47 protein-coding genes, 1 tRNA gene, 1 other RNA gene and 2 pseudogenes (1 of these 51 running past the window's edge) are annotated in these 57,671 nt (G+C 62.7%); 17 read left to right on the top strand and 34 right to left on the bottom strand.

Features of this window, described 5'->3' with window-relative positions; translation table 11 throughout:
• The 4 genes from ABN482_RS13250 to proP all read right to left on the bottom strand — a co-directional run.
• On the bottom strand, positions 1-284 hold the start of the coding sequence (locus tag ABN482_RS13250; protein ID WP_349504436.1) for a GntR family transcriptional regulator. It extends 436 nt beyond the left edge of the window; 284 of the gene's 720 nt are visible here — the first part of the coding sequence; the start codon lies at positions 282-284; its stop codon lies off the left edge, out of view.
• 235 nt (positions 285-519) lie between these two features.
• Positions 520-1,083: a 1,2-dihydroxy-3-keto-5-methylthiopentene dioxygenase gene (locus ABN482_RS13245; protein ID WP_349504435.1), complete on the bottom strand. Its 564-nt coding sequence runs from the start codon at positions 1,081-1,083 to the stop codon at positions 520-522.
• A 24-nt stretch (positions 1,084-1,107) separates the two neighbouring features.
• Entirely contained in the window at positions 1,108-1,908 is an 801-nt protein-coding gene (locus tag ABN482_RS13240; RefSeq protein WP_162300466.1) for a MetQ/NlpA family ABC transporter substrate-binding protein, read from the bottom strand.
• 105 nt (positions 1,909-2,013) lie between these two features.
• Positions 2,014-3,543, bottom strand: coding sequence for a glycine betaine/L-proline transporter ProP (gene proP / locus ABN482_RS13235; RefSeq protein WP_349504434.1), 1,530 nt, complete (start codon positions 3,541-3,543; stop codon positions 2,014-2,016).
• Between the two features lie 197 nt (positions 3,544-3,740).
• Between proP and ABN482_RS13230 the strand changes: the two genes are divergently transcribed.
• From ABN482_RS13230 to dbpA, 4 genes are all read left to right on the top strand, one after another.
• Positions 3,741-4,913 carry a DUF3734 domain-containing protein gene (locus ABN482_RS13230; protein WP_349504433.1) on the top strand — a complete coding sequence of 391 codons (1,173 nt, stop codon included), beginning with the start codon at positions 3,741-3,743 and terminating at the stop codon, positions 4,911-4,913.
• A 23-nt stretch (positions 4,914-4,936) separates the two neighbouring features.
• Positions 4,937-5,710, top strand: coding sequence for an acetoacetate decarboxylase (locus ABN482_RS13225; protein WP_349504432.1), 774 nt, complete (start codon positions 4,937-4,939; stop codon positions 5,708-5,710).
• A gap of 12 nt (positions 5,711-5,722) precedes the next feature.
• Positions 5,723-6,505 carry a 3-hydroxybutyrate dehydrogenase gene (locus tag ABN482_RS13220; RefSeq protein ID WP_349504431.1) on the top strand — a complete coding sequence of 261 codons (783 nt, stop codon included), beginning with the start codon at positions 5,723-5,725 and terminating at the stop codon, positions 6,503-6,505.
• 145 nt (positions 6,506-6,650) lie between these two features.
• Complete coding sequence (gene dbpA / locus ABN482_RS13215; RefSeq protein WP_349504430.1) at positions 6,651-8,039, top strand: ATP-dependent RNA helicase DbpA; 1,389 nt, start codon at positions 6,651-6,653, stop codon at positions 8,037-8,039.
• A 195-nt stretch (positions 8,040-8,234) separates the two neighbouring features.
• Here dbpA and ABN482_RS13210 read toward each other — a convergent pair.
• The 6 genes from ABN482_RS13210 to mnmC all read right to left on the bottom strand — a co-directional run bounded on the left by ABN482_RS13210 (position 8,235) and on the right by mnmC (position 15,475).
• Positions 8,235-8,310, bottom strand: a tRNA-Lys gene (locus ABN482_RS13210).
• A 63-nt stretch (positions 8,311-8,373) separates the two neighbouring features.
• Positions 8,374-9,180 (bottom strand): MetQ/NlpA family ABC transporter substrate-binding protein, encoded by an 807-nt coding sequence (locus ABN482_RS13205; RefSeq protein WP_109062007.1) that lies wholly within the window; start codon positions 9,178-9,180, stop codon positions 8,374-8,376.
• Positions 9,181-9,267: 87 nt separating this feature from the next.
• On the bottom strand, positions 9,268-9,921 hold the full coding sequence (locus ABN482_RS13200; RefSeq protein WP_349504429.1) for a methionine ABC transporter permease: 654 nt from the start codon (positions 9,919-9,921) through the stop codon (positions 9,268-9,270).
• A complete protein-coding gene (locus ABN482_RS13195; protein WP_349504428.1) occupies positions 9,902-10,960 on the bottom strand; it encodes a methionine ABC transporter ATP-binding protein in 1,059 nt (352 codons plus the stop codon). The genes ABN482_RS13200 and ABN482_RS13195 overlap by 20 nt, the downstream gene beginning before the upstream one ends.
• 186 nt (positions 10,961-11,146) lie before the next feature.
• On the bottom strand, positions 11,147-13,390 hold the full coding sequence (locus tag ABN482_RS13190; protein WP_349504427.1) for a glycoside hydrolase family 31 protein: 2,244 nt from the start codon (positions 13,388-13,390) through the stop codon (positions 11,147-11,149).
• Between the two features lie 144 nt (positions 13,391-13,534).
• A complete protein-coding gene (gene mnmC, locus ABN482_RS13185) occupies positions 13,535-15,475 on the bottom strand; it encodes a bifunctional tRNA (5-methylaminomethyl-2-thiouridine)(34)-methyltransferase MnmC2/FAD-dependent 5-carboxymethylaminomethyl-2-thiouridine(34) oxidoreductase MnmC1 (protein ID WP_349504426.1) in 1,941 nt (646 codons plus the stop codon).
• A gap of 163 nt (positions 15,476-15,638) precedes the next feature.
• Between mnmC and ABN482_RS13180 the strand changes: the two genes are divergently transcribed.
• Entirely contained in the window at positions 15,639-16,511 is an 873-nt protein-coding gene (locus tag ABN482_RS13180; protein WP_349504425.1) for an inositol monophosphatase family protein, read from the top strand.
• Between the two features lie 61 nt (positions 16,512-16,572).
• The gene (locus ABN482_RS13175) at positions 16,573-17,781 is read left to right on the top strand and encodes a M20 aminoacylase family protein (protein WP_349504424.1); all 1,209 of its coding nucleotides are present in this window, start codon (positions 16,573-16,575) and stop codon (positions 17,779-17,781) included.
• Positions 17,782-17,832: 51 nt separating this feature from the next.
• Here ABN482_RS13175 and ABN482_RS13170 read toward each other — a convergent pair whose 3' ends face one another.
• Together ABN482_RS13170 and ABN482_RS13165 are read right to left on the bottom strand one after the other, a co-directional pair.
• The gene (locus ABN482_RS13170) at positions 17,833-18,462 is read right to left on the bottom strand and encodes a response regulator transcription factor (protein ID WP_349504423.1); all 630 of its coding nucleotides are present in this window, start codon (positions 18,460-18,462) and stop codon (positions 17,833-17,835) included.
• A 2-nt stretch (positions 18,463-18,464) separates the two neighbouring features.
• Positions 18,465-20,468 carry a sensor histidine kinase gene (locus ABN482_RS13165; protein WP_349504422.1) on the bottom strand — a complete coding sequence of 668 codons (2,004 nt, stop codon included), beginning with the start codon at positions 20,466-20,468 and terminating at the stop codon, positions 18,465-18,467.
• Between the two features lie 116 nt (positions 20,469-20,584).
• Here ABN482_RS13165 and ABN482_RS13160 point away from each other — a divergent pair, with 116 nt between their 5' ends.
• The 6 genes from ABN482_RS13160 to mgtE all read left to right on the top strand — a co-directional run bounded on the left by ABN482_RS13160 (position 20,585) and on the right by mgtE (position 27,003).
• Positions 20,585-21,580 carry a TRAP transporter substrate-binding protein gene (locus ABN482_RS13160; RefSeq protein WP_349504421.1) on the top strand — a complete coding sequence of 332 codons (996 nt, stop codon included), beginning with the start codon at positions 20,585-20,587 and terminating at the stop codon, positions 21,578-21,580.
• A gap of 70 nt (positions 21,581-21,650) precedes the next feature.
• Positions 21,651-22,280: a TRAP transporter small permease gene (locus ABN482_RS13155; protein ID WP_143857385.1), complete on the top strand. Its 630-nt coding sequence runs from the start codon at positions 21,651-21,653 to the stop codon at positions 22,278-22,280.
• A complete protein-coding gene (locus tag ABN482_RS13150; protein WP_349504420.1) occupies positions 22,277-23,602 on the top strand; it encodes a TRAP transporter large permease in 1,326 nt (441 codons plus the stop codon). The genes ABN482_RS13155 and ABN482_RS13150 overlap by 4 nt, the downstream gene beginning before the upstream one ends.
• 302 nt (positions 23,603-23,904) lie before the next feature.
• Positions 23,905-24,900, top strand: coding sequence for a TRAP transporter substrate-binding protein (locus ABN482_RS13145; protein WP_349504419.1), 996 nt, complete (start codon positions 23,905-23,907; stop codon positions 24,898-24,900).
• Positions 24,901-25,126: 226 nt separating this feature from the next.
• Positions 25,127-25,543, top strand: coding sequence for an acyl-CoA thioesterase (locus ABN482_RS13140; protein WP_349504418.1), 417 nt, complete (start codon positions 25,127-25,129; stop codon positions 25,541-25,543).
• Positions 25,540-27,003, top strand: coding sequence for a magnesium transporter (gene mgtE / locus ABN482_RS13135; protein ID WP_349504417.1), 1,464 nt, complete (start codon positions 25,540-25,542; stop codon positions 27,001-27,003). The genes ABN482_RS13140 and mgtE overlap by 4 nt, the downstream gene beginning before the upstream one ends.
• Positions 27,004-27,018: 15 nt before the next feature.
• On the opposite strand, the gene ABN482_RS13130 is transcribed toward mgtE, so the two are convergent.
• The 4 genes from ABN482_RS13130 to ABN482_RS13115 all read right to left on the bottom strand — a co-directional run bounded on the left by ABN482_RS13130 (position 27,019) and on the right by ABN482_RS13115 (position 34,109).
• A complete protein-coding gene (locus ABN482_RS13130) occupies positions 27,019-28,092 on the bottom strand; it encodes an FUSC family protein (protein WP_349504416.1) in 1,074 nt (357 codons plus the stop codon).
• Positions 28,093-28,163: 71 nt separating this feature from the next.
• Complete coding sequence (locus tag ABN482_RS13125; RefSeq protein ID WP_349504415.1) at positions 28,164-29,927, bottom strand: methyl-accepting chemotaxis protein; 1,764 nt, start codon at positions 29,925-29,927, stop codon at positions 28,164-28,166.
• Between the two features lie 292 nt (positions 29,928-30,219).
• Complete coding sequence (secA, locus tag ABN482_RS13120) at positions 30,220-32,961, bottom strand: preprotein translocase subunit SecA (protein ID WP_349504414.1); 2,742 nt, start codon at positions 32,959-32,961, stop codon at positions 30,220-30,222.
• 125 nt (positions 32,962-33,086) lie between these two features.
• Positions 33,087-34,109: a M23 family metallopeptidase gene (locus tag ABN482_RS13115; protein ID WP_349504413.1), complete on the bottom strand. Its 1,023-nt coding sequence runs from the start codon at positions 34,107-34,109 to the stop codon at positions 33,087-33,089.
• A 51-nt stretch (positions 34,110-34,160) separates the two neighbouring features.
• On the opposite strand from ABN482_RS13115, the gene ABN482_RS13110 reads away from it, so the two are divergent.
• Complete coding sequence (locus tag ABN482_RS13110) at positions 34,161-34,652, top strand: DciA family protein (protein ID WP_349504412.1); 492 nt, start codon at positions 34,161-34,163, stop codon at positions 34,650-34,652.
• A 65-nt stretch (positions 34,653-34,717) separates the two neighbouring features.
• Here the strand turns inward: ABN482_RS13110 and lpxC are convergent, their stop codons facing one another.
• The 16 genes from lpxC to rnpB all read right to left on the bottom strand — a co-directional run bounded on the left by lpxC (position 34,718) and on the right by rnpB (position 53,498).
• Positions 34,718-35,641, bottom strand: coding sequence for a UDP-3-O-acyl-N-acetylglucosamine deacetylase (lpxC, locus tag ABN482_RS13105; protein ID WP_109061989.1), 924 nt, complete (start codon positions 35,639-35,641; stop codon positions 34,718-34,720).
• A 135-nt stretch (positions 35,642-35,776) separates the two neighbouring features.
• On the bottom strand, positions 35,777-36,946 hold the full coding sequence (gene ftsZ, locus ABN482_RS13100) for a cell division protein FtsZ (protein ID WP_349504411.1): 1,170 nt from the start codon (positions 36,944-36,946) through the stop codon (positions 35,777-35,779).
• Between the two features lie 163 nt (positions 36,947-37,109).
• Positions 37,110-38,336 carry a cell division protein FtsA gene (ftsA, locus tag ABN482_RS13095; protein WP_143857376.1) on the bottom strand — a complete coding sequence of 409 codons (1,227 nt, stop codon included), beginning with the start codon at positions 38,334-38,336 and terminating at the stop codon, positions 37,110-37,112.
• 4 nt (positions 38,337-38,340) lie between these two features.
• The gene (locus ABN482_RS13090; protein ID WP_349504410.1) at positions 38,341-39,147 is read right to left on the bottom strand and encodes a cell division protein FtsQ/DivIB; all 807 of its coding nucleotides are present in this window, start codon (positions 39,145-39,147) and stop codon (positions 38,341-38,343) included.
• Between the two features lie 11 nt (positions 39,148-39,158).
• Positions 39,159-40,112: a D-alanine--D-alanine ligase gene (locus tag ABN482_RS13085; protein WP_349504409.1), complete on the bottom strand. Its 954-nt coding sequence runs from the start codon at positions 40,110-40,112 to the stop codon at positions 39,159-39,161.
• Complete coding sequence (murC, locus tag ABN482_RS13080; protein ID WP_143857373.1) at positions 40,109-41,515, bottom strand: UDP-N-acetylmuramate--L-alanine ligase; 1,407 nt, start codon at positions 41,513-41,515, stop codon at positions 40,109-40,111. Before murC ends, ABN482_RS13085 begins: the two co-directional genes overlap by 4 nt.
• On the bottom strand, positions 41,512-42,588 hold the full coding sequence (murG, locus tag ABN482_RS13075) for an undecaprenyldiphospho-muramoylpentapeptide beta-N-acetylglucosaminyltransferase (protein ID WP_349504408.1): 1,077 nt from the start codon (positions 42,586-42,588) through the stop codon (positions 41,512-41,514). The genes murC and murG overlap by 4 nt, the downstream gene beginning before the upstream one ends.
• Positions 42,585-43,784: a putative lipid II flippase FtsW gene (ftsW, locus tag ABN482_RS13070; RefSeq protein WP_502877297.1), complete on the bottom strand. Its 1,200-nt coding sequence runs from the start codon at positions 43,782-43,784 to the stop codon at positions 42,585-42,587. Before ftsW ends, murG begins: the two co-directional genes overlap by 4 nt.
• Positions 43,781-45,325 carry a UDP-N-acetylmuramoyl-L-alanine--D-glutamate ligase gene (murD, locus tag ABN482_RS13065; protein ID WP_349504407.1) on the bottom strand — a complete coding sequence of 515 codons (1,545 nt, stop codon included), beginning with the start codon at positions 45,323-45,325 and terminating at the stop codon, positions 43,781-43,783. Before murD ends, ftsW begins: the two co-directional genes overlap by 4 nt.
• The gene (gene mraY, locus ABN482_RS13060; protein WP_109061981.1) at positions 45,322-46,494 is read right to left on the bottom strand and encodes a phospho-N-acetylmuramoyl-pentapeptide-transferase; all 1,173 of its coding nucleotides are present in this window, start codon (positions 46,492-46,494) and stop codon (positions 45,322-45,324) included. The genes murD and mraY overlap by 4 nt, the downstream gene beginning before the upstream one ends.
• Positions 46,484-49,339, bottom strand: coding sequence for a bifunctional UDP-N-acetylmuramoyl-L-alanyl-D-glutamate--2,6-diaminopimelate ligase MurE/UDP-N-acetylmuramoyl-tripeptide--D-alanyl-D-alanine ligase MurF (murF, locus tag ABN482_RS13055; RefSeq protein ID WP_349504406.1), 2,856 nt, complete (start codon positions 49,337-49,339; stop codon positions 46,484-46,486). The genes mraY and murF overlap by 11 nt, the downstream gene beginning before the upstream one ends.
• Positions 49,336-51,069, bottom strand: a complete 1,734-nt coding sequence (locus ABN482_RS13050; protein ID WP_349504405.1) for a peptidoglycan D,D-transpeptidase FtsI family protein — start codon at positions 51,067-51,069, stop codon at positions 49,336-49,338. The genes murF and ABN482_RS13050 overlap by 4 nt, the downstream gene beginning before the upstream one ends.
• Positions 51,066-51,365 (bottom strand): cell division protein FtsL, encoded by a 300-nt coding sequence (gene ftsL / locus ABN482_RS13045; protein ID WP_349504404.1) that lies wholly within the window; start codon positions 51,363-51,365, stop codon positions 51,066-51,068. Before ftsL ends, ABN482_RS13050 begins: the two co-directional genes overlap by 4 nt.
• Before the next feature lie 2 nt (positions 51,366-51,367).
• Positions 51,368-52,408 (bottom strand): 16S rRNA (cytosine(1402)-N(4))-methyltransferase RsmH, encoded by a 1,041-nt coding sequence (gene rsmH, locus ABN482_RS13040; protein WP_502877296.1) that lies wholly within the window; start codon positions 52,406-52,408, stop codon positions 51,368-51,370.
• Positions 52,409-52,420: 12 nt separating this feature from the next.
• The gene (mraZ, locus tag ABN482_RS13035; RefSeq protein WP_502877295.1) at positions 52,421-52,852 is read right to left on the bottom strand and encodes a division/cell wall cluster transcriptional repressor MraZ; all 432 of its coding nucleotides are present in this window, start codon (positions 52,850-52,852) and stop codon (positions 52,421-52,423) included.
• 251 nt (positions 52,853-53,103) lie between these two features.
• Positions 53,104-53,498, bottom strand: an RNA gene (gene rnpB, locus ABN482_RS13030) — RNase P RNA component class A.
• Between the two features lie 147 nt (positions 53,499-53,645).
• Between rnpB and ABN482_RS16495 the strand changes: the two are divergent.
• The 3 genes and pseudogenes from ABN482_RS16495 to ABN482_RS16485 form a co-directional block, all read left to right on the top strand.
• Positions 53,646-54,386, top strand: a pseudogene (locus ABN482_RS16495) (ATP-binding cassette domain-containing protein); the annotation flags it as partial.
• Positions 54,387-54,584: 198 nt separating this feature from the next.
• Positions 54,585-54,899, top strand: a pseudogene (locus ABN482_RS16490) (ATP-binding cassette domain-containing protein); the annotation flags it as partial.
• A gap of 162 nt (positions 54,900-55,061) precedes the next feature.
• A complete protein-coding gene (locus tag ABN482_RS16485) occupies positions 55,062-55,484 on the top strand; it encodes a hypothetical protein (RefSeq protein WP_502877298.1) in 423 nt (140 codons plus the stop codon).
• Here ABN482_RS16485 and pyrC read toward each other — a convergent pair.
• Positions 55,481-56,542 carry a dihydroorotase gene (gene pyrC / locus ABN482_RS13020; RefSeq protein ID WP_349504402.1) on the bottom strand — a complete coding sequence of 354 codons (1,062 nt, stop codon included), beginning with the start codon at positions 56,540-56,542 and terminating at the stop codon, positions 55,481-55,483. The genes ABN482_RS16485 and pyrC overlap by 4 nt on opposite strands.
• Before the next feature lie 200 nt (positions 56,543-56,742).
• Here pyrC and ABN482_RS13015 point away from each other — a divergent pair, with 200 nt between their 5' ends.
• Positions 56,743-57,018, top strand: a complete 276-nt coding sequence (locus ABN482_RS13015) for an SWIB/MDM2 domain-containing protein (protein ID WP_349504401.1) — start codon at positions 56,743-56,745, stop codon at positions 57,016-57,018.
• A gap of 150 nt (positions 57,019-57,168) precedes the next feature.
• On the opposite strand, the gene ABN482_RS13010 is transcribed toward ABN482_RS13015, so the two are convergent.
• Complete coding sequence (locus tag ABN482_RS13010) at positions 57,169-57,549, bottom strand: DUF4870 family protein (RefSeq protein WP_349504400.1); 381 nt, start codon at positions 57,547-57,549, stop codon at positions 57,169-57,171.
• Between the last annotated feature and the right edge of the window lie 122 nt (positions 57,550-57,671).

The raw sequence follows: 57,671 nt of genomic DNA, 5'->3' as shown, positions 1-57,671 counted from the left end.
AGCTGCACGCGCAGCGTGAACACCTCTTCCACATCCTTGACCGTGATGGGCGCAATCCGATACCCCTTGCGCGGCCGTGAGGCGACAAAGTGTTCATGGCTCAATCGGGTCAATGCGATACGGCAACTGCTCTTGCCGATGCCATAGGTGGCCATCAGCTCCGGCTCGGTCACGATGGCACCCGGCAACAACCGGCACGAAAGGATATCCCGACGTATGCGCTGATAGGCCCAGTCGCCCTGGTTGGTACCGGGCGCGACAGGCAGAAACGATTCAGGAGGCATATGACGTAACATCGACAAACCCTGTGGGCTGCTCACAGCACCATGCTGTGAAGTCCAGAGAAGCCGATAAGTTAGGCCATGCATGCGCCGGCACGAACGAATTGTTTGCGCTAAGAATATGTGCCAAAACGGCGTAACTGAGCAGCCCAGGCAACAAAAAGGCCCACCTGGAAGGCGGGCCATCGGAGATGTAAGAGGAAGAAATCCGCCGCTGCGGATCAGCGTTTATCTGCCATCAGGCAGATGGGCCATTCGCGTCACCCAGAGACGGAAACCGGGTGGCAATGCCATCTCCCGTATATTGCGCCGCCCAGCCCGCCGGATCGGTAAACAGGCGGATGCAGGTGAACGACGGCGACGGTCCCATATCGAACCAGTGCTGCAGGCCGGCCGGCACCGAAATCAGATCATCCTTTTCGCACAGCAACGCAAATACCTGCCCCTGCGCATGCAGCACGAACAGGCCGCTGCCTGCCACGAAAAAGCGCACTTCGTCTTCGGCATGCGTATGCTCGGCCAGGAATTTGGCGCGCAGTTCGGCCAGGTTGGACGGTGCGCCATGCAGGCTGATCACATCCGCCGTCTGATATCCCCCTTCCTGCTGCAGCGCACGGATCTCGTCCTCATAGGCAGTCAGCACCACCTCGGGCGCAGCGCCTGGTGCCAGCTCACGACGCGCCGGCCAGCGCTCGAAGCGCCCGCCCAGTGTCTCGACCAGTGCGGCGATCTGCCCGGCATCGGCGGTCTGCAGCACCGGCAGGTCCGGTGCGTCATCACGGTATACAGTCAATTGCGTCATGCTGATTCTCCTTGTCTCGACAGGCTACCAGGCCGCAGAGTAGGCATCCGGAAAAGCCTGCTCGACGAATGCCTTGACCTCTGGCGTATGGTAGGCCTCGACGAACTGCGCAATGCGCGGATCGTCACGCCGGTCTTCGCGAGCCGCGATCACGATCACCGCATAGGGGCCATCCTTTCGCTCCAGCACCAGGGCATCACGCGCGGGCGAGAGCCCGGCCGGAATGGCATACGAAGAGTTGACGGCGGCCGCATCGACATCGCCCAGCGCATGCGGTAACTGTGCCGCCTCGATCTCGACGAACCGGATGCCCTTGGGATTTTCCACCACGTCGAGCGGCGATGCTCCCACATCCACGCCTTCGCGCAGCCCGATCAGGCCTGCGTCGCGCAGGACCAGCAACGCCCGTGCACCATTGGTCGGATCATTGGGAATCGCCACCTGCGCCCCCTGGGGCAGGTCATCCAGCTTGCCGACCTTGCGGCTGTAGATGCCGATCTGCTGCACCACGGCATCGGCGACCGGCACCAGTCGATAGCCACGGCCCTTGTTCTGCGCTTCCAGGAAGGGGCGATGCTGGTAGACATTGAGGTCGATTTCGCCGGCATCCAGCGCGGCATTGGGCTGCACGTAATCGCTGAACTCGATCAGTTCCACCACCAGCCCGCGCCGGGCGGCTTCAGCCTTGACCACCTCACCGATCTGGGCATGCGGGCCCGCCGTCACGCCCACCTTGAGCGGCGCATCACCTGCGGCACCGGCACCTCCCGATAACACCAGCAGGGAGGAGAGAAAAATGGCGCGCAGCAGAGAAGTCCGCATCATGGTTCCTGATATATCGAAGTCAAAACCGGGATTTTAATATCCACACAAATAGCATGGAATAATCTCTGGTTATGTCGATATATCCGGACGGAAAACAACTTTCTCCTAATCCAGCCGGGGATGCTGGTCTACCAGGGTCTGCCGACGCTGCCGCAATGTCTCGATCTGTGCTTCCAGTTCGAGTATCCGCTCATCGACTTCTTCCACGTTCTGCTCGATATGCTCGTAGGCCTGCTGGAGCAATACTCGTGCCTCCTGCCGGCTCGAGGCATTGGGCGTATCGCCACGCAGTGGCCGGTTTGCCGTCTCCGGCAGGAAAAACGACGTCGTCAGACCGATCAGGGCGGCCACCATCAGATAATAGGCCGGGATCATCAGATCCTGCGTGGATTCGACCAGCCAGGCGGCCACCGTCGGCGTCAGGCCTGCGAGGATAATGGCGATATTGAACGAACTGGCCAGGGCGCTGTAGCGGATCCGAGTGGGAAACAATGCCGGCAACGTCGACGCCATGACACCGGTCAGGCAATTGAGCAGCACCGCCAGTACCAGCAGCCCCAGGAAAATCATGCCGGTATTATCGGTCCCGATCATCTTGAAAGCCGGCAAGGCCAGGAAAAACAGGCCCACGCTGCCGATCAGCAGAAATGGCTTGCGGCCGATCTTGTCGCTGACGAAACCCACCACCGGCTGGACAAACAGCATGCCGATCATCACCACGATAATGATCAGGACACCATGCGCTTCGGAATAACCCAGACTGCTCGACAGATACGTCGGCAAATAGGTCAGCAGCATGTAATAGGTGATATTTGTGACCAGTACCATGCCGATGCAGATCAGCAATGCCTTGCGGTAGCGCGTGAATATCTCGCGAAACGACACGCCGGGCCGCTCCTTGATCGCATCGCGGTCGCCCTGCTCCATGCGTTCGAGTTGTTGCGTGAAGGCCGGTGTTTCTTCCGCGGCATGACGCAGATACAGCCCCAGCAGGCCCAGCGGCCCGGCCACGAAGAATGGCACGCGCCAGCCCCAGTCCAGGAAACGCGCCTCGCCCAATAGGGTCTGCAGCACCACCACCAGGCCTGCGCCCATCACGAAACCCGCAATGGAGCCGAAATCCAGCCAACTGCCTAGAAAACCACGACGACGATCCGGCGCATATTCGGCCACGAAAATCGCAGCCCCCGTATATTCACCGCCGACCGAGAACCCCTGCGCCAACTTGCACAACAGCAACAAAATAGGTGCCCACAGGCCAATCGTGGCATAGGCAGGGATCAGCCCGATGCAGAAGGTGCTGATCGCCATGATGATGATGGTCAATGACAGGACTTTCTGGCGTCCGAACCTGTCTCCCATCAGTCCGAAGAACACGCCCCCCAGCGGCCGCACCAGGAACGGCACCGAAAACGTCCCCAGGGCCGCGATGGTCTGCACGGCTGGCGAGGCATCGGGAAAGAACACCTTGCCCAGAGCAAAGGCCACGAAACCATACACGCCAAAATCGAACCACTCCATGGCATTGCCCAGAGCGGCGGCCGTCACGGCTTTCTTGAGTTTCGAATCGTCGATGACGGTAATGTCATCCAGTCCCAGGGGACGTGCTGGCTGCGACGCGGGTGTTGTTGTCATCGATCCGTTTCCAGTGAACGCATTATGAAAATAAAACTGGCCAGCCTCTCAATGCAGATGACTGTATATGCCGAGAACAAATAAAGACGCAAGCTGATATCATTCTTATGTAACAAAAAGAAATAGACACATCAATTTTATTGAATCGTGATTATTGTCTGTACGAGTTTCCACCTGTTTCCAGATGGAGTTGATGCATGAAAAAGCAACACGCTCCCTTTGAACGCATCGCCCTGATACTGCAGGGCGGTGGTGCGCTTGGCTCTTATCAGGCCGGGGTCTACGAGGTTCTGGCAGAACAGGACCTGCACCCGGACTGGGTCGCCGGCATTTCCATCGGTGCCATCAATGCCGCACTGATCGCCGGCAATCCTCCCGAAAAACGGGTCGATGCCCTGCGGGATTTCTGGCAGACCATCACGGCCCCGCCACCAGCCCATCCAGCCTACCTGCCAGCGCTCTGGGGACTGCAACCTGCCGCCATCGAACCCCACCACGACGTCCTGCGCGGCTGGTCGAACCAGATCAGCGCCTTCGCCACGCTGATCAACGGCGCACAGGATTTTTTCAAGCCCCGCCCGCTGCATCCGTTGCTGGCCCCCTATGGAACGGAAAACGCCCAGAGTTTCTACGATACGTCGCCTCTCAAGGCCACGCTGGAACGGCTGGTCGACTTCGACCGGATCAACACCGGCAAGATGCGGTTCAGCGTCGGTGCCGTCAACGTGCTGACCGGCAATTTCACCTATTTCGACACCACCACCCATACCATCGGCCCCGAGCATGTCATGGCCAGCGGTGCGCTGCCGCCTGGCTTCCCGGCGGTGATGGTCGATGGCGAACCCTACTGGGATGGCGGGCTGGTCTCCAATACGCCGCTCCAGTGGGTGCTGGACAGCAAGCCACGCTGCGACACGCTGGCATTCCAGGTCGATCTCTGGAGCGCCCGGGGCGAATTTCCGGGCGACCTGATCTGCCAGGACATCCGCCTGAAAGACATCCGCTTTTCGAGCCGCACGCGGCAGGCCACCGACCAATTCCGGAGACAGCAGCGCCTGCGCCGCGCCCTGGCCCGCCTGATCGAAAAAATGCCGGATGCCGCCCTGCTGGGCAACGACGATGCCGAGATCGACGCGCTGATCTCTGAGGCGGATGAAAAGGACTACAACATCATCCAGCTGATCTATCGCGCCAAGGAATACGAAGGCACCAGCAAGGATTATGAGTTCTCGCGCACCACCATGCACGAGCACTGGCACGCCGGCTACGAAGATGCCACCCTGACGCTCCGGCACCCGGAAGTCCTGCAATGCCCGACCAGTCCGGACGGCGTGGCCACCTTTGACGTGCATCGCAAAAAGCAAGCCTGATCCAGAGCAAGGAGACTCGACCGATGAAAATCGCAGATGTGCGCGCCAGCGCCTTTGCCATGCCGCTGCACAACCCCGCCTACCCCCGGCCCCCCTACAAGTTCTACAACCGGGAATTCTTCGTCATCACCTATCGCACCGACCCCGAGCGCCTGCAGGCGCTGGTGCCGGAGCCACTGGAGGTGGTCGGCGACACCGTGGCCTACGAGTTCATCCGCATGCCCGATTCCACCGGCTTTGGCGACTACACCGAGACAGGCCAGGTGATCCCGGTACGCTTCACCACGCTCCAGGGCGAGATGCAGGAGGGCAGCTATGTGCATGCCATGTATCTGGACGACAACTCACCGATCACGGGTGGGCGCGAAATCTGGGGCTTTCCCAAAAAGCTGGCGACACCCAACCTGCGCCATGAACAGGAAACCCTGGTCGGCACACTGCACTATGGCTCGGTCCTGTGCGCCACGGCCACCATGGGCTACAAGCACCGCGAACTCGACCTGCCCAGCTTCGCCAGGAACCTGGACAAGCCGGCCTTCATGATCAAGATCATCCCCCACGTAGACGGTTCGCCACGTATCTGCGAACTGGTCCGCTACTACATGGAAGATGTCACGCTCAAGGGAGCCTGGGACGGTCCCGGCGCATTGCAGCTCTTCGAACATGCCATGTGTGACGTGGCGCGGCTGCCCGTGCGCGAAGTGGTGTCGGCCACCCACTACATCGCCGACCTGACGCTGGGCCTGGGCGAAGTGGTCTACGACTACCTGGCCCCCGACTCAACCCCCACCCCCTGAAGGAGACAGCACATGTCCCGCTTTGATGGAAAAATCGGCATCATCACCGGTGCCGCCAGCGGTATCGGCAAGGAAATCGCACTGCGCTTCGCGGCCGAAGGCGGCACCCCCGTGATTGCCGACCTCAACCTGCAGGCCGCCCAGGCCACCGCCGAGGAAATCAAGGCGACCGGGGCCGACGCCTTTGCCGTCGCCATGAACGTCACGGATGAAGATCAGGTCGAGAAAGGCGTGGCCGACGTCATCGCCAAATACGGCAAGATCGACATCCTGGTCAGCAATGCCGGCATCCAGATCGTCAAGCCGCTGGTGGACTTCCCCTACGCCGACTGGAAAAAACTGCTGTCCATCCACCTCGACGGTGCGTTCCTGACGACCCGCGCCTGCCTCAGGCACATGTACGCCGCCAACTATGGCCGCGTGGTCTACATGGGTTCGGTACACTCCAAGGAAGCCTCCAAGCTCAAGGCCCCCTACGTCACCGCCAAGCACGGTCTGGTCGGCCTGGCCAAGGTACTGGCCAAGGAAGGTGCAGAGCATAACGTGACGGCCAACGTCGTCTGCCCCGGTTTCGTGCGCACGCCACTGGTGGACAAGCAGATCCCCGAGCAGGCCAAGGAACTGGGCATCACGGAAGAACAGGTCATCAAGACCGTGATGCTCAAGGACACCGTCGATGGCGAATTCACCACGACCGATGACGTGGCCGATGCCGTGCTGTTCTTCGCAGCCGCCAGGAACAACGCGCTGACCGGCCAGACCCTGGTGGTCAGCCACGGGTGGTTCATGCAGTAGGCCTGCAATGTACCGCTCGCGTGCCGCTGCAAAGCGGCACATTATTTGGCGGGCAACGCCCGCTAACGTCAGCGAACGGCATACACTGTCGGCTGAATCCATCCTGCGCGGCCCGCTGGCCGCCCCTCTGCGAGCATCCCCCGTCGTGACCACCGCCCCGTTCTCCACCCTGCCTTTTCTGCCCGCCCTGCTCGACAACCTGCAAAGCCTGGGTTTCGAACAGATGACGCCTATCCAGGCACAAAGCCTGCCGCTCGTGCTGGAAGGCCGCGACCTGATCGCACAGGCCAAGACCGGCAGCGGCAAGACCGCCGCCTTCGGCCTGGGCGTCCTGCAGACCCTGGACATCCGACGCCTGGCCCCACAGGCCCTGCTGGTCTGTCCGACCCGGGAGCTGGCCGACCAGGTGGCCCAGGAACTGCGCCGACTGGCCCGACTGATCCCCAACGTCAAGATTCTGACCCTGTGCGGCGGCGTGGCCGCACGCCCCCAGGCCGAATCACTGGCCCGAGGTGCGCACATTGTGGTGGGGACGCCCGGCCGCATCCAGGATCATCTGGCGCGCGGCAACCTGGATCTGTCCGGCCTGTCCACGCTGGTACTGGACGAGGCCGACCGCATGGTGGACATGGGTTTCCACGACGACATCGTCGCCATCGCCTCGCGTTGCCCTGCCAAACGCCAGACCCTGCTGTTCTCGGCCACCTACCCCGACAATATCCGCAAGCTGAGCGCCCGCTTCCTGCGCAACCCGGCCGAGGTCAAGGTCGAGACACAGCACGATGCCAGCCGCATCGAACAGATTTTCTATGAAATCGACGACAGTGAACGGCTCGATGCCGTAGTCCAGCTTTTGGCCCATTTCCGACCCGAATCCACGCTGGCCTTCTGCAACACCAAGATCCGCAGCCACGAACTGATCGAGCGCCTGCGTGCCGAAGGCATCAGTGCCCAGGCACTCAATGGCGATCTGGAACAGCGTGACCGCGACGAAATCCTGATCCAGTTCGCCAACCGAAGCTGCGCCGTACTGGTCGCCACCGACGTCGCTGCACGCGGCCTGGATATCCAGAACCTGGGTGCCGTGATCAATGTGGACGTGACCAAGGACACCGAAGTCCACGTCCATCGCATCGGCCGCAGTGGTCGCGGCGACCAGAAAGGCCTGGCGCTGAGCCTGTGCTCGCCCGAGGAAATGCACTGGGCCAACCTGATCGAACAATACCAGGGCAACCCGCTGAAATGGGCCGACATCAAGTCCCTGCGCCCCAAGTCGGATCGCCCCCTGCGCGCGCCCATGGTCACGCTATGCATCCATGGCGGCAAGAAAGACAAACTGCGCCCCGGCGACCTGCTGGGTGCACTGACGGGCGACGGCGGGCTGACCTTCGAACAGGTCGGCAAAATCAACATCACCGAGTTCAATGCCTATGTGGCACTGGATCGACAGATCGCCAAGCAGGTGTTCTCCAGGGTGTCGAACAGCAATATCAAGGGCAAGCGGTTCCGGATGCGATATCTGGAAGAGTTCTGAGCGATGAGGTGAGGGACCACGGCCTGGCCACCTTTCAACGGTGCCGGGCCAAGAGCCCTGGGCCACTCTTGCGCGCCGACAGCAATTTTATGGCAGCAGCTTGCGCATCTCTCGCGGGCAATCCCGCACGCAGTGCAAACACAAAGAAAAAAGGCCTGCCGAAAAATCGACAAGCCTTTTTCTAAAACAAAATCTTGGTGGGCCCTGCGAGACTCGAACTCGCGACCAACGGATTAAAAGTCCGCTGCTCTACCGACTGAGCTAAAGGCCCAAGCCCGCTATTATTGCGTCTTTCAGAATCACTGTCAAACGACAGCGTCCTGTTTTCAACACCTTACCAGGCGGGTACCACCGAGCCCTTGTACTGCTCCTCGATGAAGGCCTTGATCGGGGCGCTCTGATAAGCTTCGATCAGAGTCTTGAACTCGGGGCGATCCTTGTCCTGCTCACGCACCACGATCACATTGGCATAGGGCGACTCGGCGGATTCGCGGGCGATGGCGTCCTTGTTGGGATCAAGGCCGGCTTCCAGCGCAAAGTTGGTGTTGATCGCGGCGGCATCGACATCACCCAGCGAGCGCGGCAGTTGAGCCGCATCCAGTTCGACAAAACGCAGCTTGCGCGGGTTTTCGACGATATCGATGGGGGTCGCGCGCAGGCCGGCCTTGGGGTCCAGCTTGATCAGGCCCAGGCTTTCGAGCAGCAGCAGGGCGCGGCCACCATTGGTCGGGTCATTGGGCACGGCAATGCGGCCACCCTCGCCCACTTCGTCCAGCGACTTGACCTTCTGGCTGTAGATGCCGATCGGGAAAATCACGGTCTTGGCAATGCTGACCAAGCCATAGCCGCGGTCGGCATTGGCCGTATCCAGGTAGGGCTGGTGCTGGTAGCTGTTGGCATCCAGGTCACCGGCAGCCAGGGCAGCATTGGGCTGCACATAGTCGCTGAACTCAACGACCTTGATGTCCAGCCCCTGCTTGATGGCCTCTTTCTTGACCTCTTCGAAAATCTGGCCGTGCGGGCCGGCGGTCACGCCCACGGTAATCGACGCATTCTGCGCCCAGGCCGACGAGACGGCAAACAGCGGTGCCAGTGCCAGCGCGGCAGCGGACTTGATCAGGATTCGTTTGTTGAAATTCATGAAAACACTCCAGTCTGCCGTAATCGGCAAGATAAATGACACGAAAAAATACCCCCACGCTTGTCGCTGCGCTCCGGCGACAAAAAATCAGCGATGCGACAAGCGACGTACCAGCCAGTCACCCAGACTCTGCACGGCCTGCACCAGCACGATCAGCACCAGCACCACAATCAGCATCACATCGGGCATGAAGCGCTGGTAGCCGTAGCGAATCGCCAGATCCCCCAGCCCACCACCACCGATGGCACCAGCCATGGCCGAATAGCCGATCAGGCTCACCAGGGTGACCGTAGTCGCCGCGATCACGCTGGGCAAGGCCTCGGGCAGCAGCACCTTGGCAATGATCTGCATCGGCGTGCCGCCCATGGCACGCGCCGCCGTGATCAGGCCGCGATCCACTTCACGCATGGCGTTCTCGGCCACCCGTGCCATGAAGGGAATGGCTGCCAGCGCCAGCGGCACGATGGCGGCACGCGTACCGATCGATGTGCCGGCGATAAGCCGGGTCAGCGGGATGATCGCCACCAGCAGGATCACGAAGGGCACCGAACGCGTGGCGTTGACGATCCCGCCCAGTACCCGGTTGAACACCGGACGCGGCAGCATGCCACGCGCATCGGTCACGGTCAGTGCCACGCCCAGCGGCACACCCACCAGCACGGCAGCCAGACCTGCCACACTCACCATCAGCAGCGTTTCAAGCAGCGAAGTCCACAGCAGGTCAAGCAGTTGCGGATTCATGATTCACTTCTTCCAGAACAATGTTTTTTTGACGGACGGCGGCCTCGGCGGCCTCGATGCGTTCGGCCGCCCCCTGCACCACGACAAACAGGGTCCCCACGGCCACACCCTGGATATCCTCGATGCGGGCCTGCACCAGTGACAGGCGCAGGTCGAACTGGCGCGACAGGTCGGACAGCAGGGCACCGGAATCCTGGCCGGACAGGCCCAGTTTCCAGAGCCGGGCATCCTGCCCCGGCTCGGCGCGTGCCTGGTCCAGGCGGTCGCGCAGCGAAGCCAGCGTCTCATCGGTCAGTTCCGATGCCGTCACGGCCGACACCATGGCACGCGTAATGTCGTGTTCCGGTGCGGCAAAGACCTGCGCCGTCGGCCCGGACTCGACGATATGGCCCTTGTCGATCACGGCCACGCGATCGCACACCTGGCGTACGACTTCCATCTGGTGCGTGATCATGACGATGGTGACACCGGTCTTGCGGTTGATTTCGCGCAGCAGCGTCAGGATCGTGGCTGTGGTTTCCGGATCCAGCGCCGAAGTCGCCTCGTCGCTGAGCAGCACGTCGGGATCATTGGCCAACGCCCGGGCAATGCCCACGCGCTGCTTCTGCCCGCCACTGATCTGCGCCGGATAGCGATCATGCAGGTGTGCCAGTCCCACCAGATCGAGCAGGCGCGCCACGCGCGGTCCGATCTCGCTGGCGGGCACACCGGCGATTTCCAGCGGCAGGGCCACGTTGCCGGCCACGGTACGGCGCGCCAGCAGGTTGAAGCCCTGGAACACCATGCCGATACGCCGCCGCTGCTGGCGCAATTGCGACTCGGGCAATCCTGTCAGCACCTGCCCACCGATGGTGATCGCTCCCTGATCGGGCTGCTCCAACAGGTTGATGCATTGCACCAGCGTGCTCTTGCCCGCACCGCTCGGCCCGATGACGCCGAAGATTTCGCCTTTGCCGATCTCCAGCGAGATCCCGCGCAGCGCGTCGAAACGACCACGCGGCGTGACATAGGTCTTATGAATATTTTCAATATGAATCATGACCGGCCCATTCTGCCAGTAATAAGTAAATCTGGAAAACGCTCTTTTCTCAGATCTATATTTCTAATAGAAATATAAGAAAACACGGGGAATCGGAGGAATACACCATGCCGCCTTGCGCGGCACCAGCCCCGCGAGCAGCGGCCGCGCAGGCCGCTGCATGAACCACACAGGACCCGGGTACGCTCAGCGCGCCCGGGAAATACGCACTTCAGCCCCGCGTCGCTTGACCTCCAGCCCATCGGACGCCAGGATACGCAGCCCTTCGAGTCCCTTGATATAGCTGGAACCCTGCATCTGCATCACGCGGATCTTGTTGCGCATGACCACGGGGTTGTGCTCAGGCATGCCGAACATCCAGACCTCATCGAGGATGCGGGCCGAATTGAATTCGCCGGTATGCTGGGTAGCAGGTCCGAGACACAGCATGTGTCCTTCGCGGCCAAACACCGGATACTGGTCGAGATCGCAGCGCATCTCCAGAATCTGACCGCCTTCGTAGCGCACGCCGGTGTTGAGATCCCACCAGGCTTCGCCAGCCGGCAGGTACACGAACGTAGCCTCGCCCGGTGCCGTGATCGGCGCAACCAGAATGGCCGGGCCCAGCAGAAACTGCAGGTCCCAGGCATGTGCCGCAGGATCATTGGGGAAGGACAGTGCCATCGACCGCTGCACCGGCAACCCGGTACGGGCAGCATCCTCGATCGCCCCCAGCACATAGGGGATCAGGCGATAGCGCCACTCCAGCCAGGTGCGCACATGCGCCTGAACGGACTCGTCAAAGCGCCAGGGCAGGAAGGCTTCCGCCCCCTGCAGGACGAAATTGGCCGAAAAGGTCAGACAGCTCAGCCAGCGCACATAGAGTTCACCATCGAGCGCATCAGCCGGCGCATCGGGATTGCCGAAATAGTGCACCATGGCCGGCACGGCACTGTGCCCGACCGACAGCGCGGCGCGCAGGCTGTTTTCCAGTCCGTCCCAGGTATTGTCGACCTGCGGACCTGCCAGCCAGGGCAGGCGCTGTGCGGCCGGCATGAGATCACGGCTCCAGACGATACCTTCGGGCGGGGTCTTGTGCCCGGCCACGGCATCGAACAGGGCACGCTTGACCAGCAGCGGGTACACCGTGCGCAATACCGCACCGGTTTCGCCACCACGCGCCTCGATGCCATCGGGAATATCAATCTGCACGTCGCAGGCCGGCGCATCAAGACCATCGTCCAGCAGTTGGCGATGTCGCTCGCACCACAGGGCATACACCTCGCGATGGGTCAGGTCCAGCAGGCCGAACGGCTGGCCGGCACTCTGCGCGCAGCCCGGAAACACATACGCCGCGCCGTCCTCACCGGCCAGCAGCCACATGCGGTCTTCCAGCTCCTCGAAAAGCGGGTGATCGGCAGGCACACCAGGAAAACCATAACCGCAGACCTGGGCACTGTGCTTGTGAAACAGCGCCATCAATTGCCGCGCATCCGGGAAACGGGTCGCATCCCATTCCAGCGCCAGCTTGCCCTGCAGGCTCCAGGCCGCAGGGCCGGACAACAGGATGTTGTCGAACGGAATCCGCTCGGCACGCAGCCTCTCGGCCAGTTCGGCCGTCTGCACCGGGGTCGCCTGCGCGTCCTGCTGGACCCAGGCCCCCATGGCCCACAGCACCGGCTGTCCGGCACGCCCTGTCAGTTGCGTGTACTGATTGAGGATTTCGGCCGGTTCGCCCACGAACAGGAACAGGTCCAGTGCGGGGGCCTCGATGTCGATCTGGTATTGATCTGGACTGGACTCGACACCCAGCCAGTGTTCGACACGATGCAGCGTATTGACGTAGATCCCCCAGCCTGCCGGGCTCCAGGCCAGCGGCAGGGCCCGATAGGCGGGCACATCGGACACGACGACTTCGCCTCGACGATCAGGATTGCCCTGGGTTTCACCCAGGCCATAGACCGGCTCGCCTGCCGGCAGGGCAAAGGCAGCCCGCGCAAAAGGCTGGCCGCAGCCGGCCTTGCTGGCTGCTTCGCTCACGACCTCGAAGGGTGCGGCACCCGGCACATCGGCGGTGGACAGCACACAGCGATCGCCGCGATACAGCGCCAGCCGGACCGGATCGACCGAAACTTCCAGGCGGCCATCGCCCTGGTCGAAGCGCCAGCCCTTGCGACCGTCCTCATCGAAGGCAACCGGCGTGGTTTCACCGATCCGCTCGAAACGGGCCAGCAGCATCTCGGCACGCTGGCGGGCGCGGCTGGCAGGTTTTTCTTCTGCCGCCACTCGGGCCGCAGAGTCGCAACGAAAGCGAAACACGCCCGGGGCGTGTGCCTCGACGTACAGCCGCAGATCCGGTCCCGCCTCGAACTCGAACTGGGCCGAATTTTCTGCAAGCAGTTTCAAGGTTTCAAGCGGCGTGGCAGGGCCAGCATCTAACTTGGACAGCACAGCGTATCCCCCGGCAAGAGCCAGTTGCAAAAACACGAAAAGGCTCTATTTTGACGGATTTGGCCACTAAAATAAACTCGTATCCAGTCTGCACGCAGATAAAACGCTCCCGGACCCCATCTGCAGGCATGCGCCGGGGCCGCTTCAGCGCGGCGCGATGGCCTGTAACAGTTCCTGCTCCAGCGGCACCGGCTCTCCCTCCAGCAGGCTGCCGATCACATCGCCAGCCAGCGCCGACCAGGTCACACCCATCGACGCATAGCCCGTCGCCACCCATAGGCCGGCCGCGCCCGGCACCGGACCGATGGCCGGCAGGCGGCCCGGCATCACGACCCGCCAGCCAGCCCAGCCCGGCCACAATCCATCCCGGCCCGATGGCCTGATGCCGGCCTGCAACAGCGGCTGTCCGATGACCGACTGGATCTTCTCCATGATCTCGTGCTGCCCCTGTGGCGACACGCCGGCTTCGACCTGGTGCGGCAGATAGGTCGTGCCCAGCGCGCAGGTCCCACCCAACGCCGGCAGGAAATAACCATTGCCCGAAACAACGCAGCGCGGCACAGCCTTGAGCAGCCCCGCCTCCAGCAGCACGATTTCACCGGCCATGGTAAACATGCTGGCCATGTCCGGCAGCTCTGCCAGCAACCCTGCCTGCGCCAGCAGACCCTGCACCGCAAGGCCATTGGCCAGCACCAGCGTATCGGCCTGCGCAATGACCTGCCCGCCGGCATCCAGCGCCTGCCATTTGCCGGCAGCCTCGCTGGCGACATCCGGCGCAACCGCTGCGCGCCCATCCACATCTGGACCACGTATCTGCGCCACCTGCGCCGGCACCACCTCCACACCCGGCGTGGCCAGCAGTGCCCGACACAGCGCATCAGGCTGCACGCGCAGGCCGTCGGCAAAGAACAGTCCAGCCTGCGTCAGTGGCAGGCCCGCCAGCTCACTCCCCTCCTCGCGGCTGACCGCACGCACCCATTCCGGGGGGAAAGCCAGGGCTGGCACCACATCCTGCGGCGTGGCCCGCTTGAGGTTTTCACCATGCACCTGCACCGTACCGCAATGCAGCGGTCGCGCCTCTGGCGGCAACGCCATCCAGCGCCGCAGGGCACGCTGGCTGCCGGCCCGTGACAGGCGGGCTCGGATATTGTCATCCTTGGAGACGGCGGGCGTCAGCGCAGCGGCGATATGCCCGTCATGGCGAGCCAGATCATGATCAAGCACCGTGACGCGCCAGCCACGCAAGGCCAGCGCCTGTGCCACCCCGGCACCCGCCAGACCACCGCCCACCACGATCGCATGGCGTTCGCCACTGGCCCGATGCGCAGCAAGCTGGGCACCCGAGGATGGCCGGCCATTCCAGTCGTGCGCACGACGCTGCGCCACGGTCATTTCACGCTTGCCGCCAAAGCCTGGCTGGCGTGTCACCTCGAAACCGGCGGTCTCCAGCGCCCGCCGCACGGCTCCCGCACTGGACCAGGTCGCTGCCGTGGCATCCGGCGCACAGCGTCGGGTCAGCCGATGCAGCATCTCACCATCCCACATGTCCGGATTGCGCGACGGCGCAAAGCCATCCAGGAAGTAGGCATCGACTTGCGCCAGGATCTGCCCCGCCAGCACCTGGGCACGTCCGAAGGCCAGCGTCAGGGTCAGCGCGCCGCCCTCGAACTCCAGCCGGTGCAGGCCCGGCAGCAGCGTCGGCCACTGGGCCTGCAACTGCGCCGCCAGCCCAGCCAGCTCCGGCGGCACGCAGGCCTGCTGCAATGCCGCCAGATCAGCCCGGCGAAACGGGTGCGCCTCGATGGAAATCATGTGCAGGCGCTGCGGTCGCGCCGGATCATCACGCCAGCGCCGCCACAGTGCCAGGAAGTTCAGCCCGAGGCCAAAGCCGGTCTCGCAGACCGTGAACGAGGATCGTCCCTGCCAGCGATCCGGCAGACCATTGCCCCGAATGAAGACATGCTCTGCCTGTGCCAGGGCACCATGCACGGTATGGTAGACATCGCCATAGCGATCACTGTAGGGTGTACCTGCATCGTCAAAGGCTGGCGTAGCGGGTTCGAGAGGGATGTAGGGTCCGGCCATGGAGTGCTTGCATCCGGCACACAGGTGCCGTCCAGAAAGGAAAGTCTCGAACTTTACCCCCTTCGTGTCACGATGGCGTTGTCCCGCCTCAATTGTCTGCCCTCAAACTGTCACGACAGACGCGTACACTATCAGGATCCGTTATTCCCTTCAGGATGCATACATGACCGATACCGTTTCCACGACCAGCCTGCACTCTGCACTCAACCTGCCCCAGGCGCTGGACGCGGCCACACAGGCGGCCCATGCCGGTGCCGCCATCCTGCAGGCCCACGCCTACCGCCGCGCCGACCTGATCATCGACCACAAGGCGCGCAACGACCTGGTGTCGCAGGCCGACCGCGACGCCGAGCAGACTATTGTCGATATCCTGACCCGACTCACCCCGCAATACGGCCTGATTGCCGAAGAAACCGGCGGACAGACACATGGCCAGGCCACCTGGTACATCGACCCGCTCGACGGCACCACCAATTTCCTGCACGGCATCCCGCACTATGCCGTCTCGATTGCGTTGATCGCCCACGCCGGCACCGCCATCGCCCCCGATGTCGTCGTCACCGAAGACACCCCTGTGGTGGCCGTCGTCTACGATCCCAGCCGCGAAGAGATGTTCACCGCCGTGCATGGCGGCGGCACCCGCCTGAACAGCCAGCGCGTGCAGTGCTCGCGCACCGATGCACTGGCCGATGCACTGCTGGCGACCGGCCTGCCATTCCGCGATTTTTCCTTTGCCGACGAATACATGCCCATGCTGGACCAGGCCATCCACCAGACCCGCGGCGTACGCCGACTGGGCGCGGCCGCCCTGGACCTGGCCTGGGTCGCCTGCGGCCGCTTCGACGGCTACTGGGAACTGGGCCTCGCCCCCTGGGACGTGGCCGCCGGCACACTGCTGGTACGCGAGGCTGGCGGCATCACCACCGACCTGCGCGGGCGCGATCCCTGGCCCATCAAGGGCGACGTGATCAGCGGCGGACGCCACCTGCATCCCCTGCTGTACGGCATGGTCGAACCTTACCTGCAACGGGGGTAAGTGTCCGCAGTGCGTGGCACTCGGGCATAATATCCATCCGATAGTCTTTGTTCCGACCGCCATGCAACTGCTCGAACCGATCGTCGGCTGGCAAGCCGAGATGGCTGCCCTCCGGCGCGATATCCATGCCCATCCCGAACTGGGCTACGAAGAACACCGCACTTCCGGCCTGATCGCCGACCGGCTGGCTGCCTGGGGCATCCCCGTGATCCGTGGGCTGGCCGGCACCGGCGTGGTGGGCGTCATCAAGGGCAACCGGCCCGACAATGGCCACGCCATCGGCCTGCGTGCCGACATGGACGCCCTGCCCATGCAGGAGGTCAACACTTTCGCCCATGCCAGCACCATCCCCGGCAAGATGCACGGCTGTGGTCACGATGGCCATACGGTCACGCTGCTGTCGGCCGCGCGCTACCTGGCGCAGCACCCCGACTTCGCCGGCACGGTCTATGCCATCTTCCAACCTGCCGAAGAAGGCGGCGCGGGTGCAGAGCGCATGGTGCAGGATGGCCTGTTCGAACGCTGCCCGATGGATGCCGTATTCGGCATGCACAACTGGCCCGGCATGCCGGTCGGCAGCTTCGGACTGTCGAGCGGGCCCATCATGGCCTCCAGCAACGAATTCGACATCGTGATCGAGGGCAAGGGCGCACACGCAGGCATGCCGCACCTGGGCATCGATCCCGTCATGGCGGCCGTGCAGATCGCCCAGGCGCTGCAAAGCATCGTCACGCGCAATCGCAACCCCATCGACGCCGCCGTGCTGAGCGTGACCCAGATCCATACCGGCAGCGCCTACAACGTGGTGCCCAATGAAGCCATCCTGCGCGGCACCGTACGCACGTTCACCGACGTCACCCTCGACCTGATCGAGCGGCGCATGGGCGAAATCGTCGAACACACCGGGCTGGCCCTGGGCTGCAAGGCGCGACTGCGTTTCGAGCGCAACTACCCGCCTACGGTCAACGACGCCATCGAAACAGCCGTCTGTGCGGACGTCCTGACGGCACTGGCAGGCCCCGAGCAGGTCATCACCCAGGTTGAACCGTCGATGGGTGCCGAAGACTTCGCCTTCATGCTGCGCCACAAACCGGGCAGCTATGTCTGGCTGGGCAATGGCGACGGCACGCACCGCGAGGCCGGCGCGGGTGCCGGTCCCTGCATGCTGCACAACGGCAGCTACGATTTCAATGACGACCTGATTCCCCTGGGGGCCACCTACTGGGTGCGGCTGGCCCAGCATCGCCTGGCGCAACCACCGGCACGTTGATCGACACGTCTGGCCAGGACAGTGCCTCCTGCACTGGCCGACAAGCATCGATCAGCCGCCCTGGCCGTCCTCCGGCCCGAACAACCGGGCCAGTTCGACCACGTTGCGCACACCCATTTTCTCGAGCACGCGTGCTCGGTGGACCTCCACCGTGCGCATCGAGATGTTCAGCTCGTCGGCGATCTGCTTGTTGAGCAGCCCCAGCAACACTTTCTGCAGCACATCGACTTCGCGCGCCGACAGTGTAGCCAGCCGCGTCTCGCGCTCCTGCTCGCGGCGGTAGCGGTCCAGGCGCGCCTCGCCCTTGCGCAGGGCGCTCAGGATGCGATCCACCAGATCATTGTCATTGAACGGCTTCTCGATGAAATCGGCGGCACCGCGCTTGAGTGCCTCGACAGCCAGCGGCAGATCGCCATGCCCAGTGAGGAATACCACAGGCTGCGGAGCCTTCCTGGCCAGCAGCCAGTTGAACACCTCGAGGCCGGACATTTCATTCATGCGGATATCCAGCAGGATGCAGCCCTGCAATTCCGGCGTCCAACCTTCGATGAAGGCCTCGCCGGACGGCCAAAGCTGGCTGCGCACGCCGCGCGAATAGAGCAGCCATTCGAGCGAGTCACGAATGGCCGGATCATCGTCGACGACGTGCACCAGTTCCGGCCCGTTTTGTTGTTGGTCCATTCTTATCCCTCCTCCACACCCTCTGCGCAGGGCAGCGAGAACAGGAAAGTCGCCCCTCCTGACGCACCTGCCTCGAACCAGAGATGTCCCTGATGGATCTCCAGGATCGAGCGACAGATATTGAGTCCCATCCCCATGCCTACCGCCTTGGTGGTCACAAACGGCATGAACACCCGCTCCATGACTTCGGGTGCAATGCCATGCCCCATGTCGGCCACGGCCACCAGCGCGCGCTCTTCATGACGCTCGACACTGACCCGCACCACCTTGTCAGGCCCCGTCACATCCTGCATGGCCTCGGTGGCATTGCGGATCAGATTGAGCAGAACCTGCTCGATCAGTACCGGATCGACACTGACGGCCAGATGTGTCTGTGTCGCCTCGAAAGCCAGCCGGACACCTGAACGGCGCGCATCCAGTGCAGCGAAGGCCACGGTGTCCTCGACCAGTCGGACCAGATCGCAATCCTCTCGCTCGGGCTCCCGCTTGCGCACGAAGTCATGGATACGGCGAATGATCTGGCCGGCGCGACGATTCTGCCCCGCCAGGTTCTCGAGTGTGGTGTGCAGACGGGCATGATCGACCGGCTCACGCTGCAGCATGTTCAGACAGCCAGCCGCATAGCTGGCAATGGCAGCCAGCGGTTGATTGAGTTCGTGCGCCAGGGTGGAAGCCATTTCTCCCATGGTGATCAGCCTGCCGGTCTGCTGCAGCCGGTCGGCCTGCTGACTGGCCTGCTCCTCGGCCCGACGCCGGTCGGACACATCGATGATCGAGGCCATCCAGCCCACATGCGTGCCACCGGCATCGATCAGCGGTGCCTCGTACACCATGACATCAAGCGACTTGCCGTCACGCCGCCGGAAGACCGTCTCGAAGCTGTGTGCCGTCGGCACCTGCCCCAGGTTGCGGTGGCGCTCCAGGGTCTCGGAGATAAGGTCAGGCTGCCACCATGGCATGGGCGGCGAGCGACCGATGATCTCGCCCGGCTCCCAGCCCACCATGCGGGCAAAGGCCGGGTTGACGTAGATGATGCGTCCGTCCAGGTCGCGGGCGCGCAGGCCGACCGTGATCGAGTCCTCCATCGCCTTGCGGAACACCTGCTCGCGCCGCAGTGCCTGCTCGGCACGGATGCGCAATTTGAGATGACGGCGCTGCATCCACAGGTTGACCACGGCCAGCAGGGTCAACCCCAGAATCACCGACAGCAGGGTCTGCTGCAACCGTCCGTCCTCGCTGGCCTCGAAGGGGGACAGCGTCAGGAACAGGCCGCTGAATGGCGGATCGAAGGCCATCGTATAGGCAGCGCTGCTGTCGGCCTGGGCATTCGACTTGCTGACCAGGGTATCGCCACCGACGCTGGTCAGCGATACCTGATAGCGCTCGCCGATCCACCAGGGCACGTTGGCGCGCAGCAGGTTGCCCAGCGACAGCACGGCCTCGAGTGTCCCGAGCGGTACATTGCGCTCGCTGAACACCGGCAGCCGCAGCACCGACAGCAGGCGGCCCCGCACGAAGACCGGCGGGCTCCACTGGGCCCGGCTGGGCTGTCCCTGCGTACGCGGCGGCACGCCGACCGTCGGCAGCATCGCCATGTCATCCTGCAGGCCCGGGTCGCCTACGGGCGCAATGGCATCGAGCGTGCCATCGATGCGACGCAGGGCGATATAGACCAGTTCGGCGTGATTGGCCTCCATGTGGCGTGCCCGCGCCAGGGTATTGGCCGGCAATTCGGAAGACTGCCCCATCTCGGCAGCCAGCCGATAGAGATTGCTTTCATGGCTTTCGAGCTGGAAACGCAGCGTCTGCTCGACCCACAGGGTATCGCGCACCAGTTTTTCGCGTTGTTCCACCCTGATATCACGCTCATTCATCCACATGAACGCGGCAATCAGCGCCACGATCAGCAGGATCGCAATAATCGGAATGATGGCGACGACAGCCCCGCCCTGAGAAGGGGTGCCCGGATCGGGCGAGCGTGACTGCGCGGGAAGGTTGACCGGCACTTCGGATTTCCACAATAGCAAAAGAGGATTATTGCCTCTATTCTCGCGCTCTGTCGTGCCTAAAAGCCGGCAATACACATAAGGGATAACCCTAAAATTATTATCGGAGGAAACACATGAAGCGTATTTTCGCAGCAGGCCTGGCCGCCGCCGCACTCTGCACCAGTGCCGCCAGCCTCGCCCAGGACGCCCCCATCATCATCAAATTCAGCCACGTCGTGTCGCCCGACACGCCCAAGGGCAAGGGTGCCGACCGCTTCAAGCAACTGGCCGAGCAGTACACCGACGGCAAGGTCAAGGTCGAGGTCTATCCCAACTCGCAACTCTACAAGGACAAGGAAGAACTCGAAGCCCTGCAACTGGGTGCCGTCCAGATGCTGGCCCCGTCGCTGGCCAAGTTCGGTCCGCTGGGCGTGCGTGAATTCGAGGTATTCGACCTGCCCTACGTTTTCCAGAACAAGGAAGACCTGCGCAAGATCACCGATGGCGAAGTCGGCCAGGGCCTGCTGGACAAGCTCCAGCCCAAGGGCATCACCGGCCTGGCCTACTGGGACAACGGCTTCAAGATCATGAGTGCCAACAGCCCGCTGCAGACCCCCGACGATTTCCTGGGCCTGAAGATGCGCATCCAGTCCTCCAAGGTACTCGAGTCGCAAATGAAGGCTCTCGATGCCGTGCCCCAGGTGATGGCCTTCTCCGAGGTCTACCAGGCCCTGCAGACCGGCGTGGTCGATGGCACCGAGAACCCGCCGTCGAACATGTACACCCAGAAGATGCACGAAGTGCAGAAGCACGCCACGCTGTCCAACCACGGCTACCTGGGCTACGCAGTGATCGTCAACAAGAAGTTCTGGGACGAACTGCCGGCCGACGTGCGCGCCAACCTGGAAAAGGCCATGGACGAAGCCACCACCTACGCCAACGACATCGCCCAGCAGGAAAACGATGATTCGCTGGCTGCTATGCGCGCTTCCGGCAAGACCACCTTCCATGAACTGAGCGACGCAGAGCGCCAGGAATGGATTGCCGCGCTCGAGCCCGTGCACAAGGAAATGGCCTCGCGCATCGGCCAGAGCACCATCGACGCCGTCAACAGCGCCCTGGGCCGCTGATCCCTGCCTTGCCGTCGCAACGCAGGACTGCCATTCATGGCAGTCCTGCGGCTGACTCCCGGAGTCTCCCATGTTTTCAAAAATTCTCGATCGCTTCGAAGAGAACCTGATCTCGCTGCTGATGATCTCGGCCGTGGTCATCATCTTCATCGCCGTCTGCCAGCGCTACTCGATCGGCCTGATTGCCGACCTGATCGGCTGGAGCCGCCAGAATGACTACCCCTGGCTGCAACAGCAGGCTCGCTCGGCCTATCGCAGCCTGAGCGGCATCAACCTGCTCTGGGCCCAGGAACTCTGTATCTACCTGTTCGTCTGGATGGCCAAGTTCGGTGCTGCCTACGGCGTACGCCTGGGCATCCACGTCGGCGTTGACGTCCTGGTCAACATGGTCTCGCCGCCCCTGCGCAAGACCCTGGTCGTCATCTCCATTCTGGCCGGCGTCCTGTTCACCGCCATCGTCGCCTGGATCGGCGGCAGCTTCACCTGGGACATCGCCAAGACCGGCACCGTCTCGCCCGACCTCGAAATCGAGATGTGGATCGTCTATCTGGCCGTGCCCGCAGGCTCGGCGCTGATGTGCTTCCGCTTCCTGCAGACCCTGGTCACCTACCTGCGCACCGGCGGCCTGCCACACCATGGTCACGGCATGCAGGAAGAGCTTGAAGAAGAACTGCTCAAACCGGAGGCGGCAAAAGCATGAATACCCTGATCATTTTCCTGTTGCTGCTGGTGCTGCTGCTGACCGGCATGCCGGTCTCGATCGCGCTGGGTCTCACGGTGATGACCTTCCTCTTCACCATGACCAATGTGCCCATGGACAGCATCGCGCTCAAGCTGTTCACCGGGATCGAGAAATTCGAAATCATGGCCATCCCGTTCTTCATCCTGGCGGGCAGCTTCCTCACCCACGGGGGGGTGGCCAAGCGGATGATCCGGTTTGCCACCTCGATGGTCGGCCACCTGCCCGGCGGCCTGGGCCTGGCCGCCGTGCTGGCCTGCGCACTGTTCGCCTCGATCTCCGGCTCCTCGCCGGCCACCGTGGCGGCCATCGGTTCCATCATCATGCCGGCCATGGTCAAGCAGGGCTTCCCCGCCAAGTTCGGTACCGGCATCGTGGCCACCTCGGGCGGCCTGGGTATCCTGTTGCCGCCGTCGATCGTGATGGTGATGTACGCCGTCGCCACCAGCGGCATGATGGTCGAAGGCCCGGATGGCGAGCGCATCGCCTCGGCCTCCATCGGTCAGTTGTTCATTGCCGGCGTGGTACCGGGCCTGATCCTGGCCTTCATGCTGGGCGTGACCACCATGTACCGCGCCTGGAAGCACAACTACCCCCGCCAGCCCAAGGCCAGCTGGGGCGAGCGCTGGACGGCATTCCGGGAGTCGGTCTGGGGCCTGATGCTGGTCATCATCGTGATGGGCGGGATCTACAGCGGTGTGTTCACGCCGACCGAAGCGGCCGCCATGAGCGCCGTGTACGCCTTCATCATCGCCGTGTTCGTGTACCGGGACATCAAGCTGCGCGACGTCAAGAAGATCGTGCTCGACTCGGCAGCCATGAGCGCGATGCTGCTGTACATCATCACCAACGCCGTGATGTTCGCCTTCATCCTGACCTCCGAGCAGATCCCGCAGGGCATTGCCGCCTGGATCGTCGACCAGGGCCTGGGTGTGGTGGCCTTCCTGCTGTTCGTCAACGTGCTGCTGCTGATCATCGGCATGGTGATGGAGCCGTCCGGCCTGATCCTGATCATGGCCCCTATCCTGTTCCCCGTCGCCATGAAGCTGGGCATCGACCCGGTGCACTTCGGCATCATGCTGGTGGTAAACATGGAAATCGGCCTGGCGACACCACCCGTAGGGTTGAACCTGTACGTGGCATCCAGCATCTCCAAGCTGGGGCTGACAGATGTCACCAAGGCAACCTTCCCATGGCTGATCACGGGGCTGATCTTCCTGATGATGATCACGTTCATCCCCGAAATCACGCTCTGGCTGCCACGCCTGACCGGCTGGCTGTAATCGCGCGCACACCCGGCCCCGCCGTTGCAACGGCAGGCCGGGTCTGCGAATTGCGATACGATGCGCCCCCTCTGCGGGGCGCATTTTCATTGTGCAACCAACTGAATGCCTTGATCAGAAAATGCCGGCAGGCCATTCAGTTTTGGCGAAGTCAGTCTTTTGAATCTCTTCAGCCGGGAATACCCGATTCGTGACATCCACAATAGGAAAGCCCTGACCGCTCCTTTACGCTGTCCTCAATGCCGCCACAGGCAGGCACGCAGGGTCAACACCCTGGATGCAAAAACATATTGGAGACACACATGAAACGCTTGATTACCGCAAGCCTGGCCGCAGCGCTGTTCTGCGCCAGCCCGTTCGCCCAGGCGCAGGACGCCCCCATCATCATCAAGTTCAGCCACGTCGTCGCCCCCGACACGCCCAAGGGCAAGGGTGCCGACCGCTTCAAGCAACTGGCCGAGCAATACACCGACGGCAAGGTCAAGGTCGAGGTCTATCCCAACTCGCAGCTCTACAAGGACAAGGAAGAACTCGAGGCCCTGCAACTGGGTGCCGTCCAGATGCTGGCCCCGTCGTTGTCCAAGTTCGGCCCGCTGGGCGTGCGCGAATTCGAGGTGTTCGACCTGCCCTACATCTTCCGCAGCAAGGAAGACCTGCGCAAGGTCACCGACGGCGCAGTCGGCAAGAACCTGCTGGACAAGCTCCAGCCCAAGGGCATCACCGGCCTGGCCTACTGGGACAACGGCTTCAAGATCATGAGCGCCAACCGCCCCATGCAGACGCCGGATGACTTCTTCGGCCTGAAGATGCGCATCCAGTCCTCCAAGGTGCTGGAATCCCAGATGCGGGCGCTCGATGCCGTGCCTCAGATGATGGCGTTCTCCGAGGTCTACCAGGCCATGCAGACCGGCGTGGTCGACGGTTCGGAAAATACACCGTCGAACATGTATACCCAGCAGGTCTACGATGTGCAAAAGCATGCCACCCTCTCCGACCACGGGTATATCGGCTATGCGGTGATCGTCAACAAGAAGTTCTGGGACGAACTGCCGGCCGACGTGCGCGCCAACCTGGAAAAGGCCATGAACGAAGCCACCCTCTACGCCAACGACATTGCCCAGCAGGAAAACGATGCCGCACTGCTGGCCATGCAGGCCACCCGCAAGACCACCTTCCACGAAATGACAGACGCCGAACGCCAGCAATGGATCGAAACACTGGAACCCGTCCACCAGGAAATGGCCTCCCGCATTGGCCAGGAAACCATCGACGCCGTCTATCAGGCGCTGGGCCGCTGACCATCCGCCATCGGGGGGACCAGCCCTAGCAGGTGTCCACCAGCCTGCTGCAGCAGGCCGGCAATCCCCAGGCCGGACACAGAGGCCAGGCCAGCACAATGCGCTCCTCAGGGAGCGCATTTTCTTTCATGGAATTGACCTATCGGCTCGGGTAAAATGATGGGCTGCCCAATACAGGAACAGGCCCGGGCAATGGGCCTGCCCGCCCTCGATCCCGGAGTCGGCCATGACTGCTGCCAGCGAATCCCGAACTGACCTGCCTGCCGACCGTGACCCCGTGTTGCGCATGATGCCCATGCCGACCGACGCCAATTTCCATGGCGACGTATTTGGTGGCTGGATCATGGCCCAACTCGACATCGCCGGAGCCATCCCCGCCTACCGCCGTGCACGCGGACGGGTGGCCACCGTGGCGGTCAACGCCATTCAGTTCCGCCAGCCGGTATTCGTCGGTGACCTGCTCAGTTTCTATGCCGACGTCATCCGTACCGGCACCACCTCGATCACGGTCGAGGTCGAAGTCTATGCACAACGCCAGGACGGCAGCATCGTCAAGGTCACGGAAGCCACGCTGACCTATGTCGCCACCGATGACAGCCGCCAGCGCCGCCCCCTGCCACCGCTGGAGTCGACTGCCCCATGACGCAGGAAGAAATCATCGCCCGCCCGCTGCGCCGCCTCGACCCTGAGGATGCCCAGGAGGCGCTGACGCGCATCCAGGATGTGCTGCACCGCCAGCAACTGGTTTCTGATCTGGTTCATCGACAAGAGGCGGGAGACGAACGCGCCGGCCTGGTCGAGTCCGTGGTCCAGCGCCAGCACGAAAGCGAAATCAAGGCACTGCTGGATGACCTCCATCCTGCCGACATCGCCTTCATCCTCGAATCCCTGCCCAAGACCGAGCGCCAGGCCGTCTGGCAACTGGTCGGCACCGAGCACGATGCCGACGTGTTGCTCGAGGTCGATGACTGGGTTCGCGAATCGCTGATCGAGGCCATGGACCGCCAGGACCTGGTGGCCGCGACCGAAACCCTTGATGCCGACGAACTGGCCGACCTCGCGCCCGACCTGCCGCCCGATGTGGTGGCCGAGGTCCAGAAGGGCCTGACCGAAGACGAGCGCGCCCAGTTGATCGAGGCCATGGGCTACCCCGAGGACAGCGTCGGTGCCATCATGGATTTCGACATGGTCCGGGTCCGGGAGGGCACTACCCTCAAGGCCGTGCTGCGCTATCTGCGCCGCATGCGCGAACTGCCCGACCATACCGACCAGATCTTCGTGGTGGATCGCCAGGGCCGCCTGCAGGGCACGCTATCGCTGTCAAGCCTGCTGGTGGGCGATCTCAAATCCAAGGTCCAGGACGTACTGAGCCCCGATTACCTGTCACTCAGTCCGCTCGACTCCGATGCCGATGCGGCACGCGCATTCGAACGCTACGATCTGGTTTCGGCACCCGTGGTCGATGAACAGGGTCGCCTGGTCGGCCGCGTCACCATCTCCGAGGTGGTGGACGTGATCCGTGAAGACTCCGAAGAGCAGGCGCTGTCACGCGCCGGTATGCAGGAAGAGGACATCTTCGCCCCGGTCGGCATGGCGCTGCGCAACCGTGCGCCCTGGCTGTTCCTCAACCTCTGTACGGCAGCCACGGCAGCATTCGTGGCCTCGCAATTCGAAGATACGGTCAGCCACATCGTGGTGCTGGCATTCCTGATGTCGATCGTTGCCGGCATCGGCGGCAACTCCGGCAACCAGACCATGACCATGATCATCCGCGCCCTGGCCATGGGCCGCATCACCGGTCACAACGTCTGGCAACTGGTCAAGCGTGAAATGACCATCACCGTGCTGGTGGGCCTGTGCGGCAGTGTTGGTGCCGCCCTGTTCGCCTGGCTGATCTCCCGGTCGATCCCGGTCGCGCTGGTCATGATGGCGGCCATGGTCTGCAACATGCTGGTGGGCACCACCATCGGCGTACTGGTGCCCATGCTGCGCGCCCGCTTCGGCAAGGACCCTGCCATGGGTTCGTCGGTACTGCTGACATTCGCCACCGACTCGCTGGGTTTTTTCATCTTCCTGGGACTGGCGACGCTGTTCCTGCTCTGAGGCGGCAGCCGCAGATCAAGGCCGGGCCCTGAACGCCCGGCTGACATACCGCCAGGGCAGACAGCCCAGCAGGATGACGATAGCGCCGCCGATCACGGTATCGAGCAGGCGCTGCAGCGCGTCATCCACACTGCCCGTACCGGGCACGATCACATCGACCAGCATCAGGATCAGCGGCGTCAGAAAAACCGCCTGCAGGATGTACGAACGCTGCATGGCCCAGGGCAAAACACCAGCCAGCAATCCCATGATCAGCACAAACAGATAGCCCTTGGGTACCGCTGCCAGGATCAGGGCACCGATGGCTACCCCCACGACCGTACCGATGATGCGCTGCAAGGCCCGATCATGGATGGAACCGAAATCAGGCTTCATCACCAGGCCGACGGTCAGAGGAATCCAGAACCAGTGAAGTGAGCTGTCCAGCCAGCGCGCGCTGTAGGCCACGCCCAGGCAAAGCGCCAGTGCCATCGCCTGTTGTACTGCCGTGCCGACACATGCCGCAGGCCGGGATGTCGTCGAGGCGGCCACAGGCGCAGCAGCAGTCTCTGGCCCATCCTGGGCATGCCAGCCACGCACCAGGATCTCTGCGCCCAGCAACAGCGCGTAAAAGGCCGCTCCGACCAGGTACAGCAATGCAGGCTCCCAGAAAGGCGCAATGGCCGGGACGCCCAGCGCAATCGATGCCACCAGCAGGGTTTGCAAGGTGCCGATCGACAGCATGCGCCCTCGGCTGTTCAATAGACCGGCACCCAATCCGATCAGCGCCATGCACAGTACCACCAGCCCCCAGGGAAGCAGCCCCAGGTAGCCTGCCAGGTAACCGAGCGCACCGATCGGTGCGGAGACCGCAATCGTCAGGCAAACCTCGCGATAGGGGCCGTAACGCTCTCCGGTTGCCATCATCAGGCATCCCATGGCGATCCACATGCCCGTCATGATGTCATCCAGCGCAAGCCCGACAGCGAATGGCAAGCCGATGGAGCATGCGGCGCGTACGGCACGGCTCCATCGCCACGTCGCCGGCTTCATGTGCAACAGGCCTTGCCCATGCTCATCGTGCAGGAAGGTGTCGGCTGATACAGGCATGGGCACTCCTATCCGAAGACGCCTGATGTGAACGGATCACCGCTCACATCATTGAACAAACCCATGCGGACTCAGAACGTATCCCAATCCGCATCATGATTTGCTGAATTGGACTCCCTTTCCGCCTTGGGTGCAGCAGGCGGGGCAAGCTTGGCTGAGGCACGGGGCGGGTGCCCCGATACTACAGTCTTGGCCGGTGCACCTGCACGAGATGGTACAACAGGTCGTGCTGCAGGCGCTGAACGTCGAGGAGCCAACGCCTGGGCAGGAGCCTGGCCCTCTGCCAGCCTGAAGATACTGACCAGTTGTACCAGTTGTGCCGCCTGATCCTGCAGGCTCCCGGCTGCCGCAGTTGACTCTTCGACCAGGGCAGCATTTTGCTGCGTGACCTGGTCCAGCTGATTCACTGCATCGCTGACCTGGGAAATGCCTTGCGTCTGCTCGTGTGTCGCGGTACCGATTTCCGTGATCAATTCTGCCACACGACCGGCCTGGGACACGATCTGGTCAATCGTCACGCCAGCCTCGCTCACCAGGCGAGACCCGGTTTCCACGCGCGACACGCTGTCCTCGATCAATGCCTTGATTTCACGCGCAGCCTGCGCGGACTTCTGCGCCAGCGTCCTCACCTCTGCCGCCACCACCGCAAACCCACGTCCCTGCTCTCCTGCGCGGGCCGCTTCTACCGCCGCATTCAAGGCAAGAATATTGGTCTGGAAAGCAATCGAGTCAATCACGCTGATGATGTCGCTGATCTTGCGCGAACTGGTGGATATCTCACCCATGGTCTCGACCACATTCCCCACCACCATGCCACCCTGGGCTGCCGTCGCACTCGCCTGGTTTGCCAGTTCAGAAGCGGCATGCACCGTGTCGGCATTCTGGCGAATGGTTGAGTTCATCTCCTCCATGGAGGCCGCAGTCTGCTCGAGATTGGCCGCCTGCGCTTCCGTACGCTGGCTAAGATCGGCACTGCCGGCCGCTACCTGGCGGGCACCGGTCGCGATCGACTCGCTGCTGCGCCGCACATCATTGACCATTCTGGACAGGTTGGCCCGCATGGACTCCATCGCGGCCAGCACGCTGCTCTCATCCCCCTCTTCGATCCGCACCCGAACCGCCAGGTTGCCATTGGCGACCTGCTGTGCCATCTCAGCGGCATAGGCTGGCTCACCACCAAGCTGGCGCTTGATGCTGCGGGTAATCCACCACGCAATCACGGCCCCCAGCAACGCGGCCGCCAGGGCCAGGGCCAGCATGACCCTGCTCGCCAACGCAGCCTGGGCCTCGACCTGATTCACCAGGTCAGACACCCTCTGCCGCTGATATTGATCGATCTGCTCAAGCACCCCAAAATATACTGCCTGCGCCGGTTGCAACTCTTGCTCAAGTACCTTGCGCCCTTGATAGGACTCCTGCGCCAAGGCGTGCGTCAGCAACCTGCGAAATATCTCCAGATAGACCACTCGCGTCTGGGTCAGTTTGCCAAACAGCTCCTTGCCCCGTTCCGACAGCATCGTCGCCTCCATTTTTTTCAGGAGGTCAATGTTTTCTGCGCTGGCATTTTCAAACCAGCGCTTTTCCGCTTCCATTTTCTGGACATCAGACGTCAGCAACATATTCCGGATGGCAATCGCTGCGCCATCGAGGTTCGAAGACATTTTCTGCACCAAGGCAACCTTGGCAAGGTGATCTGTTTCCAACAGCACAATATCTTCGCTCAGGCGATCCAACTGCACACGCCCGATCAGCGCCAGAGCCAGGGCCAAGACAATAAGGGAGGCAAAACCGAGACCGAGCAGCTTGCCCAGTTTTATATTTTTTAAATTGAACATAGCGATACAACAATAGCCACAAAGGAGGCAGTCAATGAGAAGAATAAAGATTAGCGACCAAAGACCACCACATGAAAACAACACACATCAACATGCAAAACATCAGGAATGAAATAAAACCCATAGGCCTCCAAGCCAGACCGGCCGCAAATACGGTCGCGTCGATTTCAAAAATTATTCATCCCTTGTGGCACGCATAAAAAATGGGAGGCTTTCGCCTCCCATTCATCATTCACTGAAAACAGTGTTGCCATTATTATTTTTTTATTAAGTCATCTTGTCGCTATCGTTGTCAGGCCAGCCGTCCGTGGCAGTGCTTGAACTTCTTGCCGCTGCCGCAAGGGCAAGGCTCGTTGCGCCCCACCTTGGGCAGACCCTGCAAGTCATGCTCGGCACCAGGCGGCAGGCCAGCCTCGGCACCCAGCGCCTCGTCGTAGTCCAGAGAATGATGCTCCTGCACGTTTTGTACGGCAGGCTGGGCAGCCTGCGCCTCGGCCTGTTCGACCTGCTCGGCAGACTGGATGCGAACCGTCATCAACACGCGCACTACATCCATGCGGATGCGGTCCAGCATGTTGGAGAACAGCTCAAAGGCTTCGCGCTTGTATTCCTGCTTGGGATTCTTCTGCGCATAGCCGCGCAGGTGGATCCCCTGACGCAAGTGATCCAGCGACGCCAGATGTTCGCGCCACTGCGCATCGATGGCCTGCAGCAGAATGGAGCGCTTGAACTGCCCCCACATTTCGACACCCACACGCTCGACCTTGGTCTGGTAGGCCTCGCGCGCAGCGGTCAGCACACGCTCGAGCAGATCGTCGTCGGTCAGGTTGGGTTCCTTGGCCAGCATGTCAGCCAGGGGCAGATCGAGCTGCCATTCGTTGCGCAATGCCTTCTCGAGATTTTCGATATCCCATTGCTCTTCGACCGAGTCGGCCGGCACATAACGCCGGACCAGCTCTTCGAAGGTCGCATCGCGCAGATTCTCGACCATGTCGGCTGCGGACTGCGCTTCCAGCACTTCATTGCGCTGTCCGTACAGCACCTTGCGCTGGTCATTGGCGACATCATCGTATTCAAGCAATTGCTTGCGGATATCGAAGTTGCGGCCCTCGACCTTGCGCTGTGCCGATTCGATCGAACGGGTCACCATGCCAGCCTCGATCGGCTCGCCTTCCGGCAGGCGCAGGCGCTCCATGATGGCGCGCACGCGATCACCGGCGAAGATACGCATCAGGGAATCATCGAGCGACAGATAAAAGCGTGACGAACCCGGATCGCCCTGGCGCCCCGCACGGCCACGCAACTGGTTGTCGATACGACGCGACTCATGGCGCTCGGTGCCGATAATGCGCAGACCGCCCGCTGCCTTGACCTGCTCGTTGGCAGGCTTCCACTCATCCTTGATCTGAGCAGTGCGTGCCTGCTTGTCCGCTTCGCTCAGCGTTTCGTCGGCCATGATCAGGTCGACCTGCTTGTCGATACTGCCCCCCAGCACGATATCGGTACCGCGACCGGCCATGTTGGTGGCGATGGTGATGTGGCCCGGCTTGCCGGCCTCGGCCACGATCATGGCTTCGCGGGCATGCTGCTTGGCGTTGAGCACTTCGTGCGGCAGCTTGGCCTTCTTGAGCATGTCCGCCAGCAACTCGGAATTCTCGATGCTGGTGGTGCCGACCAGCACCGGCTGGCCACGTTCGTGGCAGTCACGGATGTCGGCCAGGATGGCGTTGTATTTTTCCTGGTCGGTCTTGAAGATCTGATCATTCTGGTCGATACGGACCATCGGCCGGTTGGTCGGAATGATGACCGTTTCGAGACCGTAGATTTCCTGGAACTCGTAGGCTTCGGTATCGGCCGTACCCGTCATGCCGGCCAGCTTGGCATACATGCGGAAGTAGTTCTGGAAGGTGATCGAGGCCAGGGTCTGGTTCTCGTTCTGGATCTTCACGCCTTCCTTGGCCTCGACCGCCTGATGCAGGCCGTCGGACCAGCGCCGTCCGGTCATCAGGCGACCGGTGAACTCATCGACGATGATCACTTCACCCGATTGCACTACATAGTGCTGGTCGCGGTGGAACAGGTTGTGCGCCCGCAGCGATGCCATCAGGTGATGCAGCAGCGTGATGTAGCGCGGATCGTACAGCGACTCGCCCTCGGGCAGCAGCCCGAGCTGGGTCAGGGTGGCCTCGGCCTTTTCGTGACCGGCTTCCGACAGGTGGATCTGCTGCGCCTTCTCATCCACCCAGAAGTCGCCCTCGGGTTCCGGCTCATGCGGTTTGGGTTCGCCAGCCATGCGCGTGAGCATACCGGGAACGACATTCATGCGAATGTACATTTCGGTATGGTCTTCGGCCTGGCCGGAGATGATCAGCGGCGTACGCGCCTCGTCGATCAGAATGGAATCGACTTCATCCACCACGGCGAAATTCAGGACACGCTGGCGCCGATCCTCGGCACGGTACTCCATGTTGTCGCGCAGGTAGTCGAAACCGAATTCGTTGTTGGTTCCGTAGGTGATGTCGGCCTGGTAGGCAGCCTTTTTCTCGTCGTTGGGCTGCTGCGGCACCACCACGCCGACCGTCAGCCCCAGGAATCGATACAGGCGCCCCATCCACTCGGCATCGCGACGTGCCAGGTAGTCGTTGACGGTGACCACGTGCACGCCCTTGCCCGAAATGGCATTCAGGTAGGCCGGCAGTGTCGCCATCAGGGTCTTGCCCTCGCCCGTGCGCATTTCGGCGATCTTGCCCTGGTGCAGCACCATGCCGCCGATCAACTGCACGTCGAAGTGGCGCATGCCGAACACACGCTTGCCGGACTCACGCACGACCGCGAACGCCTCGGGCAACAGCGCATCGAGCGACTCACCTTTCTGGTGACGTGCCTGGAACTCGGCCGTCTTGGCGCTGAGGGCCTCGTCGCTCAGAGCGGAGACGGTGCTTTCGAGCGCATTGATCTGCGCGACCTGCTTGCGATACTGTTTGAGCAGTCGGTCATTGCGGCTGCCGATAAGTTTTTTGAGCAGAGATACCATGCTGGCTTCGATGTAGTTGGCGGATGATCGCAGAAAACACACCAGTGTACCGCAACCGGGGAGGGCTTCGTTGCAGGCCCGTCGGGATGCCTGCAGCGGGGTGATGGGTCAACTGACCGACATCCTCAATTCACCGCAGCCGCCTCCTGCGTCACCATGCCGATGGCATCCGCCATTTTCACGGGACTGTCGGCGGCAGCCAGGAACAGCTTGGGATCGAGAGGCTGCCCTGCCATCCGCACCTCGAAGTGCAGGTGCGGGCCGGTAGAGCGGCCCGTGGAGCCGACCTTGGCGATTTCCTGGCCTCGCTCGATCAGGTCACCCGGCTTGACCAGCAGCTTGGAGGCATGCGCATAGCGCGTGATCAGACCATGACCATGATCGATGACGACCATATTGCCATAGCCACTGCTGAACTCGGCTTCGATCACCATGCCGCTGGCCGCAGCCACGATGGGTGTTTCACGCGGTGCGGAAAAATCCAGGCCTTCGTGCATGGCATAACGCCCCGTCACCGGATTGCGGCGCCAGCCATAGGAAGAAGAAAGATAGGGATAATTCTTGACCGGCATGGTCGTAGGCAGACGCACCCGGTCGGCCTCACGGTAGGCCATCGCAGCCTCGAACAACGCCAGGCGGTCCTTGTGCACATCCAGACGCTCCACCAGGCTGTCCAGTTCCCGGCCCAGCGACTGCGCAGAACGGTCCGCATTATTGCTGGTCGACATGCCATCGATCGCATCAAAGGCGTCGCCTGTCCCTGCATGCTCCCAGTCCATTGGCGGCTCATCCATGATCTGGCCCTCGCTGAGCGGCGCAGCCGTCAGGTCATCCGCCTTGACATAAGGAATATCGGCCATGCGGGCCACGCGTTGCGACATGGCATCGATATTGAGCAACTGGGCTTCCAGCACGCCCACCCGGGCAGCCAGCAAATTGACATTCTCGCGTACGAACGAAGCATCACGCCCCAGATCCTCGGTCGCCTGGAAGCGCAAGCCCGTCCCGACCTGAACTGGCTTATCATAGTGACGCTGCAACAGCGCACCGGCTGCGGCCGAAGCCAGAAGGGCCAACGCCATGACCAGCACCAGCGGCATGCCGCTCAGCTTCCAGCGTCCGGCCCGTCCCGACCGGCTAATGCGCATTGCTATTTTCATTCCTGCCTGTCCTGCATCCTGTTCATATTGACTGTATCCATGACCCGTCGCGTTCCCGGCCGATCTCCTGCCCGCTCCTCAGGCCATACCGTCACCGGCTGGCTGGGCCACGACCAGCGCGCCGCCAATGTCATGGCGATGGCGCAATACCACCTGCGGCTCGAGCAGGCGCTGGCACAACTGCTGCCCACCGGCTTCGGTACCGATATCCGCATCGCTCGCGTCGACGCGCAGCAACTGGTCCTGGCCGTACCCGGCCCGGCACATGCGGCCAAGCTCAGGCAGATGGCACCTTCGCTTGCGCAGAAGCTGCAGGCAGGCGGATGGCAGGTCGGCGAGATCCGCGTACAGGTCCAGGCAGGCCTCACGGCCGTCCTGCATCCTGCATCTCGCCCCCCCAAATCGGTCACGCCCCTGGGGCCACAGGCGCTGGATGCATTCCAGCAGTTGCATGACCACCTGCAACCGGGAGAACTGGCCGATGCCGTGGCCCGTCTGCTGGCGCATCACGGCACCGGAAACAAGACCTGAAAGGCCTTCACCCAGATACGATCCGGTGCCTGGCACCGGTTGCTGCATACCTGACCCGAGCAGGATCAGGCGAACTTCCAGTCCCGCTGGAAAGTCACCGGGACGTTCTCATCAGATGTATAGGACACGAGTTCCCAGGCATCCTGGCGCGCCAGCACGGCACGCGCCAACTGGTTGTTGAGGCCGTGGCCGGACTTGCTGGCGACATAGCGCGCCACCAGCGGATGACCGATCAGGTACAGATCACCAATCGCGTCGAGAATCTTGTGCTTGACGAACTCGTCTTCGTAACGCAGCCCGTCGGCATTGAGCACACGGTATTCGTCCATGACAATGGCGTTGTCGAGACTGCCGCCACGGGCCAGGCCCATCGAACGCAGCGCCTCGACTTCGTTGACGAAACCGAAGGTGCGCGCACGCGCCACTTCGCGCACATACGAATGCCGGGCGAAATCGATTTCGGCGAAGCTGGCTGTCGAATCAATGGCCGGATGGCGGAAATCGATGGAAAAATTCAGTGCATAGCCGTCGTAGGGCTCCAGGCGCGCCCACTTGGCCTTGGGGCCTTCGCCTTCACGCACTTCGACCGGCTTGAGAATCTTGAGGAACCGCTTGGGTGCCGACTGCTCGACCAGCCCGGCCGAACGCAGCAGATACACGAAGGTACCGGCGCTGCCGTCCATGATGGGCACTTCTTCGGCAGTCAGGTCGATATGGATGTTATCGATGCCCAGACCTGCCAAGGCCGACATCAGGTGTTCGACCGTGGAAACACGCACATTGCCCTGCTGCAGCACGGAAGCCAGACGCGTATCGTGCACCATGTGCGCCTGCGCGGGGAGATCCACCACCTCGGGCAGATCCACGCGATGGAACACAATGCCGGTGTCCGGCGCGGCCGGACGCAGCACCAGTTCGACCCGAAGACCGGAGTGCAGGCCAACGCCTGTCGTGCGAACGATATTCTGGATAGTGCGCTGTCGAAACATGGGCAATGTAAAAAACGCAAAATCGGATTGTAGCGCCGTTACTGCCGTGACGCGACAACCCGGCCATCACGCCGCGCCTGGGGGACGCAACGCGATGGCGAGTGAGAGAGTTGGAACGGATATGAACCGTTAAGTTCAATCCGCCTGCTTGCGCAGGAAAGCCGGAATGTCGAAATGGTCCATGCCAGCCGTTTCCATGGCGCGTACCTGGGCAGTTGCCTGACCACGCTCGCGCATGCGGATCACGGTCGGGATTTCCAGGCCGCCGCCTTGCTGCTGTGCCACCGGCATATCGTCGGTACCGGTACGCACTGCCGTTTCGGCATCATGAACCAGTTGCGGACGCGATACTGCACGACCCAGGCCTGTCGCGACCACGGTCACGCGCAGGTCTTCGCCCATGCTCTCGTCGTAGGCCGTACCGAAAATCACGGTGGCATCTTCGGACGCATGCACACGGATGGTATCCATGATCTCACGGGTTTCGCGCATCTTGAGCGACCGGCTTGCCGTGATATTGACCAGCACGCCACGCGCACCGTTGAGGTCGATACCCTCCAGCAGCGGGCACGCAATGGCCTGCTCGGCAGCAATCTTGGCACGCTCCGGGCCCTTGGCCACGGCAGTGCCCATCATCGCCTGACCCTGCTCGCCCATGATGGTCTTCACGTCTTCGAAGTCGACGTTCACATTGCCTTCGACATTGATGATCTCGGCAATCCCGGCGCAGGCATTGTGCAGCACGTCATCGGCACTCTTGAAGCAATCTTCCTGGGTGGCGTCTTCATCCATCAGGTCGTACAGCTTCTCATTGAGTACCACGATCAGCGAGTGCACATGACGCGACAGGTCATTGATCCCCTCTTCGGCCAGGCGCATGCGCTTGCTGCCCTCGAAGCAGAACGGCTTGGTGACCACACCCACGGTCAGGATGCCCAGCTCCTTGGCCACTTCGGCCACGACAGGTGCAGCACCAGTACCCGTACCGCCACCCATGCCAGCGGTAATGAACACCATGTGCGCGCCATTGAGCGCCGCGCGGATTTCCTCGCGTGCCGTTTCGGCAGCTGCGCGGCCCTGCTCGGGCTTGGCACCGGCACCCAGGCCGGTACGGCCCAGGCGGATCTGCACCGGCGCACCGCTGGCGACCAGCGCCTGCGCATCGGTATTGGCGCAGACAAAGTCCACGCCGCCCACGCCGCCACGCATCATGTGCGAGATCGCATTGCCACCGGCACCGCCGACCCCGACCACCTTGATGACGGTACCCTTCGTATTGTTGTCCAGCATTTCAAAGTTCATCATAGTGACTCCCTCACAAAGTCGAAATAATCAAATCTCCTGACAGCCAACTTCGGCACTCCGGGTCACGAAACCCTTCATGCCATCCCCAGTGAAAAACGCCCCAGGCGTTTTCCTTTCGCATCGCCATCGGCCATTTGGCGGCGCGAGTCTACACCAACCCGCATCAATTCATGAACCATTCCTTCATGCGGGTCAGAATTCTCTTGAAACTGCCGTTCTGCTGCGCCACATGGCGGCCTCGCAGGCGCTGCATGCGTGCCTCGGCCAGCAGGCCCATCACCGTCGAGAAGCGCGGATTGCGCATCACGTCGGCCAGGCTGCCCTCGTACTCGGGCACGGCCACACGCACCGGCTTGAGGAACACATCCTCGGCCAGTTCGACCAGCCCAGGCATCTGCGACGTGCCGCCGGTCAGCACGATGCCCGAAGCCACCAGATCGTCATAGCCGGATTCGCGGATCACCTGCTGCACGAGCGAGAACAGTTCTTCCACGCGCGGCTCGATCACCGCGCCCAGTGCCTGGCGCTTGACACGGCGCGTTTCACGGTCGCCCAGGCCGGAGACTTCCACCGTCTCGTCAGGACTGACCAGGATCTGTTTGGCCACGCCAAAGCGCAGCTTGAGGTCTTCGGCATCGGGTGTGGGCGTACGCAGCATGGCTGCGATATCGTTGGTGATCTGGTCGCCGGCGATCGGGATCACGGCCGTATGGCGAATCGCGCCGCCGGTAAAGATCGCCACGTCGGTGGTACCGCCACCGATATCGACCAGCACCACGCCCAGTTCCTTCTCGTCAGGCGTCAGGCAGGCCAGGCTGGAAGCCAGCGGCTGCAGGATCAGATCCTGCACTTCGAGGCCGCAACGGCGCACGCACTTGACAATATTCTGAGCGGCACTGACCGCGCCGGTCACGATATGCACCCTTACCTCCAGGCGCAGGCCGCTCATGCCGATCGGCTCGCGGATATCTTCCTGGCCATCAACGATGAATTCCTGCGTCAAAACATGCAGCACCTGCTGGTCGGTCGGGATATTGACGGCCTTGGCTGTCTCGATCACCCGAGCCACGTCGGTCGCCGTGACTTCCTTGTCCTTGACCGCCACCATGCCGCTGGAGTTGAAGCTGCGGATGTGGTTGCCGGCAATGCCGGTATAGACATCGCGGATCTTGCAGTCGGCCATCAACTCGGCCTCTTCGAGCGCGCGCTGGATGGAGTTGACCGTGGTCTCGATGTTCACGACCACACCCTTGCGCATGCCGTGCGACTCGTGCTGGCCCAGGCCAAGCACTTCGAAGCGGCCGCCGGGCAATACCTCTGCAACCACCGCCACCACTTTACTGGTGCCGATGTCCAGGGCAACGATCAGGTCTTTGATGTCACGAGTCATGGCGTCAACGTTTGTTTTTGGGTTGTTGTGTGGCAGGCGGATCGGCCAGCGTCAGGGCAAATCCGTTCGGGTAGCGCAGGTCCGCCTGCAGGATGCCGGTTTCCGCGCCCAACTGCTTCTGGACCACCGGCCATGCCTGCACGAAGCGGCGAATCCGCGCGGCAAAGGGCAAGGCCCCCGTCACGCCCTGGGGATTGGGTGCTTCCGCCCCCGGATCTCGCCCCAGGTTGAGCAGCAGCCCGTTGGAAAGCGACGACTGCCAGGCATAGCGTGGGCTGAGCGCGATACTTTGCACCTGCAGCCCCAGTGGCTCGAACCAGCGCGCCAGTTCGGCATAGCGTTGCACCACCAGACGCTCGGTGCCCTCGGGTCCGGCCAACTGCGGCAAAGCCTGGTCGTCGTCCAGCTCGCCCTGGTTGGCGGTAAAGGCCTCGCCCCAGGTATTGATCATCTGGTTCTCGTTCCAGAGCGCGAAAGGCTGGTGCTCTTCGATCTGCACACGCAGGATGTTGGGCCAGACGCGCCTCACCGAAGCGCGCCGCACCCAGGGCACGGTTTCGAACAGTTCCCGCGTGGCATCCAGATCCACGGTGAAGAAGTTGCCCTGCAATCGCCCTGCCGTGGCTGCCCGCACGGCGGCCTCCGACACATAGCGCAGTTCGCCGTCGCCCCCTGCCTCCAGCTCGATGGCACTCAGCTGGAAGGCAGGCCGCTGCACCAGCCAGCCGACCGTTGTGATGGCCAGCAGCAGGATGGCCAGCGCCGTCAGGGCGTTGGCAATCAGGTTGATGGTTCGGGCTTCGTTCCACACGTGTCATCCCGTCAGGCTGGCTGCGCCGGATTGAGCGGCACCTTGCAACTGGCTTCGGCCAGGATGTTCAGGCACAGCTGTGTATAGTCGACATCTTCCGCACGCGACGCCATCGGCACCAGCGAATGGCCAGTCATGCCGGGCGACGTATTGATCTCGAGCAGCCAGGGACGTTGCTGTTCGTCCAGCATCACATCGACACGCCCCCAGCCTTCGCAACCCAGCACGCGATAGGCACGTACGCACAGCGCCTGGATCTCGGCGGCCAGATCGGCCGGCAGGCTGGCCGGGCACTCGTAGCGGGTATCGTCGGAAAAATACTTGTGTTCGTAGTCGTAGTTGCCCTGCGGCGCGATGATTTCGATGATCGGCAGGGCGCGTGCCTGCTCGCCCCGGCCCAGCACGGCAATCGTCAGCTCGCGGCCGCGAATGAACTGTTCGGCCAGCGCCACAGGTTCATAGCGCACGACCTGCTGCCAGGCCTGCGCCAGCGCATCAGCCTGCTCGACCCGGGCCAACCCCAGCGTGGAGCCCTCATGCGGTGCCTTGAGGATCATGGGCAAGCCCAGGCGGGCCGCCAGATCATCCAGTTCGCCAGCATCGCGCACCTCGGCATAGGCCGGCGTGGGGATGCCCTGCTCGATCCAGATGCGCTTGGTCATGATCTTGTCCATGGCCAGCGCCGAAGCCAGCGGGCCGCTGCCCGTGTAGGGAATGCCCAGCAATTCAAGTGCCCCCTGCATGGTGCCATCCTCGCCGTGACGGCCATGCAGCGCAATGAACACGCGGTCGAAGCCGGCCTGCGCCAGTTCGGCCAGCGACTGCCGTCCCGTATCGAACAGATGTGCATCCACACCCGCCTTGACCAATGCCTCATGCACGCCCTGGCCGGACATCAGCGACACCTGGCGTTCGCCCGACTGTCCGCCGTAGAGCACCCCAACCTTGCCGAATCGGCTGTTCATCGCAGTTCTCCTATGAGTCCCGGCACCTTGCTGACCGACCCTGCGCCCATCACGATCACGACATCACCGTCGCGCACGAAATCGACGGCAGCCTGGGCCATATCCTCGATGGTTTCGGCAAAGACCGGCTCGACCTTGCCGGCCACCCGCACCGCACGCGCCAGTGCACGACCATCCGCAGCCACCAGGGGCGGCTCGCCAGCGGCATAGACCTCGGTCAGCAGGACGGCATCGGCCTGGCCCAGCACGCGCACGAAATCCTCGAAGCAATCACGGGTACGGGTGTAGCGGTGCGGCTGGAAGGCCAGTACGATGCGCCGGTCAGGCCAGGCACCGCGTGCGGCATCCAGCGTGGCCTGCATCTCGACCGGGTGATGGCCATAGTCGTCGATCACGGTAAAGCGGCCACCGCCCTGCTGGGCCGGCACGTCGAACTCGCCCGCGAAGGTAAAGCGCCGTCCGACGCCCCGGAAGGTGCGCAGCGCTTCGGCAATGGCCGTGTCTTCCACACCCAGTTCAGTCGCCACCGCAATCGCAGCCAGGGCGTTGCGCACGTTGTGCAGCCCCGGCAGGTTCAACTCGATATCCAGCGACGGCAGCACCAGTTGGCGGTCGCGCCGCTCGACCCGGAAACGCATGCGGGCACCATCGGTACGGACATCGACGGCACGCACCTGCGCCTCCGGATGCAGGCCGTAGCTGGTGATCGGCCGAGAAACGAACGGCATGATCTCGCAGACGTTGGGATCGTCCTTGCACAGCACGGCGCTGCCGTAGAACGGCAGGCGCAACGTGAAATCGATGAAGGCACTCTTGAGCCGGGCCACGTCATGACCATAGGTGTCCATGTGATCGGCATCGATATTGGTCACGATGGCCATCACCGGCAGCAGGTTCAGGAACGAGGCGTCCGATTCGTCGGCTTCGACCACGATGTAGTCACCCTGGCCCAGGCGCGCATTGGCACCGGCCGAATTGAGCCGCCCGCCGATCACGAAGGTCGGGTCCAGCCCCCCCTGGGCCAGCACGCTGGCGACCAGGCTGGTGGTGGTGGTCTTGCCGTGCGTGCCGGCCACGGCGATGCCGCGCTTGAGCCGCATCAGTTCGGCCAGCATGATGGCACGCGGCACCACCGGTATGCGTGCGGCACGCGCCGCCAACACTTCGGGATTGTCGGCGGTCACGGCGGTCGAAACCACGATGGCGTCAGCCTGCCCGATATTGGCAGCCGCATGCCCCAGCGTGACCTGCGCACCACGCTCGGCCAGGTGCCGTGTCACCGCCGAATCCTGCAGGTCGGAACCGCTGATGCGATAGCCAAGGTTGAGCAGCACCTCGGCAATGCCGCTCATGCCCGATCCGCCGATACCGACGAAATGAATGTGATGGATGCGATGCTTCATGCCTGCATCCCTCCTGCCTGTCTGCAAATGTTCGCAATTGCTGCCGTCGCATCGGGCCGCGCACGCTCACGCGCACGCTCGGCCACGGACTGCAGCTCCGTTCTGGTCCGCGCAGCCAACCATGTGGCCAGCCACTGCGGAGTCAATTCTTTCTGGACAACCTGCCAGCCCGCCTGCGCCTCGCTGAGGTAACGGGCATTGACAGTCTGGTGATCGTCGATGGCATGCGGCAGCGGCACGAACAGCGCCGCCACGCCAGCTGCCGCGACTTCCGCCACGGTCATCGCTCCGGCTCGGCAGATCACCAGATCGGCATCCGCATAAGCCGCTGCCATATCTTCGATGAAGGCCCGGCAATCGGCCTCGACGCCCAATTGGGCATAGCGTTGCCGCAGCGCCTCGATATGCTGCGCGCCAGCCTGATGCACCACCTGCGGCCGGCTGCCTGCCGGCATCAGGGCCAGCGCCTCAGGCACCGCGACGTTGAGCGCATGCGCTCCCAGGCTCCCCCCCACCACCAGCAGCCGCAGCGGCCCCTGCCGGCCGACATAGCGCTGTGCGGGCGCAGGCAGCGCCAGCACGCTATCGCGCACCGGATTGCCGGCGAACTGTGTATGCGGCCCGAGTACGGCGGGAAAACCGGCTGCCACGGCACGCGCACCGCGTGCCAGCAAACGGTTGGCCGAACCGGCCACGGCATTCTGTTCATGCACGACCAGCGGGGTACGGCTGGCAATGGCCATCAGTCCACCCGGCACGGCCACATAACCGCCCATGCCCAGCACCACATCGGGCCGTTCCCGACGCAAGTGCCCCAGCGCCTGACAGCAGGCACGCGCCAGCAGGAATGGCAGTTTGAGCAGCGCCACGAAACCCTTGCCACGCAAGCCGGCAAAACGCAGCGGCAGCAGCTCGATTCCATGCCGGGGCACCAGTTGCCCCTCCATCCGCTCGGGATGGCCGAGCCAGACCACGCGCCAGCCATCGGCCCGCATCATTTCGGCCACGGCCAGGCCTGGCATGATATGCCCGCCGGTACCGCCCGCCATGATCATCAGGGTCGGCGCTGTCATACCCTGCCTCCCCGCATCAGTATCCGATTTTCCCGGTCCACGCGCAGCAGCAGTGCCAGTGCGCACAGGTTCATCACGATGCTGGAACCGCCATAGCTCATCAGCGGCAACGTCAGGCCCTTGGTCGGCAGCAGCCCCAGGCAGACACCCATATTGATGAAAGACTGCACGCCCAGCCACAGGGCCACGCCGTGCGCCACCAGGCCGCTGAACGTGCGCTCCATGGCGATCGCCTGGCGACCGATCTCGAATCCACGCTTCACCAGCAGGAAAAACAGCACGATGATGGTCGCCACGCCGGCGAACCCGAGTTCCTCTCCGATCACCGCCAGCAGGAAGTCGGTATGTGCCTCGGGGAGGTAATGCAATTTCTCGACACTGGCTCCCAGACCCACGCCAAACCATTCGCCACGGCCCAGTGCGATCAGCGAATGCGACAACTGGTATGCACTGCCGTACATGTTGGTTTCGTTCCACGGATCGAGGTAGGCGAACAGCCGTGCGCGCCGCCACGGTGACAGCCAGATCAGCAGCATGAATACGGTCATCAGGCCGGTGATCAGCACGCCGAACAGCTTGCCGTTGATGCCCCCCAGGAACAGGATGCCCACAGCAATCGCACCGATCACGATGAAGGCCCCCAGGTCGGGCTCAAGCAACAGCAACAGGCCGACCAGAGCCAGCGCGCAAGCCATGGGCAGGAAACCACGCGTGAAGGCATGCATGTGTTCTTGCTTGCGCACCGTATAGTCGGCGGCATAGAGCAACACAGCGAACTTCATCAATTCGGACGGCTGGAAATTGAGCGGCCCCATCGGCAGCCAGCGATAGGCACCATTGACTTCTCGGCCGATGCCGGGCACCAGCACGACCACCAGCAGGAAAAGCGCGAACAGGAACAGCGGCACGGTCAGGCGCTGCCAGATGCGCATCGGTACCATCCAGACAGCCAGCCCGCCTGCGGCACCGATCCCCAGGAACAGCGCATGCCGTCCCACGAAATGATAGGGACCGTAATTGGCATAGCGCGGCCCATCGGCCAGCGCGATCGACGCCGAATACACCATCAGGAGGCCAAGCATGAGCAGCGCGCCGGCAATCGCCACCAGCGGCACGTCGAAATTGCTCATGCGGGCGCGTCCGGGACGCACCGTGGTCAGGCCTTCCATGCGGTTGTTCAGCGGGGTCGTGCTCATGCCACTTCCCCCCGTTCGAGCGCAAGCTCCTGCACGGCCTCGGCAAACACACGGCCACGCTGCGGATAGCCACTGAACATGTCGAAGCTGGCGCAAGCAGGCGACAGCAGCACGACATCGCCGGACTGCGCCGCGGCAAATGCAGCCGCCACGGCTTCCGCCATCGAGACGGCATGGTCTGCCGGCACACTGCTGGCGGCCAGCGCCCGCTCGATCAGTGCGCCATCGCGACCGATGAATACCAGGTGCCGCACGCGTGCCTTGACCGGACGCAGCAGCGGCGCGAAATCCTGACCCTTGCCTTCACCGCCCAGGATCAGCACAACCTGGCGATCCTCGCTGTCGAGTGCGGCCACCGTCGCACCGACGTTGGTCCCCTTGCTGTCATTGACGAAATCCACGCCGCCCACGTTGCGCACGAACTCGGTACGATGCGGTTCTCCCGTGTATTCGCGGGCACTGCGCAGCAGGCTGCCCCAGCCGGCACCTTGCGTCCGGGCCAGCAGCAATGCCGCCTGCACATTGAGCGCATGGTGATGCCCGCGCAGCTTGAGGGCATCCAGCGGCATCAGGCGCGACAGTCGTCCCTCGGCACGCAGCACGGAAGCTTCCTCGCCGGCCTTGCGACGCCGTCCCGTGGTCGGCGCGGGCAGATCGAAATCGGTTTCATCACGCACGGCCAGCCAGCGCACACCGTGCTCGGATTCCAGCCCCGTATCCCCAAGGCAGGCAGGCAGATCGTAGCCGAACGTACGGACATCCTGGGCAGCCACATCCTCGACCAGTGCCAGCACGGCAGGGTCTTCGCGATTGACGATCTTGATTCGCGACATGCCATACAGGCGCGCCTTGGCCGCGACGTAGGCATCGAACGAACCATGCCAGTCCAGATGGTCCTGTGTCAGGTTCATGATAACGGCGGCATCCGGTATCAGGGTCTGCGTCGTTTCGAGCTGGAAACTCGACAGCTCCAGCACCCAAGCCTTCGGCAGACTGTCCTCATCAAGCGCGGCCATCAGCGCATCCAGCGCAGCCGGGCTGACATTGCCTGCCTCGCGGGCACTGATGCCGGCTTCGTCGAGCATCTTGCGGGTCAGGCGGGTCACGGTCGTCTTGCCGTTGGTGCCGGTCACGGCCACCACGCCCGGCGCATAACCCGTACGCTCGCGCAGATCGGCCAGCGCCCGGGCAAAGAGTTCGATTTCGCCCACCACCTCGATGCCGCTCACACGCGCTTCGGCCAGCAATGCGGCCAGGCGCGGTTCCAGCGGGCTCAGGCCAGGGCTGAGTACCAGTTGTCCAACGCCGTCCAGCACATCATGGTCGAATACACCGTCTCCCAGGCGCACATCGCGCAGCAGTCCGGATTCGACACCTGCAGACTGGAGTGCCTCCAGCCCGGCAGGCTGCGCACGCGTATCGGCAACACGCAGCGGCCAGCCCTGGCGCAAGCACCAGCGCGCAGCAGCCAGCCCGGTCTCCCCCAATCCAAAGATCAGGGTCAGCGGGCCCGGCAGAGAGGCGTGTACCGTATCGTTCATCGCAGTTTCAACGTGGACAGGCCGATCAGCACCAGCATCATGCTGATGATCCAGAAGCGGACGACGACCTGGGTTTCCTTCCAGCCGCCGACCTCGAAATGGTGATGCAGGGGTGCCATGCGCAAAATGCGCCGCCCTTCTCCGTATTTGCGCTTGGTGTACTTGAACCAGACCACCTGCAGCATGACCGACAGCGTTTCGGCCACGAACACGCCACCCATGATGAACAGCACGATTTCCTGGCGCACGATGACCGCCACGGTACCGAGCATGCCGCCCAGCGCCAGCGCGCCAACGTCCCCCATGAACACCTGGGCCGGATAGGCGTTGAACCACAGGAAGGCCAGTCCGGCACCGCCCAGCGCTGCGCACAGCACCATCAGTTCACCGGCACCGGGAATGTAGGGGAACAACAGGTATTTGGAATAGTCGACCCGACCCACCACGTAGGCAAACACACCCAGCGCCGCCCCCACCATCACGGTCGGCATGATCGCCAGGCCGTCCAGGCCATCAGTCAGGTTCACGGCATTGCTGGTGCCCACGATCACGGCCCAGGTCAGCGCCACGAAGCCGAATACACCCAGCGGGTAGCTGACGGACTTGAAGAACGGCACGATCAGGTCGGCACGCGTGGGCAGCGGCATGGCAAAGCCGCTCAGCACCCAGTCACGGAACAGCGGCCATAAATCGGTATTGGCCGGCACCGATACGGCAAAAGCCAGATAGATGGCCGCAACCAGACCAATCAGCGCCTGCCACATGAATTTCTGCCGTGCCGGCATGCCTTCGGGATCGCGATGCACGACCTTGCGATAGTCATCCGCCCAGCCGATCCAGCCAAAGCCGAACGTGACCAGCAGGACGACCCAGACGAAACGATTACTCCAGTCCGACCACAACAGCGTGCTGATGCCGATGGAAATCAGGATCAGCACACCGCCCATGGTGGGCGTACCCGTCTTGACCAGGTGCGTCTGCGGACCATAGCTGCGCACGGCCTGGCCGATCTTGAGTTCAGTCAGCCGACGAATGACACGCGGGCCGGCCACCAGGCCGATCAGCAGTGCCGTGGCGCAGGCCAGCACGGCACGGAACGTGATGTAGTCAAAGACCGCGAAAGCGCGGATATGCTCATCGGACAGCCAGCGTGCCAGTTCAAGCAACATGGTGCGCTCCTTGAGTGGCAGCAGCACCTTCGGCGGCCTGTCGCAACGCCAGGACGACACGCTCCATCTTCATGAAACGCGATCCCTTGACCAGGATACTGGCGGCCCCGGCCGCCTGGATATGATTGACCACTTCTTCCACGCTCTCGCAAATCTGTGCGCCCGCGCCGAATGCGCGTGCGCTGTCGCGGGTCGCACGTCCCAGCGTACACAGCAGGTTCACCCCGCGTGCACGCGCATATGCGCCCACTTCTTCATGCATGGCGACCTCGTCGGTGCCGACCTCACCCATATCGCCCAGCGCCAGCACCCTGGGGGCCGGCAAACCTGCCAGCACATCGATGGCGGCCCGGACCGAATCAGGGTCGGCATTATAGGTATCGTCGATCAGGAATACATCCCCGGGCAGGGTATGGGCCTGCATCCGTCCGCCCACAGGCACGAAGGCCGCCAGTGCCTCCAGGATCATCGGCAGCGACACACCCGCTGCCAGCGTGCAGGCTGTCGCTGCCAGCGCATTGCGCAGGTTATGCTCGCCTGCCACTTGCAGTCGCAACTGTCCTGCCCCGACCGGCGTGCGTACCGTGCACTCGACACCCAGCGCATCAAGTCTGATTTCCGAGGCACGCACTTCGCCGGCCTCAATGCCGAAGCGGCAGCACATACGCTCGCCCGCCATAGACTGCCACAGTGGATCGTAGGTATCCTGGGCAGGAAAGACAGCCACGCCGTCAGCCGACAATTGAGTCAGCACCTGACCATTTTCACGGGCAACCGCCTCGACCGTATGCATGAACTCCTGATGCTCGCGCTGCGCATTGTTGACCAGCGCCACGGTGGGTGCCGTCATGCGAGCCAGCCCCAGGATTTCATCGGGATGGTTCATACCCAGTTCGACCACGGCAGCGCGGTGCTCCGGACGCAGGCGCAGCAGCGTCAGCGGCACCCCGATATCGTTGTTCTGGTTGCCTGCCGTCGCCAGCGTGGCGCGTTCGCCCAGTGCATGACGGAAAATCGAGGCAATCATTTCCTTGGTGGTGGTCTTGCCATTGCTGCCGGTCACCGCCACCACGGACAGGTCATGGACAGCACGCCAGGCATGGGCCATGCGCCCCAATGCCCGCCGGGTATTGCCCAGTGCAATCTGCGGCAAGCCGACCGCAGCCACCGGCGCATCGACCACCGCGACCACCGCGCCAGCGGCTGCGGCCTGATCGATGAAGGCATGCCCATCGAAACGCTCGCCATGCAGCGCGACATACAGGGCCCCCGCCGGCAACGTCCGCGTATCGGTCGATACGCCCGTCGCAGCACGCAGCGACAGCGCCAGGCGCGACCACTCGACGTCATCGAACGCCTCGGTCACGGCCCCCGTCTGCTGGGTGGTTTCATGTCCCTTGCCAGCGACCAGCACGACATCTTGCGGGCGCGCCCGCAAGACTGCCACCATGATCGCAACGGCACGATCCTCATGGATATCATGGCTGCCCGTCACGCCGGCAGCAATCTCTGCCAGGATGGCTGCCGGCTGTTCGCTGCGCGGATTGTCGCTGGTCAGCACCACCACGTCAGCCTGTTCGGCCGCAATACGACCCATCTCGGGGCGCTTGCGCGCATCCCGGTCGCCACCGCAGCCGAATACGCAAACCAGTTGCCCCTGGCGGGCCTGGGCCAGCGGCCGCAAAGCCTGCAGGGCATGCGCCAGGGCATCGGGGGTATGGGCATAATCAACGATCACGGCCGGCGACGCGGCATCGACCCATGGCACATCCACAGTCTGCAGGCGACCCGGCACCGGCCCCAGGCGGCCCAGTGCGCCGGCGACCTCGGCCAGCGTCCAGCCCTGGGCGCGCAATACGCCGCCCACCAGCAACAGATTGGAGACATTGTGCTGGCCGATCAACGGCGTCACCACCTGCACGCTGGAGCCCCCTTCGCACAGACTGAAAATCTGGCCTGTCGCACCGGCCTCGAGCGACACGGCAGACAGACGGCCGGCCTCCGCCGGCGCAGAGGCCGACGTTTCAACCGGCGCACAGCGATAACCCAGCACTTTCTGCAGGGACGTGCCTGTCGGCAGCCCCCGCAGGCGCGCCAGCAGTCGAGCGCCGGCCGCATCATCCTCATTGACGATGGCAGCCCGCAGCTCGCTGCGCACGAACAGCAGCATCTTGGCGGCCTCGTAGGCCATCATGTCGCCATGGAAATCGAGATGATCATGCGTCAGGTTGGTCCAGCCCGCCACATCGACACGCACGCCGTCCAGCCGCCCCTGCACCAGGCCAATGGAAGATGCCTCGATCGCCACGCATTCCGCTCCCTGATCGCGCATCTGCGCCAGCAGGTCATGTGTCATCAGGACATCCGGCGTCGTCAGCCCGAAAGATTGCACCGAGCCATCGGGGAGGAGGGCACCCAGCGTACCGATCACGCCAGCCGGACGGTGCCGCTGCCGCGCCCAGGCCTGGGCAATCCACCAGGCGCAGGAGGTCTTGCCATTGGTACCGGTCACCGCCACCACCGACATCGCCTCGGACGGTCGCCCGTACCACTCATGTGCCAACTCGCCCAGCAAGGGCCCCAGTCCCTCGACCTGCAACAGCGGGCCGTCTTCAGGCAGGTCGTCACGGGCCTCGCACAGTACCGCAGCCGCACCGCGCTCGAAGGCGGCACGGATATGTGCCCGGCCATCCGACTTGATGCCAGGGCAGGCCACGAAGACATCACCGGTACGAACCTGGCGGGAATCCAGGCGCAGGCGCGCGGAAGCTGCCACGCCGGCCTGCTCGCGCAGCCAGCCAACCAGGTTCGCGACACGCTGGGCCATGGAGATCACCTGCGTCATGCGCCCTCCTTTTTCTCTGCCACAACGATGGACTCGAAAGGCGCATCGGGCTGCACACCAAGGATGCGCAGACTGCCGCTGACGATCGATGAAAACACCGGTGCCGCCACGCGACCACCGTAATACGCCCCGGCGTTGGGCTCATCGATGGACACCGCCACGATGATGCGCGGATTGGATACCGGCGCAAAGCCTACGAAAGAACTGCGATAGCGCGACATGCTGTACTGGCCATCGACGATCTTGCGCGCCGTGCCACTCTTGCCGGCGACCCGGTAACCCTGAACCTGGGCGCGGACAGCGCCATCCGGCCCGGCCGCCGCCTCCAGCATGGAGCGCACGGCACGAGCGGTTTCCGGCTTGAAAACCTGCACGCTGGTCGGCGCACTCTGGCGCTGGACGATGGACAGCGACACCATATCGCCATCACGCGCAAACACACTATAGGCACGCGCCAGTTGCAGCAGCGATGCCGACAGGCCATAGCCATAGGACATGGTGGCCTTCTCGATCAGGCGCCAGCGTTCCCAGGGGCGCAGCCGTCCTGCCGCGGCACCAGGGAAACCGGTATTGGGAGCCTGGCCCAGCCCGAGTTCGGTAAACCGATCCCACATCTCGCGGGACTCGAGGCGTTCGGAAATCAGCGTCATGCCGATATTGCTGGAACGGCGCAGAATCCCCGCCACATCAAGCACGCCATTGTTGCGGCTGACGTCACTGATGACATTGCCCTGGTAACGAAACTGTCCATGGCCGGTATCGAACTGGGTATTCAGTCCGATGCGGCCCAGATCAAGCGCCAGGGCGGCCGTGAACGGCTTCATGGTCGAACCCGGCTCAAAGGTATCGGTGAGCACCCGGTTGCGCAACTGCGACCCCTGGAATGTTTCGCGGCGATTGGGATCGAAGGTCGGCAGGTTCACCAGCGCCAGGATTTCACCTGTCATGGCATCCAGCACAACGGCAGAAGCTGCCGCCGCCTTGTGTTCTTCCATGGCATCGGCCAGCGCACGATAGGCCTGGAACTGCACACGCGAATCGAGCGACAGCCGCAGGTCGCGACCATCCACGGGAGGATCGACAGCCCGCACATCCTCGATCACACGCCCCAGCCGGTCACGAATAACGCGACGGCTACCCGGACTGCCCGAAAGCTGATCATTGAACGCCAGTTCGATCGCTTCCTGGCCCTGGTCCTCAATACTGGTAAAGCCCACAACGTGGGCCATGGTCTCGCCTTCGGGATACTGCCGCCGCGTTTCGGGCTGCAGGTGAATGCCGGGAATCTTGAGATCGCGGATTCGATCAGCCAGCTCCATCGGCACCTGGCGCCTTATATACAGGAAACTGCGGTCGGCATGCTCATCGAGCCGACTGCGGATTGCCGTGGCCGGCAGGCCCAGCAGATCGGCCAGTGCCTGGATCTGCTGCGGCTCGGCCTGCCGTGCATCTTCGGGAATGGCCCAGACGGCACGCGCCGGGACGCTGGAAGCCAGTACGACACCATTGCGATCAAGGATCTTGCCGCGCGTAGCAGGCAGCACCAGGGTGCGCTCATAGCGCTGTTCACCCTGCTGCTGTAGAAATTCGGTAGACAATCCCTGCAGGAACAGCGCACGCACCAGCAAGGCCAGCGCCCCCAGCAGCAACAGGATCAGCACCAGCTTGGCACGCCAGGCAGGCAACGACACCTGCAGCACAGGATTGTCGAAGAAAGGCACGCGCTTCATTGCGCATCCCCTACCGTATCAGCCACATAACCAATCTGGCTTTCCGTCAGATACAGGGTGCGTTCGGGCGTAGCCGGCACCATCTGCAACTCGCCCGCCACGCGATCAATCCGCGCATTGCTGGTCAGCGCAGCACGCTCGACCTGCAGGGCGCGCCATTCGACCTCATACTCACGGGACTGGGCCTGCTCGCGCTCCATCGCCACGAACAACTGGCGTGCCTGATACCGGCTGCTGACCAGAGACAGGGCCGACAGCATCAGGAGAGCGACTGCGCACAGGACCAGGCGACCCATGTCTACCTCCTGGTCCGTGTACCGGCGCTACCGCGCCGGCCACCGCGTGAGGCTGCGACATGCCGGGCCGCCACGAACTGTTGTGCCCCGGCATGCGGCAGGGCCGTCGTGGTCCGTTCGGCCACGCGCAGCACCGCCGAACGAGCCCGGCTGTTGCGCGCCACCTCATCGGCATCGGGCAGAATGCGCCCAACCGAATGCAGCACCGGCTGCGGCATTTCACTCTCGCGCAAAGGCAAGCGTGCCAGTTCCGCGCCAGGGCGCGCAGCTGCCGCAATGCTCTGCTTGACCATGCGATCTTCGAGAGAGTGGAAGCTGATCACCGCCAGCCTGCCACCAGGCTGCAGGACACTCAGAGCTGCCTCGAGGGCACCAGCGAGTTCCTCAAGCTCTTGGTTGAGGTAAATCCGTAGAGCTTGAAAGGTGCGCGTGGCCGGATGCTGGCCCTTTTCGCGAGTACGGACGACACTTGCGACGAGCCCGGCAAGGTCGAGCGTACGCTCGAGCGGTTGACTTGCGCGGCGAGCATCAATCGCCTTTGCAATCTGAAAAGCAAACCGTTCTTCGCCATAGTTCTGTATGACCTCCCGCATTTCATCCACGCCAGCCTCAGCCAGCCACTGCGCAGCCGTCAGGCCCCGCGTCGTATCCATCCGCATATCGAGCGGACCATCCTTCATGAAAGAGAAGCCACGCTCTCCATCATCGATCTGTGGCGATGACACCCCCAGGTCGAGCATGATGCCGGCAACCTGTGCGACACCGCGCTCCTGCAATGCCTCGCCCAGGGTCGCGAAGCCATCGTGCACGACCACGACACGGGCATCCTCGACGGCAAGCGCCTGCGCCTGCGCAATGGCCAGAGGATCCTTGTCAAACACGAACAGCCGGGCATCTTGCGGCAGCCCCGCCAGCAATGCCCGAGAATGACCGCCACGGCCAAAAGTGCCATCGACGAATACCCGCCCGCCCTCAGCCAGCGCAGGCGCTGCCAACAAGGCATGAACTGTCTGTTCCAACAGTACAGGTTGGTGTTCCATCATCCATGGGCCTTTTTAAAAAGAGAACTGGCTCAGCGCATCCGCCATGCAGTTCTTGAGATCTTCCGCTTCGCGGTGCGCCAGCGTGGCGGCATCCCACAGCTCGAAATGACTGCCCAACCCCATCAACATGACATCTTTCTCAAGGCCTGCTGCCTGGCGCAGTTCCGCAGCCACCAGAATCCGGCCTGCACTGTCGAGTTCCACATCCTGGGCATTGCCCAGCAGCAGACGCTGCAGCGGACGTGCCGACATCGGGAAAGCGGCGATCTGCTCGCGCTTGACCTCCCACGCGGGTCGCGGATAGACGAGCAGGCAACCATCCGGGTGGCGTGTCAGGGTCAGGCGGCCTTCGGCCTGGGCCATCAGGGCGTCACGATGCCGGGCCGGAATCGACATCCGTCCCTTGGCATCCAATGTGAGCGCACTGCTACCCTGAAAAACCACTTTTACCCCACTTGAGCACACAAAATCCTACTTTCTCCCACTGTATGGCAATCGGCATAGGCAGTCAAGAACCGCAGGACTGTTTTTTTCAACGAGGTCAAGGACTTACGCAGACCCGGAAAATCCGGATCATCTTTTTTCTTTGATAAATCAGGTAATTGCAAAGCAATCCGCAAGTGATGCCTTATCTGGTCACCACATAGCCAGATGCAAGCTTTGCATTTGCTAGCATTTGAAGGAAGAAAAGGAAGGTGCAGGGCAGGCCTGTAGGCCGGATTCTGTAAGCCGGTCGCCCGGCTGGCAATCATTCATCTTGGCTCGGCGTTGCCACCGCGCTCTAGCCACCTACCCGCATGCCGGACGGGCCGTCCGCCCTGTTGCCAGGATGCATGCCTATTTGGTGTTGCTCCAGATAGAGGTTACCGCGTTTCACCCTGCCGGATCGGCTGCCCGAAAGCAGCCAAAGTACGGAGTGGCCGTACCTGTGCGCACGCGCCCTTCCGGCAGACTCGTCTCTGTGGCCCTGTTCCTCGGCTCGGCCCTCCCGAAGGAAGGTTCGCCGGACGGCTGTTAGCCGCTATCCTGCCCGTTGGAGTCCGGACCTTCCTCGATAGACTATGTCTACCGCGATTGCCCGGCCTGCCCTGCGGCGCCCATTGTACGTGCTTTCCTGCGACAATACCGGGCTACGGTGATCGTGATTTACCCCGGCACCCTTGCAGCGGACTTGTTGTGTCCGCATCCCATCTGTTTTGTGCGGCGTCCAACCGCCAGCACTTTCTCTCCGATTTTCATGGCCGCTCCCGACACCCTGATCTCCCTGACCCGAATCCAACTGGCCTACGGCCATCACCCACTGCTCGACCAGGCTGATCTCGCCATCCAACGAGGCGAGCGCATCGGCCTGATCGGTCGCAACGGTGCCGGCAAGTCCTCTCTGCTCAAGCTGCTGGATGGCCGCATCGACCCTGATGCAGGCGAAATCAATCGGCTGGGCAACCTGCGCGTCGCCACAGTGGAACAAGAGCCCGAACTGCCCGAAGCCGAGACACTGTTCGACGCGGTATGCGGCACCGACTACATCGAACACGAAGACTGGCAACGCCCCTCACGCGTACGTACGCTGCTTGAACGCCTGCGGCTCAATCCGGACGTGTCGCTGGAAGGTCTGTCCGGCGGAACCCGCAAGCGCGTGGCGCTGGCGCGGGCCCTGGCAGACTCGCCCGATCTGCTGCTGCTCGACGAGCCCACCAACCACCTGGACTTCGAAGGCATCGCCTGGCTCGAACAGACCCTGCTGTCCTGGCCAGGCAGTCTGGTTGTCATCACGCACGATCGTCGTTTTCTCGATGTCATCAGCACGCGCATCATCGAACTGGACCGTGGTCAGCTCCTGAGCTTTCCGGGCAATTTCTCGCTGTGGCAGGAGCGCAAGGCGCAATGGCTGGCGTCAGAGGCACTGGAACAGGCCCGCTTCGACAAGTTGCTGGCGCAAGAGGAAGTCTGGATCCGCAAGGGTGTCGAAGCCCGCCGCACCCGCAACGAAGGTCGTGTCCGCCGCCTGGAGCAATTGCGCGTCGACCGCGCCCAGCGCCGCGAACAGCTCGGCAACGTCTCGCTGGCCATCGACCAGGGCCAGCGCTCGGGCAAGCTGGTGGCCGAACTGACCGATGTCAGCAAGGCATTTGGCAATCGTACCGTGGTGGATCACTACAGCACCACCATCTGGCGCGGTGACCGCATCGGCATCATCGGCCACAATGGTGCCGGCAAGACTACATTGCTCAAGCTGATCCTGGGTGAAATGACACCGGATCAGGGTGACGTCCGCCTGGGCACCAACCTGAGCGTGGCCTATTTCGACCAGATGCGGGCCCAACTCAATGAAAGCGACACCCTTGCCGACGTAATCAGCCCGGGCAGCGAATGGGTGGAAATAGGTGGCCAGCGCAAACATGTCATGAGCTACCTGGGCGACTTCCTGTTCTCGCCGGCGCGCGCCCAGTCGCCGGTATCCAGCCTGTCAGGAGGCGAACGCGCCCGACTGCTGCTGGCACGCCTGTTTGCCAGGCCAGTCAACGTCCTGGTACTGGACGAGCCCACCAACGACCTCGACATCGAGACCCTGGAACTGCTCGAGTCCCTGCTTCAGGACTATCACGGCACTGTTCTGCTGGTCAGCCACGACCGCACATTCCTCAACAACGTCGTGACCCAGACCATCGCCCACGAAGGCGGCGGTAAATGGCGCGACTATGTCGGTGGCTACGACGACTGGCTGGCTCAGCGCCCCGACCCATCAGTCCAGGCCAACGACGATGCCGCCAGCAATCGTCCTGCCAGCCAGCCTGCGCCTGCCGACGCGACGGAACGCAACAAGCCTGCACGCAGCACAGCCCGCGCCCTGCCCAGTTGGGAACAGAAAGAACTCGATGGCATGCCCGATGCCATCGCCGCACTCGAGGCGCGCCAGCATGCCTGCAGCGAACGCCTGACCGATGGCGCGCTCTATCGCGACGACCCCGAGGCCGTCAATCGCTTGCAAGCGGAGCTGCAGGAAATCGAAAGTGCGCTCGAAAAGCTGTTTGTCCGCTGGGAAGCGCTGGAAGCCAAGCGACAAGGCCCGAATTAGCGCACGGACCAGGGGAGTGTCTGCCCTGCCGCCAGCGGCACCAGCTCGGTATTGCCATACGGCAGGTGTTCCGGCACTTCGTACGGCTCACGCACCAGCGTGATCGTATCGGCATTGCGGGGCAGACCATAGAAATCCGGCCCATTGTGACTGGCAAAGGCTTCGAGGTTGTGCAGCTTGCCCACCATATCGAACGCCGTCGCATACAGCGCCATCGCATGCAGTGCGGTATAGCAGCCGGCACAGCCGCAGCTCTGCTCCTTGAGGCCACGCGCATGCGGGGCACTGTCCGTGCCCAGGAAGAAACGCTGGCTGCCGCTGGTGGCAGCGGCCAGTAGTGCCTGGCGATGTGTTTCACGCTTGAGAATGGGCAGGCAGTACCAGTGTGGCTGCAGCCCTCCCTGGAAAATGGCATTGCGGTTGTACAGCAGATGCTGGGGCGTCAAGGTCGCCGCGATCGGGCCCTCGGCCTGCATGACGTAGTCAGCTGCATCCTTCGTCGTGATATGTTCAAACACGACCTTGAGCGCCGGGAAAGCCCTGCGCAGCGGCTGCATCACGCGCTCGATGAATACGGCCTCTCGGTCGAACACATCGATGGCCGGATCCGTGACCTCGCCATGCGCCAGCAACGGCATGCCAACCCGCTCCATTTCGGTCAGTGCCGCAGCGCAGCGCCCGAGCAGATCCGTCACGCCGGCATCCGAATTGGTCGTGGCACCGGCCGGGTACAGCTTGACCGCATGAACGATACCCGATGCCTTGGCGCGGACAATCTCATCAGCAGTCGTATTGTCGGTCAGGTACAGCGTCATCAGCGGCGTGAAACGCGTCTTGTCTCCGCCTGCCGTATTCAGCGCCGCCAGGATGCGATCATGATAAGCCTGTGCCTGCTCGGTCGTCGTGACAGGCGGCTTGAGATTCGGCATGACGATTGCACGCCCGAAATGGCGAGCCGTATCTCCTGCAACCGCCTTGAGAGCCTCGCCATCGCGCAGGTGCAGGTGCCAATCGTCGGGGCGTGTCAGGGTCAGAGTGTCGGGGGCAGTTTGAGGCATGGAAGGCAGCACGTCCTTGAGCGATGATCAATGTTGGGAAGCCTGCGACATGACCAGCAGAGGGCACACCCCGCAAGCAACACACATTATGGCATGAGGCTGAATCACAAATTTATGCAAAGTAACGAGGTTCGCACACACTCTGGCAACACAGTGCCATTACCATGCCTGCATCATTCAGTCACACAGGAGAACCCTCAATGGCTACAGCCACCAAGACCGCAACCCGCAAACCCAGTGCCGCTTTCATGAAACCGCTGACACCCAGCGCCACCCTGGCCGCCGTCATCGGCACCCAACCCCTGCCCCGTACCGAAGTGACCAAGAAGATCTGGGAATACATCAAGAAGCACGACCTCCAGGATCCTGCAAATCGTCGCAACATCAATGCCGATGCCAAGCTGCGTCCGCTGTTCGGCAAGGATCAGGTCTCGATGTTCGAACTGACCAAGATCGTCAGCGGCCACCTGAGCTGACAGAAGGATCGCACCGATCACCTCATCCCCAGGCCTGCCGCAACCGGCAGGACCCAACAAAAAGCCCCTGCATGTACGATGCAGGGGCTTTTTGTTGGGGGGCGCACAAGAAGATCAGGAACCTCTTGTGTTGCGCTCACGCAGGCGGTATCACTCGTAAGTGGTCGGTGCCTTGTTCTCAAGCAGCAGCAGCCAGCCACGGATCAGCCGGTACAGCACCCAGACCACTGTCGCCAGGATACCCAGCCAACCGATGAAGAGCAGCGTTGCAATCGCGCTGATCGCCAGCCACAGCAAGGCCCACCAGAAGGTGCGCAGCAGCCAGTCAAAATGAACAGCATAGATCGTACCTGCTACATCCGAGCGCTTGACATAGAGCAGCACCACGGATGCCAGGGTGGCAATCGCAAGAAAGCCGCCTGTCAGGAAACCCAGCGCATACAGGGCATATGCCAGGTGCGTCAGATTGAGTAAAGAGAGACCGCCCTTGGGTTGTTCGGGAGGGAGGGGGTGAATATTGTCAGACACCATCGTTCTCCATAAAGATCGTCTAATCAATAGTATCAGAAAGGAGGGAGCGGCGTGGAGGCGGTGGCAGTCTGGTTCGGACAGGAGCTGGGGGCAGTCGGGCGATGAGTCGCTGCGCGGTTTCA

This window comes from Corticimicrobacter sp., assembly GCF_040137905.1.
GTDB lineage: Bacteria > Pseudomonadota > Gammaproteobacteria > Burkholderiales > Burkholderiaceae_B > Corticimicrobacter.
The sequence above is the reverse complement of the archived record's forward strand: the minus strand, read 5'-3'. Positions and strand labels throughout refer to the sequence as shown.

Coding starts and splice junctions, on each gene's coding strand:
- ABN482_RS13245 (WP_349504435.1), bottom strand. CDS start 1,083: ATGACGCAATTGACTGTATACCGTGATGACGCACCGGACCTGCCGGTG.
- ABN482_RS13240 (WP_162300466.1), bottom strand. CDS start 1,908: ATGATGCGGACTTCTCTGCTGCGCGCCATTTTTCTCTCCTCCCTGCTG.
- proP (WP_349504434.1), bottom strand. CDS start 3,543: ATGACAACAACACCCGCGTCGCAGCCAGCACGTCCCCTGGGACTGGAT.
- ABN482_RS13230 (WP_349504433.1), top strand. CDS start 3,741: ATGAAAAAGCAACACGCTCCCTTTGAACGCATCGCCCTGATACTGCAG.
- ABN482_RS13225 (WP_349504432.1), top strand. CDS start 4,937: ATGAAAATCGCAGATGTGCGCGCCAGCGCCTTTGCCATGCCGCTGCAC.
- ABN482_RS13220 (WP_349504431.1), top strand. CDS start 5,723: ATGTCCCGCTTTGATGGAAAAATCGGCATCATCACCGGTGCCGCCAGC.
- ABN482_RS13205 (WP_109062007.1), bottom strand. CDS start 9,180: ATGAATTTCAACAAACGAATCCTGATCAAGTCCGCTGCCGCGCTGGCA.
- ABN482_RS13200 (WP_349504429.1), bottom strand. CDS start 9,921: ATGAATCCGCAACTGCTTGACCTGCTGTGGACTTCGCTGCTTGAAACG.
- ABN482_RS13195 (WP_349504428.1), bottom strand. CDS start 10,960: ATGATTCATATTGAAAATATTCATAAGACCTATGTCACGCCGCGTGGT.
- mnmC (WP_349504426.1), bottom strand. CDS start 15,475: ATGGCCGGACCCTACATCCCTCTCGAACCCGCTACGCCAGCCTTTGAC.
- ABN482_RS13180 (WP_349504425.1), top strand. CDS start 15,639: ATGACCGATACCGTTTCCACGACCAGCCTGCACTCTGCACTCAACCTG.
- ABN482_RS13175 (WP_349504424.1), top strand. CDS start 16,573: ATGCAACTGCTCGAACCGATCGTCGGCTGGCAAGCCGAGATGGCTGCC.
- ABN482_RS13170 (WP_349504423.1), bottom strand. CDS start 18,462: ATGGACCAACAACAAAACGGGCCGGAACTGGTGCACGTCGTCGACGAT.
- ABN482_RS13160 (WP_349504421.1), top strand. CDS start 20,585: ATGAAGCGTATTTTCGCAGCAGGCCTGGCCGCCGCCGCACTCTGCACC.
- ABN482_RS13155 (WP_143857385.1), top strand. CDS start 21,651: ATGTTTTCAAAAATTCTCGATCGCTTCGAAGAGAACCTGATCTCGCTG.
- ABN482_RS13150 (WP_349504420.1), top strand. CDS start 22,277: ATGAATACCCTGATCATTTTCCTGTTGCTGCTGGTGCTGCTGCTGACC.
- ABN482_RS13145 (WP_349504419.1), top strand. CDS start 23,905: ATGAAACGCTTGATTACCGCAAGCCTGGCCGCAGCGCTGTTCTGCGCC.
- ABN482_RS13140 (WP_349504418.1), top strand. CDS start 25,127: ATGACTGCTGCCAGCGAATCCCGAACTGACCTGCCTGCCGACCGTGAC.
- mgtE (WP_349504417.1), top strand. CDS start 25,540: ATGACGCAGGAAGAAATCATCGCCCGCCCGCTGCGCCGCCTCGACCCT.
- ABN482_RS13130 (WP_349504416.1), bottom strand. CDS start 28,092: ATGCCTGTATCAGCCGACACCTTCCTGCACGATGAGCATGGGCAAGGC.
- ABN482_RS13125 (WP_349504415.1), bottom strand. CDS start 29,927: ATGTTCAATTTAAAAAATATAAAACTGGGCAAGCTGCTCGGTCTCGGT.
- secA (WP_349504414.1), bottom strand. CDS start 32,961: ATGGTATCTCTGCTCAAAAAACTTATCGGCAGCCGCAATGACCGACTG.
- ABN482_RS13115 (WP_349504413.1), bottom strand. CDS start 34,109: ATGCGCATTAGCCGGTCGGGACGGGCCGGACGCTGGAAGCTGAGCGGC.
- ABN482_RS13110 (WP_349504412.1), top strand. CDS start 34,161: ATGACCCGTCGCGTTCCCGGCCGATCTCCTGCCCGCTCCTCAGGCCAT.
- lpxC (WP_109061989.1), bottom strand. CDS start 35,641: ATGTTTCGACAGCGCACTATCCAGAATATCGTTCGCACGACAGGCGTT.
- ftsZ (WP_349504411.1), bottom strand. CDS start 36,946: ATGATGAACTTTGAAATGCTGGACAACAATACGAAGGGTACCGTCATC.
- ftsA (WP_143857376.1), bottom strand. CDS start 38,336: ATGACTCGTGACATCAAAGACCTGATCGTTGCCCTGGACATCGGCACC.
- ABN482_RS13085 (WP_349504409.1), bottom strand. CDS start 40,112: ATGAACAGCCGATTCGGCAAGGTTGGGGTGCTCTACGGCGGACAGTCG.
- murC (WP_143857373.1), bottom strand. CDS start 41,515: ATGAAGCATCGCATCCATCACATTCATTTCGTCGGTATCGGCGGATCG.
- murG (WP_349504408.1), bottom strand. CDS start 42,588: ATGACAGCGCCGACCCTGATGATCATGGCGGGCGGTACCGGCGGGCAT.
- ftsW (WP_502877297.1), bottom strand. CDS start 43,784: ATGAGCACGACCCCGCTGAACAACCGCATGGAAGGCCTGACCACGGTG.
- murD (WP_349504407.1), bottom strand. CDS start 45,325: ATGAACGATACGGTACACGCCTCTCTGCCGGGCCCGCTGACCCTGATC.
- mraY (WP_109061981.1), bottom strand. CDS start 46,494: ATGTTGCTTGAACTGGCACGCTGGCTGTCCGATGAGCATATCCGCGCT.
- murF (WP_349504406.1), bottom strand. CDS start 49,339: ATGACGCAGGTGATCTCCATGGCCCAGCGTGTCGCGAACCTGGTTGGC.
- ABN482_RS13050 (WP_349504405.1), bottom strand. CDS start 51,069: ATGAAGCGCGTGCCTTTCTTCGACAATCCTGTGCTGCAGGTGTCGTTG.
- ftsL (WP_349504404.1), bottom strand. CDS start 51,365: ATGGGTCGCCTGGTCCTGTGCGCAGTCGCTCTCCTGATGCTGTCGGCC.
- rsmH (WP_502877296.1), bottom strand. CDS start 52,408: ATGATGGAACACCAACCTGTACTGTTGGAACAGACAGTTCATGCCTTG.
- pyrC (WP_349504402.1), bottom strand. CDS start 56,542: ATGCCTCAAACTGCCCCCGACACTCTGACCCTGACACGCCCCGACGAT.
- ABN482_RS13015 (WP_349504401.1), top strand. CDS start 56,743: ATGGCTACAGCCACCAAGACCGCAACCCGCAAACCCAGTGCCGCTTTC.
- ABN482_RS13010 (WP_349504400.1), bottom strand. CDS start 57,549: ATGGTGTCTGACAATATTCACCCCCTCCCTCCCGAACAACCCAAGGGC.